Source organism: Pseudomonas anatoliensis (assembly GCF_017976235.1).
In the GTDB taxonomy this organism is placed as follows: Bacteria; Pseudomonadota; Gammaproteobacteria; order Pseudomonadales; family Pseudomonadaceae; genus Aquipseudomonas; species Aquipseudomonas anatoliensis.
In genome coordinates this window covers 618905-676575 of sequence record NZ_JACVHC010000004.1, presented here as the reverse complement: position 1 = coordinate 676575, position 57671 = coordinate 618905, and the positions used below count along the sequence as shown (strand labels likewise).

Sequence of the window (57671 nt, the reverse complement as noted above, 5' to 3'; positions counted from 1 at the left end):
AGCACCGCCGGTTTTGTGGATTGGGACGCGGACGTGCTGGGCCTCGATCTGTACATCTGATGGATCTGCCTTACTACCTCGGTTGCCCGTCCTGGAGTGAAAACGCCTGGCGCGAGTATCTTTATCCGGTAGACGCAAAAACCTCCGACTTCCTCAGCCTCTATTCCCAAGTGTTCAACGCGGTGGAAGGCAATACGACTTTCTACGCCAGCCCTTCGCCCGCCACCGTGCAGCGTTGGGCCGAAACCATGCCTGCGCACTTTCGCTTCACTGCCAAGTTCCCCGGCGACATCAGTCACGGCGGCGACTTGCGTGAGCAACTGACCGCCGCCGAAACCTTCCTGCAATTACTCAAACCCCTCGGCGAGCGTGTATCGCCGCTGTGGCTGCAACTGTCGAAAAGCTTCGCACCGCATCGGCTGCCGGAACTGGCGGCATTCATCGATGCGCTGGACTGCCCGCTGGCGGTGGAAGTGCGCCACGAGCAGTTCTTCGCCAAGGGCGAGAGTGAGCGATTGCTCAATCGTCTGCTGCTTGATCGGGGCGTGGAGCGTATCTGCCTCGATCCGCGTGCGCTGTTCAGTTGCCTGTCGACCGACTCTTCAGTCATCCACGCACAATCGAAAAAACCACGAGTACCGACGCGTCCGGCGGCGTTCACGCAGTTCCCGCAAGTGCGCTTCATTGGCCATCCGGAACTGGAAGCCAACGATCCGTTTCTTGTACCGTGGGTGGCGAAAATTGCCGAGTGGATTGAAGAGGGCCGCACGCCGTACATCTTCCTGCACACCGCCGATAACCTGTTGGCGGCAAAGCTCGCGCAACGTTTTCACGCACAACTGATGCAACGTTTGCCTGGCCTGCCATCTCTGCCTGAGCTATACAGAGAGCCCGCCGCGGAGCAACTTGGCCTGCTCTGAGGCAGATTCGTTTCCTGCCCTGGAGCCAGTCGATGGACGTGCAAGCCCTTACCGAACAAGCCCGTAAAGCCCAAGCCTTCAAAGCCCTGCATGAGCGTCCGGGGATTTTCGTCATTCCCAATCCGTGGGATGCCGGCTCGGCGAAGATGCTCGCAAGCCTTGGCTATCAGGCATTGGCCACCACCAGCGCAGGTTATGCGTTTTCCCAGGGCAAAGCCGATGGCGCCTTGAGCCTGGATGACACCTTGGCCAACGTCCGGGCGATAGTCGCGTCGACTGATCTGCCGGTGGCGGTGGATCTGGAAAACGGTTTTGCCGACGACCCGGTCGAGTCCGCGAAAAGCCTGTTGCGTGCAGCAGAGGCGGGCGCGGTGGGCGGATCGATCGAGGACGCCACGGGCCGCGCAGACGCGCCGATCTATTGCTTCGAACACGCTGTGGCGCGCATCGAAGCCGCTGTCGCCGCTGTGCGCACGCTGCCGTTTCCCTTTCTCCTGACAGCGCGGGCGGAAAACTATCTGCACGGCAATCCCGACATCAACGACACCATCCGCCGCTTGCAGGCCTTTGCCGAGGCGGGCGCCGACGTGCTTTATGCGCCGGGTTTGCGCACCGCCGAAGAAGTGATTGCAGTGGTGCGCGCAGTGGCGCCGAAACCGGTCAACGTGTTGATGTCCGGCGGCTTGAAACTCACTGTGCAGCAACTCGAAGAAATGGGCGTGCGCCGGATCAGCACCGGTTCGGCGCTGGCATTGGCGGCGTTCGGCGAGTTCTTCCGCGCGGCTGAAGAAATTCAGCAGTCCGGCACCTTCGGCTTCACTTCGCAGTCGATGCCGTACGCCAAAGCCAATCAGTTTTTCAAAGGCTGAGCATGGGGCGTTGGTTTGCGCTGTTTATTCTGCTGAGCATCGGCGGCGCTGCGATCAGTGTCTGGCGTGGTTGGCTAGAGGTGCCGGCGCAATTCAATCCGTGGGCGCCGCTGGACGTCAAAGCCACGCCTAACTGGCTGACCGGCTACAAGCTGATGCGTTTGCGCGGCGATCCCGAACTCTGCGCCCAGGCACTGCGCAGTTCTGCACTGCGCGTCACGCCGCAGTCCGACAGCCCCGGTGCCAAATGCCCGCTGATCGGCGCTTTGCGCGTGCAGGGCGGCGAGGTGGCGCTGAGCAGCAGTTTCCTCGCCAGTTGTCCGCTGGCAGTCGCGTACGCGATGTTTGAGCGGCACTCGCTGCAACCCGCGGCACAGGCCATTTACGGCCAGAACGTCGCGCGTCTCGATCACCTCGGCAGCTTTGCCTGTCGAAATATCTATAACCGCGAGAGTGGTGCGCTCAGCCGCCATGCCAGTGCCGATGCGCTGGATATCGCCGGTTTTCGGCTGGCCGATGGCCGGACCGTCAGCGTGCTCAGAGACTGGCCCAAGAAAAATCAGGACGCACAGTTTCTGCGTCAGGTGCGCGACGGCGCCTGCGAGGCGTTCAGTGTGGTGTTGAGCCCTGATTACAACGCCGCCCATCGCAATCACTTTCATGTCGATGTCGGGCGCTGGAGCGTGTGTCGCTGAGATTCAAGCGGCGATGCGCAGGTTCTGCAGAACAATCGGGCGTGCCCAGCCGTTATCGAAGTCCAGGGCTTTCTGCTGCTCGACGATTTCTTCCGGCGGGAATGGCGGGTAAGGCTTTTGCAGCAGGTCCAGGTCGAACTCGGCAATCGGCAAATACAGCGGACGCTTCTGCGGCGCGGCACCCGGTTCCGGAATCGGTTGACCGTTGTTGATCACGATCGGGCGAACCCAACTGCTGTCGAAGTCCTGTTGCCCTTGCTGAGCCTTGATTTCTTCTGGCGGGAACGGTGGGAACGGTTTGTCCAGCAGCTCCATTTCGAACTCGGCGATCGGCAAAAACAGCGGCTCTGGCGGACGCACCTGGGTTTCAACTACATCGCATTCGCGCTGGCTGATGATGTGTGCGTGCAGTTCGCTGCCGACGGTCGGTTCTTCCGGGCTGGTCAGGTCAACCGGGGGAAACGTGCCGCAGGCCGGCACCACATCACTCGTCTGTTCGGCCATCGCCTGGGCAAAGAAATCCTGCCACAGGTGGCTGACGCCGCTCAGTGCTTGAGTGTTATGACGGCTGAAATCGCCATGGGGCGAGATGTAGCCAATCGATGTGGGAAGAATGCCTGACATTTTTTTCGGTTGACGCTCAGCTCTGGCAAAATGCGCGTTGAATGAGTTATCGGCGGTTTTTGCCGATCCTTAAATTTTTGAGCGTGTTTTCCAATGATTGAGCAACCCGCGGCCTGCCGCATCCATGTCGAAGCCCTCGGCCCGACGTTCGCTGTGCAAGCCGAGCACTGGGCCGAGCGCCTGGGCCTGCCGCTTGAGGTGGTCGACGGCGAGTTTGCCTTGCAGGTCGGCGAACAGGGTTTGCAATTGCAGCAACTGGGGCCGGACGCGCCGGGGCCGGTGCGCGTGGACTTCGTCGAGGGTGGCGCGGCGCATCGTCGGTTATACGGCGGCGGCAGCGGGCAGATGATCGCCAAGGCTGTCGGCGTCGCTCAAGGCGTGCGCCCGCGGGTGCTGGATGCGACGGCGGGTCTGGGCAAGGATGCGTTCGTGCTGGCGAGTCTGGGTTGCGAGATGAGCCTGATCGAGCGTCAGCCGCTGATCGGCGCATTGCTGGAGGATGGTCTGGCGCGGGCGGCGGAAGATTTCGATGTGGCGCCGATCGTGGCGCGGATGAAGTTGCTCAAGGGCAACTCCATCGAGGTCATGCGCAACTGGGAAGGCGAGCCGCCGCAGGTGATCTACCTCGACCCGATGTTTCCGCATCGCGAGAAAACCGCGCTGGTGAAGAAGGAAATGCGCCTGTTCCGGCCACTGGTTGGTGATGATCCGGATGCCCCGGCGTTGCTCGAAGCGGCGCTGGCGCTGGCGACGCACCGGGTGGTGGTCAAACGCCCGCGCAAGGCACCTTGCATTGAGGGGCCCAAACCGAGTCATGCGCTGGATGGCAAGTCCAGCCGGTATGACATCTACCCCAAGAAAGCGCTCAAATCCTGAGACCGAGTCGCGCCCATCGCGAGCAGGCTCACTCCTACAATTAATCTGTGGTGTACACAAATCCAATGTAGGAGTGAGCCTGCTCGCGATGGGGCCAGCCAATGCATCACAAAAATCAGGGCCGATACGCCCGCATAAACAACCCCACCACTTCCCGCACATGGCTCTCTGAAGCCTCTTCGCCCAACGGCTCACCACAGCCATACAACAAGCGGAAATTCCCCGCGCCCTTGATCAGGCAGAAAAAATGCTCCGCCGCATTGCGTGGCAGATCAATGCTCAGCGCGCCGCTGTCATGGATCTGCGTCAACAACCGCTCCATGCCCTGCACCATGCGCTGCGGGCCTGCCTCGAAGAAGATCAGCGACAGCTTCGGATCCTGACTGCCCAGCGCCATGATCAGGCGATGCAGATTCACCGATTCATCGCTGTTGATCAGTTGATGAAAGCCTCGGGCAATGTTCAGCAACACCTTTTCCACAGCGATGCCGGCCGGTAATTCGAAGAACAGCGGCGGCAATTGCTCCTCGCATTTGGCCATCACGGCGGCAGAGAACAGCGTCTCCTTGTCGTTGAAATGGCTGTAAACCGTCAGTTTAGACACCCCCGCCTCGGCGGCGACCGCGTCCATGCTGGTGTTGGCGTAGCCATGACTCAGAAACAGAATTTTCGCCGCATCGAGGATGGCCTGGCGCTTGGCCAGATCCTTGGGGCGGCCCGGGCCGTTTGGAGCTGAAAGATTGTTCGACATTCTTCGCTTTTATTACTGGACTGGTGAGTTTGCTATTAATAACATACCCGCCAGTATAATTATTCCAAGCACCATTAGCGAAAGGTCCGTCATCATGTTCCGCCATGCACTGCACCTCACGTGGCCATTTGCATTGCCAGTCAGTCTGGTTTTTTTATTGTCCGCGTGCGGCCAGGAAGAGGTGACGCAAGTCACCGTACGACCGGCCATGGTGGTGCAGCCTGAGCCTTCGGCGCAGGCGATGGAAAGTTATCCGGGCGAGGTGCGTGCCCGCTACGAACCCGATCTGGCGTTTCGCATAGGGGGCAAAGTCAGCCGACGACTGGTCGACGAAGGTCAGCGCGTGAAGGCAGACCAACCCCTCGCCGAACTCGATCCGCAGGACGTGCGCCTGCAACTGGAAGCCACCCGCGCTCAGGTTTCCGCCGCTGAAGCCAATCTCAACCTCGTCCGTGCCGAGCGCGACCGCTACAAAACCCTGATGGATCGGCAGATGGTCAGCCGCTCCGCGTACGACAACGCCGAAAACCTCTATCGCTCCGGCGAAGCCCGCCTCAAGCAGATCAAAGCCGAATTCAACGTCTCGACCAACCAGGCCAGTTACGCCGTGCTGCGCGCGCCACAGGATGGCGTGGTGGCCAAGCGTTCGGTCGAAGTCGGGCAAGTGGTCGCGGCCGGGCAAACCGTGTTCACCCTCGCCACCGATGGCGAACGTGAAGTGCTGATCGGCCTGCCGGAGCAGAGTTTCGGCCGCTTCAAGGTCGGGCAACCGGTGACGGTCGAACTCTGGACCCAGCAGAACCAGCGCTTCGCCGGGCAGATTCGAGAGCTGTCGCCGTCTGCCGATCCGAAATCCCGTACCTTCGCCGCGCGAATTTCTTTTACCAGTGGCAAGGTCCCGGCCGAACTGGGCCAGAGCGCCCGGGTGTTCGTGCAATCGGCCGATGCCGTGTCGCTGTCGGTGCCGCTCTCGGCGCTGACCGCTGAAAATGGCGCGACCTACGTCTGGGTCGTTGGCGCCAACAACACATTGAAGAAAACTCCGGTGCGTGTCGGCCCGTTTGGCGAGAAAGTCGTGCCGGTGCTCGAAGGCTTGAACGCCAGTGATTGGGTGGTCGCCGCAGGCGTGCATGTCCTGCTCGAAGGGCAGCAGGTGCGCCCCGTGGATCGCTCCAACCGTGTGGTCAATCTGGCGGACAAGGAGTAAGCCCCGATGCGCTTCAACCTTTCCGAATGGGCGCTGCGTAATCGCCAGATCGTACTGTTCCTGATGCTTTTGCTGGCCATCGTTGGTGCGTTGTCCTACACCAAGCTCGGCCAGAGCGAAGACCCGCCTTTCACCTTCAAAGCCATGGTCATCCAGACCCGCTGGCCGGGCGCGACGGCAGAGGAAGTTTCGCGTCAGGTGACCGAGCGCATCGAAAAGAAACTGATGGAAACCGGCGAGTACGAACGCATCGTTTCCTTCTCGCGTCCCGGCGAATCTCAGGTCACGTTCATTGCTCGCGATTCGATGCATTCCAAAGACATTCCCGATCTCTGGTATCAGGTGCGCAAAAAGGTCAGCGACATTCGCCAGACCTTGCCGCCGGGGATTCAGGGGCCGTTCTTCAACGATGAATTTGGCACCACCTTCGGCAATATCTACGCACTGACCGGCGACGGTTTCGACTACGCCGTGCTCAAGGATTACGCCGACCGCATTCAGATTCAACTGCAACGGGTCAAGGATGTCGGCAAGGTCGACTTGCTTGGTTTGCAGGACGAGAAGATCTGGGTCGAGCTGTCCAACGTCAAACTCGCCACTCTTGGTTTACCGCTGGCGGCGGTGCAACAGGCGCTGGAAGAGCAGAACGCGGTGTCCACCGCTGGCTTCTTCGAGACGGGCAGCGAGCGCTTGCAGCTACGGGTCACGGGGAATTTTCAGACAGTCGACGAGATCAAGAACTTCCCGATCCGCGTCGGTGACCGGACGTTCCGTATCTCCGATGTCGCTGACGTGCGGCGCGGTTTCAACGATCCGCCGGCGCCGCGCATGCGCTTCATGGCTGAAGACGCGATTGGTCTGGCCGTGGCGATGAAGGACGGCGGCGACATTTTGGTGCTCGGCAAGGCACTGGAAGGCGAGTTCTCGCGGATCCAAAAAAACCTTCCGGCCGGCATGCAATTGCGCAAAGTCTCCGACCAGCCAGCAGCGGTAAAAACCGGGGTTGGCGAGTTTGTTCAAGTGTTGGTCGAGGCGCTGGCGATCGTGTTGCTGGTGAGTTTCTTCTCCCTTGGCGTGCGCACCGGCATGGTCGTGGCGCTGACTATTCCGCTGGTGCTGGCGATGACCTTCGCCTGCATGTATTACCTCGGCATCGGCCTGCACAAAATCTCCCTCGGTGCGCTGGTGCTGGCGCTGGGGCTACTGGTGGATGACGCGATCATTGCCGTGGAAATGATGGCGATCAAAATGGAGCAGGGCTTCGATCGGATTCGCGCGGCCAGCTACGCCTGGACCAGCACCGCGTTCCCGATGCTCACCGGTACGCTGATCACCGCTGCAGGCTTCCTGCCGATTGCCACTGCGCAGTCCGGTACGGGTGAATACACCCGCTCGATCTTTCAGGTCGTGACGATTGCGTTGCTCGCTTCATGGGTGGCGGCGGTGGTGTTCGTGCCGTATCTGGGGGAAAAACTCCTGCCGGATCTGGCGAAAATTCATGCGGCCAAACACGGCACTGCCGATGGTCAGGCGGACCCGTATGGCACACCGTTTTATCAGCGGGTTCGGCGTTTGGTGGAGTGGTGCGTGTCGCATCGCAAAACCGTGATCGTGCTGACGGTCGGGCTGTTTATCGCCTCGGTGGTGTTGTTCCGTTTCGTGCCGCAGCAGTTCTTCCCGGCCTCCAATCGGCTGGAATTGATGGTCGATCTGAAACTGGCCGAGGGTGCGTCGCTGGCCAATACCACTGGCGAAGTCAAACGCCTGGAAGCGATGCTCAAGGAGCACGCCGGTATCGACAACTATGTGGCATATGTCGGCACCGGATCACCGCGTTTCTACTTGCCGCTGGATCAGCAACTGCCGGCGGCGAGCTTCGCCCAGTTTGTCGTGTTGGCAAAAAACATCGAGGAGCGTGAAGCGCTGCGGGGCTGGCTGATCAGCACGCTCAACGAGCAATTCCCGGCACTGCGTTCGCGAGTCACGCGTCTGGAAAACGGCCCGCCGGTTGGCTATCCGGTGCAGTTCCGCATCACCGGTGAACACATCGAAGAAGTCCGCGCACTGGCGCGCAAAGTGGCGGCCAAGGTTCGCGAGAATCCGCATGTGGCCAATGTGCATCTGGATTGGGAAGAACCGAGCAAGGTTGTGTACCTGAACATCGATCAGGATCGCGCTCGGGCACTTGGGGTGAGCACCGCCAATCTGGCGAAATTCCTGCAGAGTTCGTTGACCGGATCGAGTGTCAGTCAGTATCGCGAAGACAATGAATTGATCGAGATTCTGCTGCGCGGCACGGTGCATGAGCGCACTGAATTGTCGTTGTTGCCGAGCCTGGCGGTACCGACTGATAACGGTCGCAGCGTGGCGTTGTCGCAGGTCGCCACGCTCGAATATGGTTTTGAAGAAGGCATCATCTGGCACCGTAATCGTCTGCCGAACGTGACCGTGCGTGCGGACATTTATGGCAAGGAGCAGCCGGCGACGCTGGTGAAGCAGATCATGCCGACGCTTGATCCGATTCGCGCTGAATTGCCGGACGGTTATCTGTTGGATGTCGGCGGTACGGTGGAGGATTCTGCGCGCGGGCAGGCGTCGGTGAATGCCGGGGTGCCGATGTTCATCGTTGTGGTGCTGACCTTGCTGATGGTGCAACTGCGTAGCTTCTCGCGCACGGCGATGGTGTTTTTGACGGCGCCGTTGGGGTTGATCGGGGTGGTGCTGTTTCTAATGGTGTTCCGTCAGCCGTTCGGGTTTGTGGCGATGCTGGGGACGATCGCGCTGTCGGGGATGATCATGCGCAATTCGGTGATTCTGGTGGATCAGATCGAGCAGGATATCGCCTCGGGGCTGAGGCCTTGGCAGGCGATTATCGAGGCGACGGTGCGGCGTTTTCGGCCGATTGTGCTGACGGCATTGGCGGCGGTGCTGGCGATGATTCCGTTGTCGCGCAGTGTGTTTTTTGGGCCGATGGCGGTGGCGATCATGGGCGGGTTGATTGTGGCTACGGCGTTGACGCTTTTGTTTTTGCCGGCGTTGTATGCGGCTTGGTTCAGGGTTCGTCGGGAGGGGTGATCTTCTTGGGGCTTGGCGGCCTTTGGGCCGACCATGCTCTGGGGGTTTTGGGTGAATATCCGTTTCTGCGGGTGTTGCCGCTGGCGGTTTCGCTCTTACAGCGAGTCCCTTTGGCAAACGCCCCAAAGGAACCAAAGGTCTGGGCCCCGGCGTTCGGCCCGCTCGCTGGGGCTCGGGGTTCCTTCGCTCCGGAATTGATCCGGGGGCATCGCTTCCGGTTTGCTTCGCTGCACCTCCTTTCGATGTATTCGACTTCGTCGAACGGCGCTACGCGCCCACCCCCCGGATCAATCCCTCCACTCAGCCTGCCGAAGGGGCCAGCAGATCAAAAGCCGCAGCCGAGCTAACGCTCATCCTGTTGAGTGGTGAGAAGCGAAGCGGGTGCTTTTTTGCTTTTGCTTTCCTGTGGGAGTGAGCCTGCTCGCGAAGGCGGCCAGACTGCGGACGTGTTTCTTTCAGACGTACGCGATCCAACTGTAGGAGTGAGCCTGCTCGCGAAGGCGGCCTGCCTGCCGACGTGTTTCTTTCAGACGTACGCGATCCAACTGTAGGAGTGAGCCTGCTCGCGAAGGCGGCCTGACTGCGGACGTGTTTCTTTCAGACGTACGCGATCCAACTGTAGGAGTGAGCCTGCTCGCGATGACACCCTCACAGCCACCCAATCTCTGCCTGAGTGCACGCGCCGAAATTGTGGGAGCTGGCTTGCCAGCGATGGCGTCCGCCAGCCGCTCAATCTCCACGTGATGTACTCAATCCACTGTGGGAGCGAGCCTGCTCGCGAAGGCGGTTTCGCAGCGTTCGCTACATTGCGATCAGTCTGTTATTGCGAAATACGCCGGTGAAGGATGGGCGTTGTTATCTGCATACCGAGGACTTCGAGCGTTGGCATCCTCGCAGTGGCGGTTTGCCAGGTAACCAAACTATCGCGGATGTATTGACTCCTCTGTAGGAGCTGCCGAAGGCTGCGATCTTTTGACTTTGAGTTTCTGAAAGTTAAAACCCAGATCAAAAGATCGCAGCCTTCGGCAGCTCCTACATGGGTGCGATATCAACCATAAAAAAGCCCGCTGGACCTGTGAAGGTCAGCGGGCTTTTTGTTGGGAGGGGAGTTTAGAGCGTCCCGAACACCTTCTTCGCCAGCCCCGTCGCCGCAGCAGCCGGGTTCTTGCGAATAGTTTCTTCCTGCTTGCCGATCATTTCGAACAAGCCGTTGAGCGCTTGCTCGGTGACGTAGTTTTCGACGTTGGCACTTTTCGCGTCGACAACGCCGAAAGTCGCGGCCTGGCCGGCGAAGGCGTTGTATTTCTGTGCCACGCCAACTTTGTCGGTGGCTTGTTTGACGATGGGCAGGAATTTGGCGCGGATCTGTTCGCGGCTGGATTTGTCCAGGTATTGGGTGGCCGAGTCGGTGCCGCCGCTGAGGATGCCTTTGGCGTCGGAGACGCTCATTTTCTTCACGGCGTCGACGAGGATCGGCTGGGCCTGGGTTACGGCAGTTTCCGCGGCTTTGTTCATGGCGGTTTCCAGCTCTTCGACCTGGGCGCCCATGCCGAAGGCTTTCATCTTGCTGGCGGCTTTGCCGAGTTTGCCCGGTAGTTCGATTTTCACGTCAGGGTTGTTGGAGAAACCGCCCGGGGTACCGAGTTGTTTGACGGCCAGTTGCGCGCCTTGGGTCAGGGCGTCCTTGAGGCCGCCGGTGGCGTCTTGCTGCGACAGGTCGGCGAGCGACAGCGCCAGTACGTTGGCGGAGATCATCAGGCCCGCGCACAGGCCGGCGAAGCGAAGGGTAGGGCGGAACATGGCAGCTTCCTTGGTAGGCAATTAGCGAATGGCGTCGACGCGGATTTTCAGCGGCTGCGGATCGTTGCCGTCGAGTTGCACGGCGTGGTTTTCGGTGGTGATGAACATCAGTTCACCGTTGACCTCGATGCGTGCGCTGACCGAATAGCGGTGGCCGGGTTTGACTTGCGCCGGATCGTAGGTCAAGTGAAAAGGCAGAGGCACCTGACCCTTGACCAGGCCTTTCTGTTCATCGAGCACCACGGCCGGGGCGTCGGCCAGCGACACGTCTTGCAGGCTCACGCTCAGGGTCGCGCTCGGTGGCAGGGCGATGCGTTGCAGGTAGAACACCTCACCGTCGAGGCTGGCCTTGCCGGCGGGCGTGGTCGATTGGCAGGCGCTGAGCAGCGTGGCGGCTGCGAGAATGGTCAGTTTTTTCATGGTGTTCTCCTTTCAATTGTAGGAGCGAGCCTGCTCGCGATAGCGGTGTGTCAGACGACAGTGACGGCGACTGACACGACGCCTTCGCGAGCAGGCTCACTCCTACAGGCTTTCATCAGGCTTCGGGCTGAGTGGTGGTCTGGTCGGCCGCATCTTCACTGCGATGCAGCGCCACCTGACGGATCGACAAGCGAATCTCCGCCGGCAACACGCGTTTGGCCGCGCCTTCGGCCAGTTCGCCGAGCAGTTCGTGGTAGCTCAGTTTGCCAGCGTCGTCGCGACGCAAAACGTCGAGGTCGAGCAGGGTCTGGATGAAATGGCGGAACAGGCTTTTGTCGAAGAATTCCGGGGCGTTGAGGCCGTGCAGGATCGACAGGCGCTGGGCCATGACGGTGCACAGGTCTTCCAGTTCTTCGGCGCTGATGGTGTTCTGCCCGGCGTTGAGCAGCAGCGACACGGTCATGTAGAAGCGCTGCAAGGTCTGCGCGATGCTTTTCGACAGCAGGGTCAGCAACACAAAGTGCCGCGAACTTGGCGCCGGGCGCATGTACACCTCTTTCTCGAAGCGCAGCAGACCTTGCTCGACAAACGCTTCCAGCCACTGATCGACCACGGCGTCGAGTTCGTCCAGCGTCCAGCGGATGAACAACTCCGATTGCAGGTACGGATACAGGGCACGGGTGTAGCGCAGGATCTGTTCGCGGCTCATGCGCGAGGTGCTCTGGAAGAAGCTCGCCAGCAGCGACGGCAGCGCGAAGATGTGCAGCACGTTGTTGCGGTAATAGGTCATCAGGACGGCATTTTGCTCGTCGAGATAGAGAATCTTGCCCAGCGCATCGTTCTGCTCGGACAGCAGGTCCATGTCCTTCACATGCTCGATCAGCGCGCGGCCATCGCCTTCGGGCAACGTGGTGTGCGGCGAGTAGGGAACCTTGCGCAGCAGCGCCAGATACAGATCCAGCACGCGCGCCATGGCCCGATCGTCCAGCGCCAGGCGTGTGGTCGACAGAAGGGCGAGCGCCACCAGGTTCACCGGGTTGATCGCCGCCGCTTCGTTCAGATGCTGCGCGACTTTCTCGCCTAGGCGATTGGTGGTTTCGTTGAGCCACGCCGGTTTGAATTGCGGGCCGAGTTCCTGCTGGCGCCAGTCCGGCTGCTCGCTGTCGAGGAATTCCGCCAGTTTGATCGGCTCGCCGAAGTTGACCGCGACCTGACCGAAGCGCTGCTTGAGTGCGCCGATGACTTTGAAGATGTCGAAGATCGACTCTTTCTTCTTGCTCGCGCCGCGCAGTTCACCGAGGTAGGTGCGACCTTCCAGCACCCGCTCGTAACCGATGTACACCGGCACGAACACAATTGGCATGCGCGATGAGCGCAGGAAACTGCGCATCGTGATCGCGAGCATCCCGGTTTTCGGTTGCAGCATGCGCCCCGTGCGCGAGCGGCCGCCCTCGACGAAGTACTCGACCGGGAAACCCTTGGTGAACAGCGTGTGCAGGTATTCGTTGAACACCGAGGTGTACAGCGGATTGCCCTTGAATGTGCGGCGCATGAAGAACGCGCCGCCACGACGCAGCAGGCTGCCGATCACCGGCATGTTCAGGTTGATCCCGGCGGCGATGTGCGGCGGGGTCAGGCCGTTGCGGAACAGCAAGTACGACAACAGCAAGTAGTCGATGTGGCTGCGGTGGCACGGCACGTAGATCACTTCGTGACCCTGCGCGACTTTCTGCACGCCTTCGATGTGGTTGACCTTGATGCCGTCGTAGATTTTGTTCCAGAACCAGCTCAGCACCACTTCGAGAAAGCGGATCGCGGTGTAGGTGTAGTCCGAGGCGATCTCGTTGCCATAGCGCAGGGCCTGGGCCTTGGCTTTTTCCGGCGAGATGTTTTCGCGTTCGGCTTCGTCGAGGATCGCTTGCTTGACCAATGGCTGGTTGAGCAGGCCTTTGACGAGGTTACGGCGGTGGGAAATGTCCGGGCCGATGACCGCCGCTTTTAGATTGCGGAAGTGCACGCGCAGGATTCGCTGGGCCATGCGCACAGTGCGCTCGTGGCCCTTGTTGTGATCGATCAGTTCGCGCAGGTGGATCGGCGCGGAGAATTGCACGCGGGTCTTGCGCCCGAGAATCATGATGCTCAGCAGGCGACGCAAGCGCCCTGTGACTGCCCAACTGTCGGCAAACAGCAGTTTCCACGGGCTCGATTCGCTGTCCGGCGACTGGCCCCAGAACACGCTGACCGGAATGATCTGCGCGTCTTCGGCGGCGTTCTGGCTCAGCGCGCTGACGAGTCGCGTCAGCGTCGGCGGCGCGCCGCGTTTGTCCTGGCGGCCGAGCCAGTCCGGGTCCGGCGTCAGGTAGAAGAACGCGGCCGGCTCCAGCAGATTACCCACCGACACCGGCAGCACCGGCCGTGGCAGGCCGGCCTTGGTGCACTCGGTGTCGAGCACGGCCAGATCGGTCAGCGAAGGATTTTGCAGGACGTAGAACACCGGACGACTGCGGTCGAGGTTGAGGGTGAACGACGACTGGTTGATGGTCTCCGAGCGAACCCAGAGATACAACAGTCGGCGCAAGGTGCCAAACACAAGACGGCGGAACGGGGAACGGGTCATACGGCTTCTGCGTGAGTGGATAAAACCGAGCGGCTGCTCGGGTGGACGCTAGTGTGCCGGATTCGCTGAAAATCGGCAAAAAAGCGGCGAAGTAATCTCCTGTTGAGAGTTTTCGCGCCTGTCATATACTCGGCGGTCTGTCGTCGGAGGCCTTTAATGGTCGTCGGACGCGGGCTGACGTTCCTCAAAGGCTTTCCTGCGAAAAGCCTGTCCAATAATAAAAAAGGAGTATGAACAGATGGCAACACGTGAAACCGGCAACGTGAAGTGGTTCAACGACGCCAAAGGCTACGGCTTCATTCAGCGCGACGACGGGGTGGACGTATTCGTGCACTACCGCGCAATTCGCGGCGAAGGACACCGCTCGCTGGCGGAAGGTCAGCAGGTCGAGTACGCGGTGGTGACGGGGGAGAAGGGTTTGCAGGCTGAGGATGTGGTAGGTCTGTAACCTTGAAGATCAAAAGATCGCAGCCTTCGGCAGCTCCTACAGGGGAATGCATTCCAAACTGTAGGAGCTGCCGAAGGCTGCGATCTTTTGCTGGTTAAGCGGTTTTCCAGGTGATCTCTTCTTCACCGTCTTCGCTGATGCGCATCCAGCGATCCGCCGTCTCCTCACCTTCTTCCTCGACCCACGTGCCCGGCGCGCAACGCACTTCGACGTTCAGCGCGGCAAAGGCTGCGCGGGCGCAGGCGATGTCGTCGTCCCATGGGGTCTGGTCGCTTTCCAGGTACAGGCTGTTCCATTTGCCCACGGCTTTCGGCAGCCAGGTGACCGGGACGTTGCCGGCCTTGCACTTGTAGGTCTGGCCTTTCTGTACCCAGTCGCTGCACGGGCCCAGCGCGGCGCCGAGCCAGGCGGCGATGGCCTTGTGGTCGACGTCGGCGTCTTTCAGGTAAATCTCGATATCCGGTTGGCGCATGGATGTCCTCACTGCGGGTCTGAAAAATCCATTCGCGGATTTAGCCGGCCCCGGGCATTTGCCCGAGACCAATAGTTATTGAAGAACGAAATAATCGTAGCGCATCGACACGGTGGTCTCGAACGGCTCGGCCTGCTCGATCACTGCCGCGCGACGCTCGGCACTGGCGCGCCAGCCGTGGGGTGTCATCGCCAGGAGGTTGGCGCGATCCTGCGGCTTGTCCAGCGTCAGCTTGAATTCCAGGGTTTCACTGTGCGCCAGCGCCATGCCTTGCGGCACCAGGGCCAGATGCTTGTCGTCGGTGTATTCGCGCACTTCGTCGTACAGGCTTTCGCGCAGTTCCATCAAATGGCCGCTGGTCGGGCCGACTTTCATCAATCCGCCGCCGACGCTCAGCAGGCGTTTGGCCTCTTCCCAATCCAATGGACTGAAGACGCTGGCGAGAAACTGGCAGCTGCCCGACGCCAATGGCACGCGGGCCATGCTGGCGATCAACCAGGTCAGTTGCGGATTGCGTTTGCAGGCGCGTTTGACGGCTTCCCGCGAGATATCCAGTGCGTAGCCATCGGCATCCGGCAGGGCATCGGCGATCTGCGCGGTGTAGTAACCCTCACCACAACCAATGTCGACCCAGCGTGCCGGCGCGTAACTCGCCGCCAGCTCGGCCAGACGCCTGGCCACCGGCGCGTAATGGCCGGCGTTCAAGAAATCACGGCGGGCCTCGACCATCGCCTGATTGTCGCCAGGATCGCGGCTGTTTTTGTGCTGCACCGGCAGCAGGTTCAGGTAACCCTGCCGCGCACGGTCAAAACGATGCCCGGCGGGGCAGGCCACGCCGTTGTCCACCGCATTCAGCGGCTCACTGCAGATCGGGCACGCGAGCATCAGGCGAGCAACTTGATCATGGTCTGGTAGTAAATCTCGGTCAGTACATCGAGATCGGCCGCCAGCACGCGCTCGTTGACCTGGTGAATGGTCGCGTTGACCGGGCCCAGTTCAACCACTTGCGTGCCCATGGTCGCGATGAAACGACCGTCGGAAGTGCCGCCGCTGGTCGACGCCTTGGTCTCGCGGCCGGTGATGTCCTTGATGCTCGCCGACACCGCGTCGAGCAGCGCGCCCGGCTCGGTGAGGAACGGCAGGCCGGACAGCGCCCAGTCGATGTGCCAGTCCAGGTCATGCTTGTCGAGGATGTCGGCAACGCGTTTCTGCAGGCCTTCGACGGTCGACTCGGTGGAGAAACGGAAGTTGAACACTGCCACCAGATCGCCCGGGATCACGTTGGTCGCGCCGGTGCCGGAATTGACGTTGGAAATCTGGAAACTGGTCGGCGGGAAGAAATCGTTGCCGTGATCCCAGTGCTCGGCGGCCAGCTCGGACAGCGCAGGCGCGGCGAGGTGGATCGGGTTCTTGGCCAGATGCGGATAGGCCACGTGGCCCTGAATGCCTTTGACGGTGAGCTTGGCGCCCAGCGAGCCGCGACGGCCGTTTTTCACCACGTCGCCGACCAGGGTGGTGCTCGACGGTTCGCCGACGATGCACCAGTCCAGACGCTCGTTACGCGCGGCCAAACGCTCAACCACAGCCTTGGTGCCGTGGTGCGCCGGGCCTTCTTCGTCGCTGGTGATCAGGAACGCGACCTTGCCTTTGTGGTTCGGGAAGTCGGTCACAAAGCGCTCGGCGGCGACGGTCATCGACGCCAGGCTGCCTTTCATGTCCGCCGCGCCACGGCCGCAGAGCATGCCGTGTTCATCGATCAGCGCGTTGAACGGGTCGATCTGCCAGGCAGTCACCGGGCCGGTCGGTACCACGTCGGTGTGACCGGCGAAACACAGCACCGGGCCATCGTTGTCGCCGTGGGTAGCCCAGAAGTTATCCACATCTTCGATGCGCATCGGCTCCAGTTTGAAACCGGCATCGCCCAGGCGCTGCATCATCTGCTTCTGGCAATCGGCGTCGACCGGCGTCACGGACGGACGGCGGATCAGGTCGATGGCGAGTTGAAGGGTCGGCGAAAGGTCGGCGTGGGCCGTCATGTAATAACTCCGGGGTGCGCACGGTAAACCTGTAGACGCTGCCGCAGGCTGCGATCTGTTGATCTTGCTGTTGATTTAAAAAACAAAATCAAAAGATCGCAGCCTGCGGCAGCTCCTACAGGGTTTGTTGGCATTGAAAAAGGCGACCATTCTAAAGCAAAACGGCGACCCGAAGGCCGCCGTTTGACGTTATCCAATAACCGATTACGCGGTTGCCGGCTCAGGCGCCGCCGCAGGTTTTGGCAGCGACGACAGGAACGCCATGATCAACGCCGCCAGATACGGCAGCGACTGCACCAGCAACATGACCACCCAGAAGCGCATGTCGTTGCTCGGCATGCCGTTGACCAGATAGATCCCCAGCGCTGCGCCCCACAACAGCAGCATGATGAACAGCTCTTCGCGCGCTTCGGAGATCGCCACCCAGAAACCGTGGTTGTCAGCGTTTTTCGGCGTGCGGAAGAACGGAATGCTGCTGGTGAAGAAACCGTACAGCACCGCTTTGGCGATGGTGTGCGACAACGCCAGCCCGGCCAGTGCCGCGCAGAACGCATCTTTCAGGTTCACGCCAACGGCGCGACGGTACAGGAAGATGATCTTGCCGACCTTGAACACGAACAGCGCCAACGGCGGGATCGCGAAAATCAGCAGCGGCGGATCGACCCGCTGCGGCACGATGATCATCGCCGCCGACCACAACAGCGCGCCGACGGTGAAGAAGATGTTCATGCCGTCCGCGACCCACGGCAACCAGCCCGCGAGGAAGTGGTAACGCTGGCCGCGAGTCAATTCGGTGTCCTTGCCGCGCAGCAGGCTGCCGGTGTGACGCTTGATGATCTGAATCGCACCGTAGGCCCAGCGGAAGCGCTGCTTCTTGAAGTCGATAAACGTATCCGGCATCAGGCCCTTGCCGTAGCTGTCGTGGTAATACGCCGCCGACAGGCCTTTTTCGAATACACGCAGACCGAGTTCGGCATCCTCGCAGATACACCAGTCAGCCCAGCCCAATTCTTCCAGAACCGAACGGCGAGTCATGGTCATGGTGCCGTGCTGGATGATCGCGTCGCGGTCGTTACGGGTGACCATGCCGATATGGAAGAATCCTTTGTATTCGGCGTAGCAGAGCTTTTTGAAGGTGCTTTCGTTCTGGTCGCGGTAATCCTGCGGCGACTGCACCACGGCGATTTTCGGGTCGGCGAAGTGCGGCACCATGTGCTTGAGCCAGTTCGGCGACACGCAGTAGTCCGAGTCGATGACCGCGATCACTTCGGCATCCTTGGCGGTGTGCGGAAGCAGGTAATTCAGCGCGCCGCCCTTGAAGCCGGCCAATGGCGAAACGTGGAAGAACTTGAAGCGCGGGCCGAGGGTTTCGCAGTAGTCGCGCACCGGCTCCCACACCGCCGGGTCCTTGGTGTTGTTGTCGATGATCAGGACTTCATAGTCCGGGTAATCGAGGGCGGCCAAGGCGTCGAGGGTCTGTTTGACCATCTCCGGCGGCTCGTTGTAGCACGGCACATGGATCGACACTTTCGGGCGGTAGTCCGAATCACCCACCACCGGCAGGAATTCGCGTCGACGTTTGTGAATCCACACCGCTTCGGCCAGTTCATGGGCCTCGGTGAGTAACACGATGAACACCCCGAACGCACCGAGCGCCAGCAGGAAACCCACCGTCAGACTGAACCACGTGCTGTATTGCAGGCTGTAGTCGTAACCGATCCACACCAGCACCGACCCGCAAAGGAAGGCGATAAAGGTCAGGAACACGCGTCCGCGCTGACGCAGCGCCGAGCCGTCGATCATCAGCAACGTCAGCGACAACAGCGCCAGCACCACCGAACCGACTGCCAGCACGCGCCATTGCGGGATCGCGACCACCGGGCCTTCGAAATTGAATTTCTGCTGACGCGCGGCGTTGAACACGCCCCAGTAGGCGCCGACAGAACCTTCGTCGCTGGCCTTCCACGGCTGGTCGAACGCTTCGATCACGAAGTAGTTGAAGCCCTGACGGTTGAGTTTGTTCACCAGCGTACGCAGGTAGATCGCCTGATCCGCCGGCGACGCATCAGCGCCGCCGCGCATGCGACCGTTGCTCGGCCAGCCGATTTCAGACAGCAGCAGCGGTTTTTTCGGAAACATCTTTTTCAGGTCGCGGGCGCGGTCGAAGACGAACTGGCCGGCCTTGTCGACCGGGATGAATTCCCAGTACGGCAGAACGTGAGCGGCGATCAGATCAACGTGCTTGGCCAGTTCCGGGTGTTCTTCCCAGACGTGCCACTGTTCGGACGTGGTGACGGGTACTTTCACCGCAGCACGAACCCGGTCGAGCAGTACGCTGAGTTGTTCAGCGGTGATTTCCTTACGGAAGATCGCCTCGTTACCGACCACCACGCGAACCACACTGCGCGACGTATTGGCCAGTTCGATGGCGCGAGTGATTTCGCGCTCGTTACGCTCCTGATCGGGGCTGATCCAGATCCCCAGGGTCACGCGCAGACCGAACTCTTCAGCCAGTTTCGGAATGTCTTGCAGGGAACCGTCGACCGAGTAGATACGGATGTTATCCGTCAACTTGCTCATGATCTCGAGGTCGCGGCGCATCTCGTCGTCAGACGGATACTGGTCCTTCTGTGGGTACTGTCCCTGCTGGAACGGCGAATAAGAGAAACCGGAGATCTGTTCCGGCCAATTGGGCGCGGAGACCGGGCGATTGATCAGCGCCCAGAAACCAGTGAACAGGGCGGCGATTGCCAGAACCACCACCAGGTTGAGACCAAATTTACGCGATGACATAGCTGTTTCGGGTTCCAAAGGCTGTGGAACGAAGGATCGGTAGGCTGTACCCCACAGGGGCGCGCATCCTACACCGACAGTTCGCCGGTCGTACATCAGACAGGGAAATGGCTCACATTGGGCAAGCCTCTTTGACTTAAGTTCTTACACTTGTAGATCGAAGGTTAAAACTTGTCGCTGCGTAGCCCTATAATGCGCGCCGGTTTTTGGGGTAATGGTCATGAGTACAGAAGATCCGCGGTTTGCAGGCATCGCCCGTTTGTATGGCATCGAAGGCATGGAGCGCTTGCGCGCGGCCCATGTGGCGATCGTCGGCGTCGGTGGCGTCGGTTCCTGGGCGGCGGAAGCCATTGCGCGCTGTGGCGTCGGCGAGATTTCGCTGTTCGACCTCGACGACGTCTGTGTCAGCAACGCCAACCGCCAGTTGCACGCGCTGGACAGCACCGTCGGCAAACCCAAGGTCGAGGTGATGGCCGAGCGTCTGCGCGGGATCAACCCGGACTGCACGGTGCACGCCGTGGCGGATTTCGTCACCCGCGAGACCATGGCCGAATACATCACGCCGAATATCGACTGCGTGATCGACTGCATCGACGCGGTCAACGCCAAAGCTGCGCTGATCGCCTGGTGCAAGCGCCGCAAGATTCAGATCATCACCACCGGTGGCGCGGGTGGGCAGATTGATCCGACGCTGATTCAGGTCTGCGATCTCAACCGCACGTTCAACGATCCGCTGGCCTCGAAAGTGCGCTCGACATTGCGCCGCGATTACGGCTTCTCGCGCACCGTGACCCGCCATTACAGCGTGCCGTGCGTGTTCTCCACCGAGCAACTGCGCTATCCGAAACCGGATGGCAGCATTTGTTTGCAGAAGAGTTTTGTCGGCGACGGCGTAAAGCTGGACTGCGCGGGCGGGTTTGGCGCGGTGATGATGGTCACGGCGACGTTCGGCATGGTTGCGGCGACCAAGGCTGTGGACAAGATTGTGGCGGGTGTTCGGCGCCCGGCGGAGCGGGTCAAACCTGAAGTGCAGTGAAAGCAGTTTTTGTGGCGAGGGGATTTATCCCCGATGGGGGCGAAGCCGCCCCAAAGCCTATGGATGCGGTGTGACTATGAAAAACTGGGGCCGCTTTGCGACCCATCGGGGATAAATCCCCTCGCCACAGGGGAATTCCATTTCAGGATTAACCTGCGAGCTCATTCATCCGCTGAAGCACAGCATTCAGGCCATTGCTGCGCGAAGGTGATAATTGCCGCGACAGCCCCAACTGACTGAACCAGTCCGGCAAATCCACTTGCTGCAACTCATTAGCGGTCAGGCCATTGACCCGCAACAGCAGCAACGCCACCAACCCACGAATCATCCGCGCATCGCTACTCGCGGCGAACTGCCAGTGGCCATCCTGTAACGCGCCGACCAGCCACATCTGGCTTTCACAGCCATGCACGCGGTTGGCGTCGCACTTGTCTGCGTCATTCAACGGTGGCAGACGATCCCCAAACTGCATCAACAACCGCGCCCGCTGTTCCCAACCTGCCGCATTCTGAAAGGTTTGCAGCGCCTCGGCAGCCTCGACCGGCAAGCTCATCGCAATAACTCCAGCGCCTGATCCAGCGCTTCAAAGAACCGTTCCAGATCCTCCGAATCGTTGTACAGCGCCAGCGACACCCGAATCGCCCCGGCCAGCTCAAAGCTTTTCAGTAACGGCATCGCGCAATGGTGCCCGGCGCGCACGGCAATGCCTTGCTCGGTCAGCAAATGCGCCAAATCGGCGTTGTGTACGCCTTCAACGACAAAACTCGCCAGCGCCAGTTGCGGTTTGCCCAGCAGGCGAATGCCGTTACGTGCCGCGAGGCCACGCAACAGGTAGTCATGCAATGCCGCTTCGTGCGCCGACACCGCGTCCTGATCAAGACCTGCCAGATAGTCGAGGGTCGCGCCGAGGCCGATCACGCTGGCAATCGGCGGCGTGCCCGCCTCGAAACCCAGTGGAGCAGGGCGGAAACGTGCGTCGTGATAGTTGGCTTCCAGGACCATTTCGCCACCGAACTGCCACGGTTTCAGCTGTTCAAGCGCAGTGTTGCGCCCAAATAGCACGCCGAGGCCATCGGGGCCGTACAGCTTGTGGCTGGAAAACACATAAAAGTCGCAACCCAGTGCCTGCACGTCATGCCGACCGTGAACCACACCTTGTGCGCCATCGACCACGGTCAGCGCGTTGTGCGCCTTGGCCATGCCCAGCAGCGCCGGCAATGGTTGCCAGGAGCCGAGCACGTTGGACAACTGACTGACCGCCAGCAGGCGCGTGCGCGGGCCGATCAGCTGCACAGCGGCGGCGAGGTCGATCAAACCGTCGACATCCAGTGGCAGGATCACCAGTTTCAGTTGACGACGTTGTGCCAGTTGCTGCCACGGCAGCAGGTTGGCGTGATGCTCCAGGGCGCTGATGACAATTTCATCGCCCGGCTGGAAAAGATGTTCCAGGCCATAAGCCAGGAGATTCAGCGCGCTGGTGGCGCCGTGGGTAAAGATGATCTGCCCGCTGTCACCGGCATTCAGCCATTGCGCAACTTTCAGTCGACTGTCTTCAAATGCCTGCGTGGCATGAGCGCCGGGCAAGTGTTGTGCACGGTGCACATTGGCCGCGCCGTTGGCGTAGTAATGCGTCAGCGCGTCGAGCAGGGCTTGAGGTTTTTGCGTGGTGGCGGCGTTGTCCAGATAGGTCTGGTCTTGCCGTTGCAGAGCGGCGATGGCCGGAAAATCGGCACGCCAGGGGGAGGCAATCATCACAGTTTTTAGCCCTGGTGAAGAGGGGCGGGATGTACGCCAGACCCTGTAGGAGTGAGCCTGCTCGCGATGGCGTCTGTGAGGGCGCTAAAAGCATCGCGAGCAGGCTCACTCCTACAATGGATCGTCTGACGCTTAGTTGTGAGCGTGCAGCGCTTCGTTCAGCTCGATCGCCGATTTGTGGGTTTTGCATTCCACGGCACCGGTTTCCGAATTGCGACGGAACAGCAGGTCGGTCTGGCCGGCCAGTTCGCGTGCTTTCACAACCTTGACCAGGTTGTTGTGCTCGTCCAGCAGCGCGACTTTGGTGCCGGCGGTCACGTACAGGCCCGACTCGACGGTGTTGCGGTCGCCCAACGGAATACCGATACCGGCGTTGGCGCCGATCAGGCAGCCTTCGCCAACCTTGATCACGATGTTGCCGCCGCCCGACAGGGTGCCCATGGTCGAGCAACCGCCGCCCAGGTCCGAACCCTTGCCGACGAAGACGCCAGCCGACACGCGGCCTTCGATCATGCCCGGGCCTTCGGTGCCGGCGTTGAAGTTGATGAAACCTTCGTGCATCACGGTGGTGCCTTCGCCCACGTAAGCGCCCAGACGCAGACGCGCGGCGTCAGCGATACGCACGCCGGCCGGTACGACGTAGTCGGTCATTTTCGGGAACTTGTCCACCGAGAACACTTCCAGCAACTCGCCACGCAGACGCGCCTCAAGTTGCATTTCGGCCAGTTCGCTCAGGTCGACAGCGCCTTGGCTGGTCCACGCTACGTTCGGCAGCAGCGGGAAGATCCCGGCCAGGCTCACGCCGTGCGGCTTGACCAGACGGTGGGACAACAGGTGCAGCTTCAGGTACGCCTCAGGCGTGGAAGTCAGTTGCGCGTCTTCGGCCAGCAAAGTGGCGACCAGCGGCTTGTGGCTCTCGGCCAGACGGGTCAGCAGTTTGCCCTGAACGGCGTCGATGCCTTTGACCGCTTCAGCCAGTTGCGCAGCCTGTGCGGTGGTGAAGGTGATGGCCTGATTGCCTTCGGTGTAACCGAGGATCGGTGCAACAGCAGCGACCAGTTCGGCCGAAGGATTAAGCAGTGGCTGCGCGTAAAACACTTCGAGCCAGGCGCCCTGGCGGTTTTGCGTGCCGACACCGAAGGCGATGCTGAACAGAGAGTTGGACATGTGAATACCTCTACAAAGAGTGACGGGCTGCTTACTTCAGAGCGGCCGCGTAGATATCTGGCTTGAAGCCAATCAGGGTTCGGTCACCGAGATCGAGCACCGGGCGCTTGATCATCGAGGGTTGGGCGAGCATCAGTTCGATGGCTTTTGCTTGGTCGAGATCGGCTTTACGTTCGTCGTCGAGTTTGCGAAAGGTCGTGCCTGCGCGGTTCAACACCGTTTGCCAGCCGTGCTCGTCACACCATTGGGTCAGGTGTTCGCGGTCGATACCGGCGGTCTTGTAATCGTGAAAGTCATAGGCGACAGCGTGTTCATCAAGCCAGGTGCGCGCCTTTTTCATGGTGTCGCAGGCTTTGATGCCGAAAAGGTGCAACGTTTTACTTGAAACGGTCAAGGAATTGCCCCCTTTACAGGTGCTGGAAAAAAACGGTGTCGGATTATGCCATGACCAAACGGTTTCGCGGCGCCGAGGTTTATCTGCCACCACAAAACCCTGTAGGAGCTGTCGAGTGAAACGAGGCTGCGATCTTTTGATTCTGTTTTTAAACATCAAAAGATCGCAGCGTGCCGCAGCTCCTACACGGGGATCAGTGTCGGCGTGCGACATAGGTGCAACGGTCAGGCGCAGCCTAAACGGCTAATATGGCAGTTCAACGCTGTCGATTGTCCGAGATTCTGATTTATGCAAACCGCTTACACCGTCCTGATCCTGCTGATGCTCGTCAGCGTCTCGCGTCTGGTCGGACGGGTCATCCCGCTGCCGCTGCCTCTTGTGCAAATTGCCGCTGGCGCCTTGCTGGCCTGGCCGACCCTCGGTTTGCACGTGGCGCTGGATCCCGAACTATTCCTGTTTCTGTTCCTGCCGCCGCTGCTGTTCTCCGACGGTTGGCGCATGCCCAAACGCGAACTCTGGCACCTGCGTGGCCCGATCCTGACATTGGCCGTCGGGCTGGTGCTGTTTACGGTGGTTGGAGCCGGGTACTTCATTCATTGGTTATTGCCGACAATTCCGCTGCCGGTGGCATTCGCGTTGGCTGCCGTGTTGTCGCCAACGGACGCGGTGGCTGTTTCGGCGATTTCGCAAAATCGCCTGCCGACGCCGCTGATGCACATGCTTCAGGGCGAAGCACTGATGAACGATGCGTCGGGTCTGGTGACGTTCAAGTTTGCTTTGGCCGCTGCGGTGACGGGCGTGTTCTCGCTGGCCACCGCCAGTTTGACATTCGTATTGGTGGCGGTCGGCGGCCTGGCCGTCGGTGTGGCGCTGAGTTGGCTGGTCGGGCGTTTGCGGTCGTGGATGATCACTCGCGGGTGGGATGATCCCGCGACCCACGTCGTCTTCATGTTGCTGCTGCCGTTTGCGGCTTATGTGTTGGCCGAACGCCTTGGCGCCTCGGGCATTCTCTCCGCGGTGGCGGCGGGGATGATGCAGAGCTGGCTCGACCTGCTGCCGCGCCAGACCAGCACTCGACTGCTCAATCGCAGCGTCTGGTCGCTGCTGGAGTTTGCCTTTAACGGTCTGATCTTCCTGCTTCTGGGCCTGCAACTGCCCGACATCATCAAGGCCGTGGTCAGCCATGAATCGACACTCTGGCCGACGCTGTTTTACCGCTGCCTCGACGTGGTGGCGATATTCCTCGCGCTGGTGGTGCTGCGGTTCATCTGGGTGCAGAGCATTTGGCGCCTGTCGGTGTTGTTGCGGCGTCTGCGCGGCAAAGGTGCTCTGACGCAAGTGCCAACTGCGCGATCCTGCTGGCTGCTGACGGTTGGCGGAGTGCGCGGGGCGGTGACGCTGGCGGGTGTGATGTCGGTGCCGATGCTGATGGGAGCGGATGCGTTCCCCGAGCGTGATCTGCTGATTTTTATCGCCGCGGGGGTGATTTTGCTTTCGCTGGTCTCGGCGTGCATCGCACTGCCACTGTTGCTGCGCGGCATCCAGAAGAGCCCGGACGACAAGCGCCGGCAGGAAGTTCGTGATGCCTGGCGCAAGACCGCCGAGGCGGCCATTCACTCGCTGGAAACCGAAGAGCTTGCCCCGCAGGACGCCGCGCAGGCAGCACTGGCGGCGGAACTCAAGGCGCGCATCATGTCCGAGTATCGTCATCAGCTGGATGTGTTCAACGACTCCGCCGAAGCCCAGGCGCTGGCATTCCAGATGGATCTGCTGGAGCGCCGTTTACGTCTCAAGGCGCTGCGCGCGCAACGCCTGGAGTTGTATAGCCTCAGCCGACAACATCAGATTGGTGATGATGTGCTCAGGGAAGTGCTGGGGGAGCTCGACCTGAGTGAGGCCAACCTAGGACAAGTCAAATAGACAGGTCACCGTAATCGATAGGTGGATAAATCGCTCTGGCGAAGGCCTTGTCGCCTTCGCTGAGCGTCTGGTTGATCCCTGTTTCCCAATTGTTTCGAGTCATGAAACTGGCGATCTGGTAATGCATGATCGAATCTTTATCGTAGGTGCCATAAATAATCATCCATTCGTTGATATAAAACAGATTGCGATCAACGTCCTTGTTACTCCATCCATGGCTCTCGGTGAAATACTTGTAGATCGCGGGTTTGTTCCATTGAATATTGGCTTCGGGATGCAAGTGGGCATGCTGGAAACCTAATGCATGGCCAAACTCATGAAGCATTGTTCGATCAAAGTCTGAATCGTCCGGCTTGACAGCGATTTTCAGAGTCGCTGTTTTTTTATCCGCGCGGAGTGCGTCGGTACCAACCATTGACTCGCTTTGTTTACTGCCGACTGCAATGCGAATGTCACCTTCGCCATCATCCACGAGTTCTATCGCAAGGCTGATAAAAGGCTCCCATTGCCGAATGACACGCTCTATACGATATCTGAGTTCATTGGGCACCTCTGGCATAAACGATATTTTCAGGGTGCTGGCGTTTTCCCATAACTTGCTGGATGCCACTGAGCGTTTGGGCCGTCCTTCGGATATCGCGGCGGTATTCTGTTCCTGAGTCGATGGCGTCGTTAATTGTTTTACATAGTGCATGATCAACATCCGTGTTGGGTCTGAGTGTTTGCGGCAGTGTGGCAGGGCAATGAAGTTAATGTATTTGAAAGGTATCAGGGGGCGGATGTTGTAACTTTATGCTGTGAACATTCGTTTTGACTGGATTTGTGGCGGTGGGGTGTTTGAAGGGAGTCGTGATGTATTGGCAGGCAAGTTATAGGCGTGTTCGTCGTAGGTGGCTGTAGCACGCTGGATCAATGTCCGCGCCAGGTTGCCTGGCGCGGACCTTCATGCTTACTGTTGACGAGTAATAAAGGCGCGAATCCGTTCGGCGGCTTCAACACACTCCGCCAAAGGCGCTACCAGCGCCATTCGAACGCGGCCGGCGCCCGGATTGACGCCATCGACATCGCGCGACAGATACGAGCCCGGCACTACGGTCACATGTTCTTCGGCAAACAGATCCCGGCAGAACGCCGCGTCGTCACCTTTCACGTTTGGCCACAAATAAAAGCTGCCATCTGGACGCTGCACATCCATCACCGGACTGAGGATTTCCAGTACCGCGTCGAACTTCTCGCGGTACAAGGTGCGGTTGGCGCGTACATGCTCTTCGTCATTCCACGCGGCAACGCTGGCCAGTTGGGTCTGAACCGGCATCGCGCAGCCGTGATAGGTGCGATACAGCAGGAAGCCCTTGAGGATCTCGGCATCGCCGGCGACGAAGCCGGAACGCAAGCCGGGCAGGTTCGAGCGCTTGGACAGGCTATGGAACACCACGCAACGTTTGAAATCCTTGCGACCCAGTTCCACGCACGCGCTGAGCAGGCCTGGCGGCGGGGTCTGCTCGTCGAAGTACAGTTCGCTGTAGCACTCGTCGGCGGCGATCACGAAGTCGTGTTCATCCGCCAGGGCGATGAGTTTTTTCAGGGTGTCGACCGGAATCAGCGCACCGGTCGGGTTGCCCGGCGAGCACAGGAACAGAATCTGGCAACGCTTCCAGATGTCCGCTGAAACAGCGTCGAAATCCGGATTGAAACCGTTATCGTCCAGGCACGGCAGGTAATGCGGTTTGGCGCCGGCCAGGAACGCCGCGCCTTCGTAGATCTGATAGAACGGGTTCGGGCTGACTACAAGCGCGTCGTCGCCACGGTTGACCACAGTCTGGGTGAAGGCGAACAACGCTTCACGGGTGCCATTGACCGGTAGCACGTTGCGCGCCGGGTCGATCCAGCCGCTCGGGACGCCGAAGCGGCGTTCGCACCAGCCGGCGATGGCTTCGCGCAGGGCCGGGATGCCGAGCGTGGTTGGATACACCGCCATCTGATCCAGGCTGTTGGCCAGCGTTTCGGCGACGAAGCCTGGCGAACGGTGTTTCGGCTCACCGATGGACAGCGCGATCGGGCGCTTGTCCGGGGTCGGGGTCACGGTGCCGAGCAGGGCGCGGAGCTTCTCGAACGGGTAGGGCTGGAGCTGGTTCAGAGCGTTGTTCATGCGGGCCTCGTTCAATGTGGGGAGAGGTCTGTAATTAGAGATATGTGGTGAGGGGATTTATCCCCGATCGGCTGCGCAGCAGTCGCAAATCATTGAATGCGGAGTACGTGGTACACCGTGATGGCTGATTTGGGGACGCTTCGCGACCCATCGGGGGTAAATCCCCTCGCCACAGAAAAACCGTCACATACGTCTGTGTCTACCGGGGAAATGGTTAATTCAAATCAAATACTGATACGCGAAAGATTGATATCGGGTTCGTGGCTGACGCTCAACTGCTCGACAATCGCATCCTGCAAACGGCTGCACAGCAGCGGATCGGACAAAGGCTGATTTTTCGCATCAGTAATAAAGAACACGTCCTCCACTCGTTCGCCCAATGTTGCAATCTTGGCGTTTTGCAGCGACAGGTCGAACTCCAGAAAGATTCCGCCGATCCGCGCCAGCAGACCCGGTCGGTCAGGTGCGGTCAATTCCAGCACGGTGACCGGACGTTGCGCGTCGTTGTGGATAGTGACCTGCGGCGCGAACGCGAAATGCTTGAGCTGGCGCGGCACCCGGCGCTGAATGATCGTCGGGTAGTCGTCCGGATTGCGCAGAGCGTCGGTCAAACCGTCGCGGATCTGCTTGATCCGCACAGGGTTGTCGCCGATGGATTCGCCATCGTTGTCGAGCACGATGTAGGTGTCGAGGGTGAACTGGCTGCTCGAGGTGATAACCCGGGCGTCGTGAATGTTCAGGTTGAGCTGATCCATTGCCGCCACGGTCACCGCGAAGAAGTCGTGCTGGTCCGGCGCATAAATGAAGATCTGTGTGCCGCCCTCGAACTCGCGCTGGGTGGTTTCCTTGATCAACACCAACGGCCCGCCATCGACGGGTTGCTGGAGGATCGCATCGCTGTGCCAGGCCACGTCGCCGGCGGTGTGGCGCAGAAAATAGTCGTCGCCCAGTTGCGCCCACAATTGTTCGACGTCGTCCGGATCAGTGCCGCCGCGCACGAGGATGTCGAGTGCCGCACTCTGGGTCTGGCGGATCTGCTCTTCGCGATCCACCGGGTTCTCCAGGCCGCGACGCAAGGCCCGCTTGGTTTCGGTGTAGAGCTGGCGCAACAGACTGGCGCGCCACGAGTTCCACAGCGTCGGGTTGGTAGCGTTGATGTCAGCCACGGTCAGCACGTACAGATAGTCGAGGCGGGTTTCATCACCGACCGCCTGCGCGAAATCGTGGATTACCTGCGGGTCCGACAAATCCTTGCGCTGAGCGGTGGTCGACATCACCAGGTGGTTCTGCACCAGCCAGACGATCAGGCGGCTATCCCACACCGGCAACTGATGGCGCTGGCAGAACGCCTCGGCATCTATCGCGCCGATCTCCGAGTGATCGCCATGCCGGCCCTTGCCGATGTCGTGATACAGGCCGGCGAGATAAATCAGCTCGGGTTTCGGCAGCTTGGCCATGAGCTTGCTGGCCAGCGGGAATTTTTCCGACACCTGGGTGTACTGCAACTTACGCAGGTGTTTGATCAGGTTCAGCGTGTGCGCATCGACCGTATAAATGTGGAACAGGTCGTGCTGCATCTGCCCGACGATAAAACCGAACTCCGGCAGATAGCGCCCGAGAATGCCGTAACGGTTCATCCGTCGCAGATTGCGATGGATGCCGATCTTGCATTTGAACAGCTCGATAAACAGGCTGGTGTTGCGGATGTCGTTGCGGAAATCGTCGTCGATCAGGTGACGATGCTCGCGCAGCAGGCGGATGGTGTCGGCGCGCACGCCTTTGATTTCCGGCTGCTGGGCCATCAGCACGAATATCTCGAGCATGGCGAACGGGGTGCGGCGGAACACATTGTCGTTGCGCGCTTCGATGTAGCCGTCATGTAGCTGGAAGCGCGAATTGATCGGCTGCGGCGGCGCTTCGTCTTCCGGCGCGAGGATGACTTCCTCGAAGTGCTGGATGATCAGGTCGCTGAGCTGGGCGATGCTCATGACCACCCGGTAATACTGCTGCATGAAGTTTTCGATGCTGTGCTTGGCGTCATCGCCTTCGAACCCCAGCAGCGTCGCAATCGAACGCTGATGATCGAACAGCAGACGGTCTTCGGAGCGTCCGGCGAGCATGTGCAGGGCGTAGCGCACCTTCCAGAGAAATTCCTGAGAGGACGCGAGCAACGCGTTTTCGCTCTCCACCAGAAAACCTTCGCCAGCGAGTGCACGTAAATTCAGCGTGCCGTACTGACGACGGGCGACCCACAGAATCGTCTGAATATCCCGTAGTCCACCGGGCGAGCCTTTGACGTTGGGTTCCAGGTTGTATTCGGTATCGTTGTACTTGTGGTGACGAGCCTTCTGCTCGGCGCGTTTGGCCAGGAAAAATTCCTTGGCCGGCCACATGTGCGCAGTGCTGGTGACGTCGAGCATGCGTTGGCGCAAACGTTCGGGGCCGCTGATGGTGCGGCTTTCCATGAGGTTGGTGACCACGGTCAGGTCGGCGCGCGCCTCTTGCGCGCACTCGTCCACCGAGCGAACGCTCTGACCGACTTCCAGGCCGATGTCCCACAGCAAGGTGAGAAACCGCTCGATGGAATCGCGGAAAACTTCGTGATCGGCGCTGTCCAGCAGGATCAGCAAATCGATGTCGGAATAGGGGTGCAATTCACCCCGGCCGTAGCCGCCGACTGCGACCAGCGCGATGTCCGCGTCTTCGCTCCAGTTGAACTGCTCCCAGGCCTTTTGCAGGATATTGTCGACGAACCAGGCACGGTCCTCGATCAGCCGCCGAATATCACGACCACTGCGAAAACGTGCGTCGAGCACGTCGCGGGCCTGGCGAATCGCCTTCTTGAAGGCGGCGATGGGGCTCGCTTTCAGGGCCAGCTCAGCCTGGAACTGGCCACGGTCGAAGAGTTCGGGATCCACCTGCGGCATCGATTGGCTTTCCTTCTATAAGGCTGGGAGCGTTTGTGGATCAGGCCGAGATGCGTGGAATGGTGTCATCGGCACGCAGGGTGAAGATCTCGTAGCCGGTGTCGGTGACCAGCAGGGTGTGTTCCCACTGGGCCGAGAGCTTGCGGTCCTTGGTGATCGCGGTCCAGCCGTCGCCCAATACCTTGGTGTCGGCCTTGCCCTGATTGATCATCGGCTCGATGGTGAAGGTCATGCCGGCCTTCAGTTCCATGCCAGTACCGGCGCGGCCGTAGTGCAGGATCTGCGGCTCTTCGTGGAACACCTTGCCGATGCCGTGGCCACAGAACTCGCGAACCACCGAGAAGCCGTTCTTTTCCGCGTGTTTCTGGATGACTTCACCGATGTCGCCGAGGCGGCAGCCAGGTTTGACGATTTCGATCGCCTTGTACATGCATTCCTGGGTGATTTGCGACAGGCGCTCAGCCCATACCGGGACTTCGCCGACATGGAACATGCGGCTGGTATCGCCGTGGTAACCGTCCTTGATCACGGTGACGTCGATGTTCAGGGTGTCGCCGTTTTTCAGCGGCTTGTCGTTCGGGATGCCGTGGCAGACGACGTGGTTGATCGAGGTGCAGATCGACTTCGGATAGCCCTTGTAGTTGAGCGGGGCAGGGATGGCCTGCTGCACGTCGACGATGTAGTCGTGGCAGATCTGGTTCAGTTGATCGGTGGTAACGCCCGGTTTGACGTGTTCGGCAATCATTTCCAGCACATCGGCGGCCAGTTTGCCGGCGACACGCATGCCAGCGATGTCCTCGGGAGTTTTGAGGTTGACGGTCATACAGGCTCTCTTTGCGCTCGGCGGCGCTTGCTGATACGGATAGGGCGGCAGGTGTACATTTTGCGACCCTGAAAAACGCGATTCTAACAGACGAGAGGAGCAAATCCGCGCCTGCGTGCATCGCTTCTGTCTATACAATGGTGCCCGCGGCGCCGATTCCAAGGGGGCTGAGCCCATGTCCTTGGTGTGATTGCAGATTTCGAGTTCCGTTTCTGCCTTCCTTGTGATATAAAATGCGCCGCTTTCCGGGGATACCCCGAAAGGCTTAAATCCACACACGTGTCGACACGATGACCTGGGTGCTTTTGGCTTTATGCCACTGGTTGGTCATTGGGATACGTGGAGGCCAAACCCGACTTATTAAGGAACTATCATGTCCCAAGTCAATATGCGCGATATGCTGAAGGCCGGTGTGCACTTCGGTCACCAAACCCGTTACTGGAACCCGAAAATGGGTAAGTACATTTTCGGCGCGCGTAACAAGATTCACATCATCAACCTTGAAAAAACCCTGCCAATGTTCAACGAAGCTCTGACTTTCGTAGAGCGTCTGGCCCAGGGCAAAAACAAGATTCTGTTCGTCGGCACCAAGCGTTCCGCTGGCAAGATCGTTGCTGAAGAAGCAGCACGTTGCGGTTCGCCGTACGTCGATCACCGCTGGTTGGGCGGCATGCTGACCAACTTCAAAACCATTCGTGCTTCCATCAAGCGTCTGCGTGACCTTGAAGTTCAAGCCGAAGACGGTACTTTCGCCAAGCTGACCAAGAAAGAAGCGCTGATGCGCACTCGTGATCTTGAGAAGCTGGATCGTTCGCTGGGCGGCATCAAGGACATGGGCGGTCTGCCAGACGCACTGTTCGTGATCGACGTTGACCACGAGCGCATCGCGATCACCGAAGCCAACAAGCTGGGCATCCCGGTAATCGGCGTTGTCGATACCAACAGCAGCCCGGAAGGCGTTGACTACATCATCCCAGGCAACGATGACGCAATCCGCGCTATCCAGCTGTACATGGGTTCGATGGCTGACGCTGTTATCCGTGGTCGCAGCAATGTTGGCGGCGGCACTGTAGAGTTCGCAGCTGAAGAAGCTCCGGCAGCTGCAGCTGAGTAATTGACGCCCTGGCGTTGACTCAGTAAGCAAAAAGGGGGCTTGGCCCCCTTTTTGCCACCTCGAAAACCATTTGTTAACAGCGCAGCTACAGCATCTGTAACGTGCAGCGGCTAACAAGGGTGATTCGGGAAGAATTGAACGCCCGTTCGATCGGGTGGAATGGTTGAAAACCTATCCAAGAGGAATTTGAAAATGGCAGAGATTACTGCAGCGTTGGTTAAAGAACTGCGTGAGCGTACCGGCGAAGGCATGATGGATTGCAAAAAGGCCTTGACCAAGGCCGGCGGCGACATCGAAAAAGCCATCGACGACATGCGTGCTTCGGGTGCCATCAAGGCCGCCAAGAAAGCCGGCAACGTAGCTGCTGAAGGCGCGATCGCTCTGGTAGAAGACGGCAAGTCCGCTGTTCTGCTGGAAGTGAACTCGCAGACCGACTTCCTCGCTCTGCAAGACGACTTCAAGGCATTCGTTGCTGCCAGCGTCAAAAAAGCATTCGACGAGAAGCTGACCACTGTTGAGCCTCTGATCGAATCGCAAGAAGCTGATCGCCTGGTACTGGTCGGCAAGGTTGGCGAAAACGTCAACATCCGTCGTCTGGTTCGCGTTGAAGGTGATGTTGTTGGTGGTTACCTGCACGGCAACAAGATCGGTGTTGCAGTTGTTCTGAAAGGCGGCGACGTTGAGCTGGCCAAGGACATCGCTATGCACGTAGCGGCGACCAACCCAGAATTCCTGCTGCCATCGGAAGTTTCCGCTGAAGCGGTTGAGCGTGAGAAGGGCGTTTTCCTGAGCCTGAACGCTGACAAGATCGCTGGCAAGCCAGAAAACATCGTTGAAAACATGATCAAAGGCCGTATCAGCAAGTTCCTGGCTGAAGCGAGCCTGGTTGAGCAGGCGTTCGTCAAGAACCCTGAAATCAAGGTCGGCGACCTGGCCAAGAAAGCCGGTGCTGAAATCGTTTCCTTCACCTACTTCAAAGTAGGCGAAGGCATCGAGAAGCCGGTCGACAACTTCGCTGAAGAAGTTGCTGCCCAGCTGGCTGCCGCCAAGCAGTAAGACGGTTTTCAACTGTCGCCCGAAAGAGGCTGCCCGCTCACGCGCGCAGCCTCTTTTCAGATGGGGTAACCAATTATTTATTGGTTTCCACTTGGAACTGACTTACAAAGCCATGTTCCGATGGCGCTGAAGCAGCGCCAAGCTAGAGTGAACGCCAGCTGAAAACAGCTCGCAAAGAATTTTAAATACGCCGCAGGAGAGATTCGCAATGGCTCAGCAGGGCAGTGGTTATCAGGCTCGCTATAAACGCATTCTACTCAAGCTTAGCGGCGAGGCCCTGATGGGCTCGGAAGAGTTCGGGATCGATCCAAAAGTGCTGGATCGGATGGCGCTGGAAGTCGGCCAGCTGGTCGGCATCGGCGTACAGGTCGGTCTGGTGATCGGCGGTGGCAACCTGTTCCGCGGCGAAGCCTTGAGCAAAGCCGGTATGGATCGGGTGACAGGCGACCACATGGGCATGCTGGCCACTGTGATGAACGCCCTGGCCATGCGCGACGCGCTGGAACGTGCGAATATCTCGGCAATCGTCATGTCGGCCATTTCGATGGTGGGCGTGACCGATCACTATGATCGCCGCAAAGCCATGCGTCACCTGAACTCCAAAGACGTCGTGATTTTCGCAGCCGGTACCGGCAATCCGTTCTTTACCACGGATTCGGCAGCCTGCCTGCGTGCAATCGAAATCGATGCCGATGTCGTGCTCAAGGCGACCAAGGTGGATGGCGTCTACACCGCAGATCCGTTCAAAGACCCGCATGCCGAGAAGTTCGATCATCTGACTTATGATGAAGTACTGGATCGCAAGCTGGGTGTAATGGACCTGACAGCTATTTGCCTGTGCCGCGACCACAAGATGCCGCTGCGCGTATTCAACATGAACAAGCCTGGCGCCCTGCTGAACATCGTGCATGGCGGCGCTGAAGGCACCCTGATCGAGGAAGGTCAACAATGATCAACGAAATCAAGAAAGACGCTCAAGAGCGTATGCAGAAATCCCTGGACTCTCTGGCCCATGCATTTGGTCAGATTCGTACCGGCAAGGCTCACCCAAGCATTCTGGGTAGCGTAATGGTCCCGTACTACGGCGCTGATACGTCCATTACCCAAGTGGCCAACATCACCGTTAAAGACTCGCGCACCCTGCAAGTCGTGGCTTTCGAGCGCAACATGCTTGCGGCTGTCGACAAGGCAATCCAGAGCGCTGGTCTGAACCTCAACCCGACCAACCTGGGCGAGTTGTTGCTGATCTCCATGCCTGCCCTGACCGAAGAAACCCGCAAGGGCTTCACCAAGCAGGCACGCAGTGCCGCAGAAGACGCTCGTGTTGCCGTGCGCAACATCCGTCGCGATGCGCTGGGTGATTTGAAGAAACTGGTTAAAGACAAAGAAATCAGCGAAGACGAAGAGCGTCGCGCTGCTGCCGATATCCAGAAGCTCACCGACAAGGCTGAGGCTGATATCGACGCGGCTACCAAGCAGAAAGAAGCGGATTTGATGGCCGTATAAGGGTCGAGTTTTTAATGGACAAGACCAAGCAGACTGCGCCGTCCGCGGTGCCGCGCCATGTCGCGATCATCATGGATGGCAACAATCGCTGGGCGAAAAAACGCTTTATGCCGGGTGTCGCCGGGCATAAGGCGGGCGTGGATGCGGTTCGTGCGGTAATCGAGGTGTGTGCCGAGGCCAAGGTCGAGGTGCTCACCCTGTTCGCTTTCTCCAGTGAAAACTGGCAGCGCCCGGCCGATGAGGTCAGCGCTTTGATGGACCTGTTCTTCAAGGCGCTGCGTCGTGAGGCCAAGCGCCTCAACGACAACAACATCAGCTTGCGCATTATTGGCGATCGCTCGCGCTTTCATCCGGAGCTTCAGGTCGCGATGCGCGAAGCCGAGGCCATGACCGCGGGTGCCAACCGTTTTATCCTGCAGATTGCCGCCAATTACGGCGGTCAGTGGGATATCGCACAAGCTGCACAGCGTCTTGCACGTGAAGTTCAGGCCGGGCATCTGCGTCCGGAGGACATCACTCCGGATCTGCTGCAAACCTGTCTGGCAACCGGTGATCTGCCGTTGCCGGATTTGTGCATCCGCACCGGTGGCGAGCACCGCATCAGCAACTTCCTGTTGTGGCAACTGGCTTACGCCGAGTTGTACTTCTCCGACCTGTTCTGGCCGGACTTCAAACACGATGCCATGCGCAACGCGCTGGCCGATTTCGCTTCGCGCCAACGTCGCTTCGGTAAAACGAGCGAACAAGTCGAAGCTGGAGCCCGGGTTTAATGCTTAAACAACGAATCATCACCGCGCTGATCCTGCTGCCGATCGCCTTGTGCGGGTTTTTCCTGCTTGAAGGTTCCGGTTTTGCGCTGTTCATCGGGCTGGTCGTGAGCCTGGGCGCCTGGGAATGGGCGCGGCTGGCGGGTTTCACTGCACAATCGTTCCGCATTGGTTTCGCTGCCGTCGTCGCATTGATGCTGTTCGTCATGTATGTGCTGCCCGGTCTCGCACCTTGGGTGCTCGGTGCTTCGGTGCTGTGGTGGGCGGTCGCGACGTATCTGGTGCTGACCTATCCAGGTTCCAGTGAGCATTGGTCCAGTGCCGCCACCAAACTGGTGATCGGCTTGCTGATTCTGCTGCCTGCCTGGCAAGGACTGGTACAGATCAAGCAATACCCGCTGGGTAACTGGCTGATCATGGCGGTCATGGTGTTGGTCTGGGGCGCAGATATCGGTGCCTATTTCTCTGGCCGTAAATTCGGCAAGCGCAAGTTGGCTCCTCAAGTCAGCCCCGGCAAGAGCTGGGAAGGCGTTTACGGCGGTCTGGCGCTGAGCCTGGTGATCACCGCGATTGTCGGTCTGGTGCGTGACTGGACGGTGGCCGAGTTGCTCAAGGGCCTGATTGGCGCTGCGCTGATCGTGTTTATTTCGGTTGTGGGAGACCTGACCGAAAGCATGTTCAAGCGTCAGTCCGGCATCAAGGACAGCAGTAATCTGCTGCCCGGTCACGGCGGCGTGCTTGATCGCATCGACAGCCTGACCGCGGCCATTCCGATCTTCGCCGTGTTGCTGTGGATGGCTGCGCCGTGAGTCGCCCGCAACTGATTACCGTTCTGGGCGCGACCGGCTCGATTGGTCTGAGCACCCTTGATGTGATTGCGCGTCATCCTGAGCGTTATCAGGTGTTCGCGTTGACCGGTTTTACGCGCCTCAGCGAATTGCTGGCCTTGTGCATACGTCACGTGCCGCAATTTGCCGTGGTGCCGGAAGTCACAGCAGCTCGCGGTTTGCAGGACGATTTGCGTGCAGCCGGTCTGGCGACCCGTGTGCTGGTGGGTGAGGCTGGTTTGTGTCAGGTCGCTTCTGCGCCGGAAGTCGATGCGGTCATGGCGGCGATTGTGGGTGCCGCTGGCCTACGTCCGACGCTGGCTGCTGTCGAAGCAGGCAAGAAGATTCTCCTGGCTAATAAAGAGGCGCTGGTAATGTCCGGCGCCTTGTTCATGCAGGCCGTACGCAAGAGCGGTTCGGTGCTACTGCCGATCGACAGCGAACACAATGCGATTTTCCAGTGCATGCCACAGGATTTCGCCACCGGATTAAGCAAGGTCGGTGTCCGTCGGATTTTACTCACAGCCTCTGGTGGACCGTTCCGGCAGACGCCCATGAGTGAATTGGCACATGTTTCGCCTGAGCAGGCGTGTGCGCATCCGAACTGGTCGATGGGCCGCAAGATCTCCGTGGATTCGGCCAGCATGATGAACAAAGGTCTTGAGTTGATCGAGGCCTGCTGGTTGTTTGATGCAAAACCGGCGCAGGTCGAGGTGGTCATTCATCCGCAAAGCGTGATTCACTCGCTGGTCGATTATGTCGACGGTTCGGTCCTGGCGCAGTTGGGCAATCCTGACATGCGCACGCCGATCGCCAGCGCGCTGGCCTGGCCGGAGCGTATCGACTCCGGCGTCGCGCCGCTGGATCTGTTTGCGATTGCGCGTCTGGACTTCGAGGCGCCGGATGAAGAGCGCTTCCCGTGCCTGCGTCTGGCGCGGCAAGCGGCCGAGGTGGGCGACAGTGCACCGGCGATGCTCAATGCGGCCAACGAAGTAGCGGTGGCCGCGTTTCTCGACGGACGGGTTCGTTACCTGGAAATCGCGAGTATCATCGAGGACGTCTTGAGTCTTGAGCCGGTCGTAGCGCTGGATGATCTCGATGCTGTGTTCACGGCGGACGCGAAGGCCCGAGTTCTGGCCGAGCAATGGTTGGCTCGTCACGATCGATAGGTTTTGCAACACAATGGTTTCAAGCAGCACTGAACGGGATTGCGGAGAAAGTAGATGAGCGCGCTCTATATGATTGCCGGCACCCTGATCGCCTTGGGTGTGCTGGTCACCTTTCACGAATTCGGCCACTTCTGGGTCGCGCGTCGCTGTGGCGTCAAGGTTCTGCGCTTTTCCGTAGGCTTTGGCATGCCGCTGCTGCGCTGGCACGACAAGCAAGGCACCGAGTTCGTCATCGCTGCGATTCCGCTGGGTGGCTACGTCAAGATGCTCGACGAGCGCGAAGGCGAAGTGCCGGTTGATCAGCTCGATCAGTCGTTCAATCGCAAGTCCGTTCGCCAGCGTATTGCTATTGTCGCGGCCGGCCCTATCGCCAACTTTCTACTGGCCCTGGTGTTTTTCTGGGTATTGGCGATGCTCGGTAGTGAGCAGGTGCGTCCGGTTATCGGTGCGGTCGAATCCGGCAGTATCGCCGCGAAGGCCGGTTTGGGTGCAGGTCAGGAGATCGTTGCGATCGATGGCGAGCCGACTTCCGGCTGGGCTGCCGTCAATTTGCAGCTGGTTCGCCGGCTCGGCGAAAGCGGCTCGTTGCAGGTGCTGGTGCGCGAGCAGGGCTCTACGGCGGATTTGCCCCGTGAACTGACGCTGGATGAGTGGCTCAAGGGTGCTGATGAGCCGGATCCGATCCGCTCTCTGGGGATTCGTCCATGGCGTCCAGCCTTGCCGCCTGTACTTGCCGAACTTGATCCAAAAGGCCCGGCCCAGGCCGCTGGCCTGAAAACCGGTGATCGCCTGGTGTCTCTTGACGGTCAGGCGCTCAATGACTGGCAACAAGTGGTCGATACCGTTCGTACGCGTCCTGATACCAAAATCTTGCTGCGAGTCGAGCGCGATGGTGCTCAAATCGACGTCCCTGTGACCTTGGCGGCGCGCGGTGAGAGCAAGGCGCCCAGCGGTTATCTGGGTGCAGGCGTAAAAGCTATCGACTGGCCGCCGGAGATGATCCGCGAAGTCAGTTATGGGCCGTTGGCCGCGATTGGCGAGGGTGCTCGTCGCACTTGGACCATGAGCATCCTCACGCTGGATTCGCTCAAGAAAATGCTGTTCGGCGAGCTCTCGGTAAAAAACTTGAGTGGACCGATAACCATTGCTAAAGTGGCGGGCGCTTCTGCCCAGTCGGGCGTCGCTGATTTCCTGAATTTCCTTGCTTATCTGAGTATTAGCCTGGGTGTTCTGAATTTGCTGCCCATTCCTGTACTGGATGGGGGGCATTTGTTGTTTTATCTGATCGAGTGGGCGCGTGGTCGTCCCTTGTCGGATCGGGTGCAAGGTTGGGGGATACAGATCGGTATCAGTTTGGTGGTCGGGGTGATGTTGCTTGCTCTGGTCAACGATCTGGGTCGACTGTAACGCTTCGCTGAATTGCGAATCTGCCGCATTTTGCGGCAGTTTGTTTATTGCCAGTTGGAATAAGAAAGGACTTCATGAAACGTCTGCTGCTAACTGCGGTTCTCACCGTATTGATGATCGCCGAAGTTCACGCCGAGTCCTTCACCATCTCTGATATTCGCGTCAATGGCCTCCAGCGGGTCTCCGCGGGTAGTGTCTTTGGTGCCTTGCCGTTGAACGTCGGCGAGCAGGCGGATGATCGTCGCCTGGTGGAATCCACTCGTGCGTTGTTCAAAACCGGTTTCTTTCAAGATATCCAGCTGGGCCGCGAAGGCAACGTTCTGGTGATCACGGTCGTCGAACGTCCGTCGGTTGCCAGTATCGAGATCGAGGGCAACAAGGCGATCTCCACTGAAGACTTGATGAAAGGCCTCAAGCAGTCCGGTCTGGCCGAAGGCGAGATCTTCCAGCGTGCCACCCTCGAAGGCGTGCGTAACGAACTGCAGCGCCAGTACGTCGCGCAAGGTCGCTATTCGGCCACGGTCGATACCGAAGTGGTATCCCAGCCGCGTAACCGCGTCGGCCTGAAAGTGAAGATCAACGAAGGCACCGTTGCGGCCATTCAGCACATCAACGTGGTGGGTAACACGGTTTTCCCTGAGGAAGACCTGACCGACCTGTTCGAGCTGAAGACCACCAACTGGCTGTCGTTCTTCAAGAACGATGACAAATATGCCCGTGAAAAACTGTCCGGTGACCTGGAGCGTCTGCGTTCCTACTATCTGGATCGCGGCTATATCAACATGGATATCGCTTCGACCCAGGTGTCCATCACCCCGGACAAGAAGCACGTCTACATCACTGTCAACGTGACCGAAGGCGAGAAGTACACCGTTCGCGACGTCAAACTCAGCGGTGACCTCAAAGTCCCTGAAGACCAGGTCAAGTCCCTGTTGCTGGTGCAGAAAGGCCAGGTGTTCTCGCGCAAGCTGATGACTACCACCTCTGAACTGATCACCCGTCGTCTGGGTAACGAGGGTTACACCTTCGCCAACGTCAACGGCGTGCCTCAGCCGCACGATGATGACCACACTGTGGACATCCTCTTTGCCGTCGATCCGGGCAAGCGTGCCTACGTCAACCGCATCAACTTCCGTGGTAACACCAAGTCGGAAGACGAAGTGTTGCGTCGTGAAATGCGTCAGATGGAAGGTGGCTGGGCTTCGACTTACCTGATTGACCAGTCCAAGACCCGTCTTGAGCGTCTGGGCTTCTTTAAAGAAGTCAACGTCGAAACCCCGGCCGTTCCGGGGGTCGATGACCAGGTTGATGTGAACTACAGCGTTGAAGAGCAGGCTTCGGGTTCGATTACCGCCAGTGTCGGTTTCGCCCAGAGTGCCGGTCTGATCCTCGGTGGTTCGATCACCCAGAACAACTTCCTCGGTAGCGGTAACCGCGTCAGCATCGGTCTGACCCGAAGCGAATACCAGAGCCGCTACAACTTCGGCTATGTTGACCCGTACTGGACCGCCGATGGTGTAAGCCTGGGTTACAACGCGTTCTACCGCACCACTGACTACGATGAACTCGATGCCGATATCTCGAGCTACTCCGTAGACAGCCTGGGCGCCGGTGTCAATGTTGGCTACCCGATCAGCGAGACTTCGCGACTGACCTTCGGTCTGTCTGCTCAGCAAGACACGATCAATACAGGTAAATACACCGTTGACGAGATTTTTGACTTCGTCAAACAGGAAGGCGACAGCTATCTGAACTTCAAGGCGTCGGCCGGCTGGTCCGAGTCGACCCTTAACAAAGGTGTACTGCCGACCCGTGGCCGTTCCCAGAGCCTGACCCTGGAGAGCACCATTCCGGGCAGCGACCTGTCGTTCTTCAAACTTGATTACCGTGGTCAGTTGTTCCAGCCACTGAGCGAAAACTACACCATGCGTCTGCACACCGAACTCGGTTATGGCGACGGTTACGGTTCGACTGACGGCTTGCCGTTCTATGAAAACTACTATGCTGGTGGTTTCAACTCGGTTCGTGGTTTCAAGGACAGTACGCTTGGCCCGCGAAGCACGCCAAGCCGTGGCGCAGGTGTGACCGGTAACACCGGTACGCTGGCCGACCCGGATCAGGATCCGCTGCCGTTCGGCGGTAACGTGTTGATCCAGGGTGGTGTCGAACTGCTGTTCCCGCTGCCGTTTGTCAAAGATCAGCGTTCCCTGCGTACTTCGGTATTCTGGGATGTGGGTAACGTATTTGACTCCAAGTGCGAGAAGACTACCAACGCTACCGTCGGTTCGACTTCCTCCACTCAGTGCAACGACATCAGCCTGAGCAACATGGCAAGTTCCGTCGGTGTAGGCGTGACTTGGGTTACCGCTCTGGGTCCTCTGAGCTTCGCGTTGGCCATGCCGATCAAGAAACCGGATGACGCTGAAACTCAAGTGTTCCAATTCTCCCTCGGCCAGACGTTCTAAGCGTCTGACCCAAGATAACGACAATGGATTTTGTAGGAGTGCATCGTGCGTAAGTTGACTCAATTGGTTCTCCTGGCCTCCGTACTGGTGGCAGGCCCGGCGTTCGCCGACATGAAAATCGCCGTCCTGAACTATCAGATGGCTCTGCTGGAATCCGATGCGGCGAAGAAGTACGCCGTGGATGCCGAGAAGAAGTTCGGTCCTCAACTGACCAAACTGAAGACTCTGGAAAGCAGCGCCAAAGGCATTCAGGATCGTCTGATGGCCGGTGGTGACAAGATGCAGCAAGGCGAGCGCGAGCGTCTGGAGCTTGAATTCAAGCAAAAGGCCCGTGATTTCCAGTTCCAGTCCAAGGAGCTGAACGAAGCCAAAGCCGTTGCCGACCGCGAAATGCTCAAGCAACTGAAGCCAAAACTGGATGGCGCCGTGGAAGAAGTCATCAAGAAAGGTGGTTTTGACCTGGTGTTCGAGCGTGGCGCAGTCATCGATGTCAAACCTCAGTACGACATCACGCGCCAGGTTATCGAGCGCATGAATCAGCTGAAGTAACCCATGACCGTGACTATCAAGCTCGGCCAGTTGGCCGAGTTCCTCGGCGCCACCCTGCGTGGCGACCCGGAGAAGCAAATTACTGGGCTAGCCACTTTGCAAGAGGCTGGCCCAGCTCAGTTGAGCTTTCTGGCAAATCCGCAATACCGCAAATTCCTGGCAGGCTCGCAGGCGGCAGCGCTGTTGCTCAAAGAAGCTGATGCCGAAGGTTTTGCCGGCAATGCGCTGGTGGTGCCGGATCCTTATCTGGCCTATGCACGCATCTCTCACTTGTTCGATCCCAAGCCAAAAGCCACTGCGGGTATTCATCCTTCGGCGGTGATAGCAGCTGATGCGGTGGTTGATCCAACCGCCAGCATCAGTGCGTTTGTGGTGATCGAGGCAGGTGCGCGGATTGGTGCGCAGGTCACTCTGGGTGCCCATTGTGTTATCGGTGCACGCAGTGAAATTGGTGAAGGCGGCTGGCTCGCGCCGCGCGTGACCCTGTATCACGACGTTCGTATCGGCAAGCGTGTGGTTATCCAGTCGGGTGCCGTAATCGGTGGTGAAGGCTTCGGCTTTGCCAACGAGAAGGGTATCTGGCAGAAAATCGCCCAGATTGGTGGTGTGACCATCGGTGACGATGTGGAGATCGGCGTGAATACCGCCATCGACCGCGGTGCGTTGGCCGATACAGTGATCGGCAATGGTGTAAAGCTCGACAACCAGATCCAGATTGCTCACAACGTCCAGGTCGGTGATCACACCGCGATGGCTGCGTGCGTGGGTATTTCCGGCAGCACCAAAATCGGCAAGCACTGCATGCTGGCCGGTGGTGTCGGTCTGGTCGGGCACATTGATATTTGCGACAACGTTTTCCTGACCGGGATGACCATGGTGACCCACTCGATTACCGAGCCGGGTGCCTATTCTTCCGGCACAGCCATGCAACCGGCTGCCGAATGGCGCAAAAGCGCGGCACGCATCCGTCAGCTCGATGACATCGCGCGACGTTTGAAACAGCTGGAAAAGCGCGTAGGGGAAGTGACCCCTGACGGCAATGCTTCATCTGATGGCTGATACCATTTCCATATCAAGTGTGCACAGCCGCTAGACTGCCTCCTTGATTTGCTAGAGGAGTGCGCGTCAGTCGCGCTCCCAATCTTTACATAGGCTTCCCCCCGAAATGATGGACATCAACGAGATTCGCGAATACCTGCCTCACCGTTACCCGTTCCTGCTGGTGGACCGGGTGGTGGAACTGGACACTGAAGGCAAGCGAATTCGCGCCTACAAGAATGTCAGCATCAATGAGCCGTTCTTCAATGGTCACTTCCCTGCGCACCCAATCATGCCGGGCGTGCTGATCATCGAAGCGATGGCTCAGGCTGCCGGGATCCTCGGTTTCAAAATGCTCGACGTCAAACCGGCCGACGGCACCCTGTATTACTTCGTTGGTTCGGACAAACTGCGCTTCCGCCAGCCAGTCAAGCCTGGCGACCAGTTGATTCTTGAAGCCACGTTCATCAGCTGCAAGCGCAAGATCTGGAAATTCGAATGCCAGGCTTCGGTTGATGGCAAGCCGGTCTGCTCGGCCGAGATCATCTGCGCGGAACAAAAAGTATGAGTTTGATTGACCCTCGCGCAATCATCGATCCGTCTGCCGTTCTGGCTGACGGCGTCGAGGTCGGCCCGTGGTCGATCATCGGCGCAGGTGTGGAAATCGGCGAGGGTACCGTGATCGGGCCGCATGTGATTCTCAAAGGCCCGACCCGCATTGGTAAACACAATCGCATCTACCAGTTTTCTTCGGTAGGCGAAGACACACCCGATTTGAAGTACAAGGGTGAAGAAACCCGCCTGGTGATCGGTGACCACAACGTCATCCGTGAAGGCGTGACGATTCACCGGGGTACCGTTCAGGACCGTTCGGAAACCACGCTGGGCGATCACAATCTGATCATGGCTTATGCGCACATCGGTCACGACAGTGTCATCGGCAATAACTGCATTCTGGTCAACAACACCGCGTTGGCTGGCCACGTGCACGTCGATGACTGGGCGATCCTCTCCGGGTTCACCCTGGTTCACCAGTATTGCCACATCGGCGCCCACAGCTTTTCCGGTATGGGCACGGCAATTGGCAAAGACGTTCCGGCGTTCGTCACCGTGTTCGGCAACCCGGCCGAAGCGCGCAGCATGAACTTCGAGGGCATGCGCCGTCGCGGGTTCAGCGAAGACGCTATCCACGCGCTGCGCCGTGCTTATAAAACCGTTTATCGCCGAGGGCTGACAGTTGATCAGGCCTTGGCCGACCTGGCAGAGCCTGCTGCTCAGTTCCCGGAAGTCGCTGTGTTCCGCGACTCCATCGAGTCATCGACTCGCGGCATCACCCGCTGATCATGGCCAGTCTGCGTATTGCGCTGGTGGCGGGGGAGGCTTCCGGTGACATTCTCGGTGCCGGTCTCATGCGTGCCCTCAAGGCACAACATCCGTCAGTCGAGTTCATCGGTGTCGGCGGTCCGTTGATGGAGGCCGAAGGCCTGACTTCCTACTTCCCCATGGAGCGCTTGTCGGTCATGGGGTTGGTTGAGGTGCTCGGCCGGCTGCGCGAGTTGCTCAAACGTCGCAAAAAGCTGATTGCCACGCTGATTGCCGAGAAGCCTGACGCGTTCATTGGCATCGATGCCCCGGACTTCAACCTCAATATCGAACTCAAGCTGCGTCAGGCCGGGATCAAAACCGTGCATTACGTCAGCCCGTCGGTGTGGGCATGGCGGCAGAAGCGCGTGCTGAAGATTCGCGAAGGTTGCGATCTGATGCTCACGCTGTTCCCGTTTGAAGCCAAATTCTACGAAGAGAAAGGCGTGCCGGTGCGGTTCGTCGGTCACTCGCTGGCCGATGCCATACCGCTGCAAGCCGATCGCGCCGCAGCGCGTGCCGAGTTGGGTTTGCCCGACGGACCGCTGGTCGCGTTGATGCCCGGCAGTCGTGGCGGTGAAGTCGGTCGTCTCGGCGCGTTGTTTCTCGATACGGCGCAACGCCTGCGAGCCCTGCGCCCCGGTGTGCGTTTTGTCATGCCGTGCGCCAGTCCGGAGCGCCGTGTGCAGCTTGAAGAGCTGCTCGCCGGCCGCGACTTGCCGGTGACCTTGCTTGATGGCAAGTCCCATCTGGCCCTGGCTGCGTGCAATGCTGTGCTGATCGCTTCCGGCACGGCGACCCTTGAAGCGCTGTTGTACAAGCGGCCGATGGTGGTTGCGTATCGCCTGGCACCGCTGACGTTCTGGATTCTCAAGCGGATGGTCAAGAGCCCGTACGTGTCTCTGCCGAACCTGCTGGCCCAGCGCCTGTTGGTGCCGGAATTATTGCAGGATGATGCGACAGTCGAGGCGCTGGCGCAGACCCTGTCGCCATTGATCGAGGGCGGCGAAGAGCAGACCCGTGGTTTCGACGAGATCCATCGCACACTGCGGCTGGATGCTTCCAACCAAGCGGCGGATGCCGTGCTGAACCTGATCGGTCAAACACGATGAGCAAGAAAGTTATGCAGATGGGCCTGGATTTCACTCTGGTTGCCGAAGTTGAAGAACTGGTCGCTGGCGTCGATGAAGTCGGTCGTGGCCCGTTGTGCGGTGCGGTGGTGACGGCGGCGGTGATCCTTGATCCGAACCGGCCGATTCTCGGTCTCAATGACTCGAAGAAACTCACCGAAGCCAAGCGTGAAAAGCTTTATGACGAGATCATCGAGAAGTCCCTGAGCTGGTGCATCGCCCGCGCCGAAGTCGAAGAAATCGACGAGCTGAACATTCTGCACGCGACCATGCTGGCCATGCAGCGCGCGGTGGCCGGGCTGCACATTCAGCCGAAACTGGCGATGATCGACGGCAATCGCTGCCCGCACTTGCCCATGCGCGCCGAAGCGGTGGTGCAGGGCGATGGCAAGGTTCCAGCCATTGCGGCGGCATCGATTCTGGCCAAGGTCAGTCGTGACCGCGAAATGGCCGCATTCGAGTTGATCTATCCGGGTTACGGTATCGGCGGCCATAAAGGCTACCCGACGCCCGTTCATCTGGAAGCGTTGGTTCGCTTGGGCCCGACGCCGATCCACCGGCGCTCGTTCGCCCCGGTGCGTCAGGCTTATGAGGCACTGGAAGGTCTGACGCAGGTTTAGTCGCAAGGCTGATGTTTTGTTCAAGGCCCGGTACAATCCGGGCCTTGTTGTCTCTCTGTAACTGGACAGGATCACTATGCCGGCTTCATTCGTTCATCTACGCCTGCACACTGAATACTCCCTGGTCGACGGGCTGGTACGGATCAAGCCGCTGGTCAAGGCGCTGACCGCCATGAACATGCCGGCGGTTGCGGTCACTGATCAGAACAACATGTGTTCCCTGGTCAAATTCTATAAAAACACCATGGGCGCAGGCATCAAGCCGATCTGCGGCGCCGACCTGTGGCTGTCGAACAAGGATCCGGACGCGCCCCTGAGCCGGCTCAGCCTGCTGGTGATGAACGCCAAGGGCTATCGCAACCTCACCGAGTTGATCTCGCGCGGCTTCATCGAAGGCCAGCGCAACGGCATGATCATCATCGAGCGTGAGTGGGTTGCCGAGGCGAATGAAGGCCTGATCATGCTCTCCGCCGCCAAAGAGGGCGAGATCGGTATGGCGCTGATCAGTGGCAACCCGGCCGAAGCCGAGGCCCTGACGCGTGAGTGGATGTCGGTGTTCCCGGACCGCTTCTACCTGGAAATCCAGCGCACCAGTCGCCCTAACGATGAAGAACAGTTGCACGGTGCCGTGGCCCTGGCCGACAAGCTCGGCGCGCCGCTGGTGGCGAGCAACGATGTGCGCTTCATCAAGCAGGAAGATTTCGCCGCCCACGAAACCCGGGTGTGCATCGGTGAAGGCCGTGCCCTCGACGATCCTCGGCGCTCAAAGAATTACAGCGATCAGCAATACCTCAAAAGCGCCGAGGAAATGGCCGAGCTGTTCAGCGACATTCCCGACGCAATCGAAAACACCGTCGAGATCGCCAAGCGCTGCAACATCGATGTAAAACTGGGCACGCACTTTTTGCCCAACTTCCCGATTCCCGATGGCATGACCATCGACGAGTATTTCCGCAAGGTGTCCTTCGATGGTCTGGAGGAACGGCTGGCGGTTTTGTTGCCAAAAGACACCACCGAAGATTACGAAGCCAAGCGTCAGGTCTACGTCGACCGGTTGAATTTCGAGCTGGATATCATCATCCAGATGGGCTTTCCCGGTTACTTCCTGATCGTTATGGACTTTATCCAGTGGGCCAAGAGCAACGGTGTACCGGTAGGCCCGGGCCGTGGATCGGGTGCCGGCTCGCTGGTGGCCTATGTGCAGAAGATCACCGACCTCGATCCGCTGGAATATGACCTGCTGTTCGAACGTTTCCTTAACCCGGAACGGGTATCGATGCCCGACTTCGACGTCGACTTCTGCATGGACGGGCGTGACCGGGTCATTGACTACGTGGCCGAGAAATACGGCCGCAACGCGGTAAGCCAGATCATCACGTTCGGTTCCATGGCCGCCAAGGCTGTGGTGCGTGACGTGGCGCGGGTGCAGGGCAAGTCGTATGGCCTGGCGGATCGTCTGTCGAAGATGATTCCGTTCGAAGTCGGCATGACCCTGGAAAAAGCCTACGAACAGGAAGAGATCCTGCGCGATTTCATCAAGGTCGATGAAGAAGCCGCGGAAATCTGGGAGATGGCGCGCAAGCTCGAAGGCGTTGTGCGTAACGTCGGTAAACACGCCGGTGGTGTGGTGATCGCGCCGACCAAGCTGACTGACTTCTCGCCTATCTATTGCGACGAGGCCGGCGACGGTCTGGTAACCCAGTTCGACAAGGACGACGTCGAGGCTGCCGGTCTGGTGAAGTTCGACTTCCTCGGCCTGCGAACCCTGACGGTCATCGACTGGGCGTTGAAGACCATCAACCGCGACCGCGCCAAGGTCGATCAGCCGCCGCTGGACATTGCGTTCATCCCGCTGGACGACAAGCCGACCTATCAGCTACTGCAAAAAGCCGAAACCACGGCGGTGTTCCAGCTCGAGTCACGCGGCATGAAAGAGCTGATCAAAAAGCTCAAGCCCGACTGCCTGGAAGACCTTATTGCACTGGTGGCCCTGTTCCGTCCGGGCCCGCTGCAGTCAGGCATGGTTGACGACTTCATCAACCGTAAGCACGGTCGCGCCGAACTCGCGTACCCGCACTCGGACTACCAGTACGAAGGCCTCAAGCCGGTATTGGCGCCGACCTACGGCATCATCCTGTATCAGGAACAGGTGATGCAGATTGCCCAGGTCATGGCCGGTTACACCCTCGGTGGTGCGGACATGCTGCGTCGAGCCATGGGTAAGAAAAAACCCGAAGAAATGGCCAAGCAGCGCGGCGGTTTCATTGAGGGTTGCAAGACCAACAATATCGATGCGGATCTGGCCGGTAACATTTTCGACCTGGTGGAAAAATTCGCCGGTTACGGCTTCAACAAGTCTCACTCCGCCGCTTACGGCCTGGTCTCGTACCAGACCGCTTGGCTGAAGACGCATTACCCGGCGCCGTTCATGGCGGCGGTGTTGTCGGCGGATATGCACAACACCGACAAGGTCGTGACCTTGATCGAAGAAATTCGCACCATGAAGCTGCGTCTCGACGCGCCGGATGTGAACACTTCGGAATTCAAGTTCACGGTGAACGACGACGGCCGCATCGTCTATGGTCTCGGCGCAATCAAAGGCGTCGGCGAAGGCCCGGTAGAAGCAATTACCGAGGCGCGTCAGGCGGGGCCGTTCAAGGATCTGTTCGACTTCTGCGCCCGCGTCGATCTCAAACGCATCAACAAGCGCACCCTTGATGGCTTGATCCGCAGCGGTGCGCTGGATCGTCTCGGTCCGTATTTCCACGACGAACAAAAGGCTTATCAAGCCAACATCGACCGTAACCGCGCCGTGCTGCTGGCGGCGATGGAAGAGGCAATCAAGTCAGCCGAACAGACCGCCCGTACCCGCGACAGTGGCCACGCCGATCTGTTTGGCGGGCTGTTCGTCGAGGAAGACGCCGATGTTTATGCGGTGCATCGCAAGGCCAAGGAGCTGACCCTCAAGGAGCGTCTCAAGGGTGAGAAAGACACTTTGGGCCTGTATCTGACCGGCCACCCGATTGACGAATACGAAGGCGAAATTCGCCGTTTCGCCCGTCAGCGCATCATCGACCTGAAACCGGCGCGCGATACGCAAACCGTGGCGGGGATGATCATTGCCCTGCGGGTGATGAAGAACAAGAAGGGCGACAAGATGGGTTTCATCACCCTCGACGACCGCTCCGGGCGGATCGAGGCATCGCTGTTTGCCGAGGCGTTCCACTCGGCGCAGTCGCTGCTGCAGACCGACGCGATGGTGGTGGTCGAAGGCGAAGTCAGTAACGACGACTTCTCCGGTGGCCTGCGCCTGCGGGTCAAGCGGGTGATGAGCATGGAAGATGCGCGCACCAACCTCGCCGAGAGCCTGCGTCTGAAGTTGCAGACACAGGATCTCAAAGGCGATCAGCTACGCTGGTTGGGTGATCTGCTCAAGCGTCATCGCGGGGCGTGCCCGATCACCATGGAGTACACCAGCCCTGATGCGAAGACCTTGCTGCAGTTCGGCGAGACCTGGCGAATCGATCCGGCGGATGCCTTGATTCAAGCCCTGCGTGACCAGTTCGGGCGAGACAACGTCTTCCTCCAATACCGTTGACCGGCAGGTGCCATCATTGCACTTGCCCGCAACCTGAATTTTTAATCTCGACCTCAGCGCGCCTCTCCCTTAAGGTAGGGCGCGAATAGACAACCGGCCGGCCCAAGCTCATTTGGGACACGACCCAAGACGGACGCCTATGAACCCGAATTTTCTAGATTTCGAACAGCCGATCGCCGACCTGCAAGCCAAGATCGAAGAGTTGCGCTTGGTCGGTAATGACAATTCGCTGAATATCGGCGATGAGATCTCCCGCCTGCAGGACAAGAGCAAAACGCTGACCGAAGACATCTTCGGCAAGCTGACCAGCTGGCAGATCGCGCGTCTGGCGCGTCACCCGAAGCGTCCGTACACCCTGGACTACATCGAACACATCTTCACCGAGTTCGACGAACTGCACGGCGACCGTCATTTCTCCGACGACGCTGCAATCGTTGGCGGTATTGCCCGTCTGGACGACCAGCCAGTGATGATCATCGGTCACCAGAAGGGTCGTGAAGTACGCGAGAAGGTTCGCCGCAACTTCGGCATGCCGCGTCCGGAAGGCTACCGCAAGGCTTGCCGTCTGATGGAGATGGCCGAGCGTTTCAAAATGCCGATCCTGACCTTCATCGACACCCCGGGTGCCTACCCTGGCATCGACGCTGAAGAGCGCAACCAGAGCGAAGCGATCGCCTGGAACCTGCGTGTCATGTCGCGTCTGAAAACTCCGATCATCGCCACCGTCATCGGTGAGGGTGGTTCCGGGGGCGCATTGGCGATCGGCGTTTGCGATCAGTTGAACATGTTGCAGTATTCGACCTACGCGGTAATTTCGCCGGAAGGTTGCGCCTCGATTCTGTGGAAAACCGCTGAAAAAGCGCCGGATGCCGCCGAAGCGATGGGCATCACCGCCGAGCGTCTGAAAGGCCTGGGCATTGTCGACAAGGTGATTGGCGAGCCATTGGGCGGCGCGCATCGTGACCCGGCAGCCGCTGCGGCGTCGATCCGTGCGGAGCTGAGCTCGCAACTGGCGATGCTGAAGAAGTTCGACAACGAAGCGCTGCTCAAGCGCCGTTATGATCGACTGATGAGCTACGGTCTCTAACCGAACTCGTTGCCTGTGTAGGAGCTGCCGCAGGCTGCGATCTTTTGATCTGGTTTTTTCAAGATCAAAAGATCGCAGCCTGCGGCAGCTCCTACAGGGATCTTTGAGAAGCGATCAATCTTTATGAATCCTTCGAAAAGTGATTTGCCATCCCGGCTACTGCTCAATCTTGCAGCCTGGCGCAATGCCAGGAACTGGCGCGTCGCTTTCTCCGGCGGCCTCGACTCAACTGTCCTCCTGCATCTACTAACCAATCTCGCCAAAACCGACTCTCTCCCTACGCTAAGCGCCATCCACATCCATCACGGCCTCCAGGCTGCGGCCGATGCCTGGCCGGAACATTGCCAGTCGGTCTGCGATGCGTTGGGTATTGCGTTGCAAGTGGAGCGGGTAAAGGTGCAACCGGGCGCGAGTCTGGAGCGGGCGGCGCGGGATGCGCGTTATTCGGTGTTCGGTGCGGTAACCCATGCCAATGACGTTTTGCTGACCGGGCAACACCGCGACGATCAGGCGGAAACCCTGTTGTTTCGTCTGTTGCGCGGTGCCGGCGTGCGCGGGCTTTCGGCAATGCCGGCGCAACGTCCGTTGGGTCAGGGCACGTTGGTTCGGCCTTTGCTCGACGTCACTCGCGCAGAGCTTGAAGCCTACGCCGCGGCGCACCAGCTGCAATGGATCGAAGACCCCTCAAACGAAGATCGGCAGTTTTCGCGCAATTACCTGCGTCATCAGATCGTGCCGCTGCTGACCGGGCGCTGGCCGCAAGCGCAAGCCAGCATGGCCCGTAGCGCCGCGCATCTGCGTGAAGCGCAAGGCTTGCTGGATGAGCTGGCAAAGATCGATCTGGCGCACGCCAAAGTCTCAACTGATTTCGACTGGCTGGGCGTGCCGTCGCTGGAATTGGCACCCTTGGCGGAGCTGTCTCCCGCCCGTCAGCGAAATGCATTGAGCCATTGGCTCGAACCATTGACTCGGCTGCCTGACACTGACCATTGGTCGGGTTGGACGAATCTGTGCGAAGCCGCCCACGATGCATCGCCGGTCTGGCGTCTGGCCGATGGCGAGTTGCACCGCAGCGCCGGTCGTCTCTGGTGGCTGAGCGGCGACTGGCTGCGTGCGCCAGTGATCGGCGGCGAGTGGCACACCCCGACATCACCGCTACGCTTGTCCGATAACGGCTGCGTCGTGCTCAGTGGCCAGACGCCTTGTGGGCCGCTTCGCATTGCTTACCGTCGGGGCGGCGAAGTGATGCATCTGGCCGATCGTGGCCATCGTGATCTCAAACGCTTACTCAACGAGCGTGCGGTGCCGGGCTTCGTGCGTGGCAGATTGCCGCTGCTGTTTCGCGGTGAACAATTGCTCGCAGTGGCGAACCTGCCGGGCCTTGATGGCAATGTGCAGGACGGCTGGAAATTGCATTGGCAGCCAACGGACGAAGATCTAGGTTTGAGATGAAAGGGGCATTCCGGTAGACTACGCTCCCTTCTTGATACAACTTCTGTGGATTCGCCTGAATTGCAGGAGTTGCCGATTACCAAGCAGTCTTTGCTGGGCGATTCCAAAAAATGTGTAGCGAGCAACGTACCGGTGTTTCATCTGCCGGTCTGTCCCAACGCGGCGGTTTTTTTGAAAGGTGCACTGTGATTAATGCAGGTGATCGGGGGCTTCGGCCTTCCTTCGCTTTCCCCGGCGGCTCGTACCGCTTTAACGCAGACTTCTAGGGTTTTTCATGACGCGCTACATATTCGTCACGGGCGGTGTTGTTTCTTCATTGGGGAAAGGCATTGCCTCGGCTTCATTGGCGGCTATCCTGGAGGCGCGGGGGCTTAAGGTCACCATGCTTAAGCTGGATCCGTACATCAACGTCGACCCGGGCACCATGAGCCCGTTCCAGCATGGTGAAGTGTTCGTCACCCACGACGGCGCCGAAACCGACCTGGACCTGGGCCACTACGAGCGGTTCATCCGCACGACCATGACCCAGAACAACAACTTCACCACCGGCCGTGTTTACGAGCACGTGTTGCGCAAAGAGCGCCGTGGTGACTACCTGGGTGCAACCATCCAGGTGATTCCGCACATCACCGACGAAATCAAGCGCCGCATCATCAAGGGTGCAGGCGATGCCGACGTGGCGATGGTCGAAATCGGTGGCACCGTGGGTGACATCGAGTCGCAACCGTTCCTCGAAGCCATCCGTCAGCTGCGATTCGAAGTCGGCGCCAAGCGCGCGATGCTGATGCACCTGACGCTGGTGCCGTACATCGCCACCGCTGGCGAAACCAAAACCAAACCAACCCAGCACTCGGTCAAGGAACTGCGTTCCATCGGCCTGCAGCCTGACGTGCTGGTTTGCCGCTCCGATCACCCGATCGACATCTCGTCGCGTCGCAAGATCGCGCAGTTCACCAACGTTGAAGAGCGTGCGGTCATCGCTCTGGAAGACGCCGACACCATCTACAAGATCCCGGGCATTCTGCATTCGCAGGGTCTGGACGATTTCGTCGTCGAGCGTTTCGGTCTGCAATGCGGCGGTGCCGATCTGTCCGAGTGGGAAGCTGTGGTTGACGCCAAGCTGAACCCGGAACACGAAGTCACCATCGCCATGGTCGGCAAGTACATGGAGCTGCTGGACGCCTACAAGTCGCTGATCGAAGCGATGAGCCATGCGGGCATCAGTAACCGTACCAAGGTCAACCTGCGCTACATCGATTCCGAAGACATCGAAAACCAGGGCACTGCGCTGCTTGAAGGCGTTGACGCCATCCTCGTACCGGGCGGCTTCGGTCTGCGCGGCGTGGAAGGCAAGATCACTGCCGTTCAGTACGCTCGCGAAAACAAGGTTCCGTACCTGGGTATCTGCCTGGGCATGCAAGTGGCGGTCATCGAGTTCGCTCGTAACGTCATGGGCTGGAAAGACGCCAACTCCACCGAGTTCGATCGCGCCAGCGGCCACCCGGTTGTCGGCCTGATCACCGAGTGGGAAGACGCCACCGGTGCCGTGGAAGTGCGTACTGAAACCTCCGATCTGGGCGGCACCATGCGCCTCGGCGCTCAGGAATGCCTGCTCGAAACCGGCTCCAAAGTGCACGATTGCTACGGCAAGGACGTGATCGTCGAGCGTCACCGTCACCGTTACGAAGTGAACAACAACCTGCTGCCGCAAATCATCGAGGCCGGCCTGAAGATTTCCGGTCGCTCCGCCGATGCTGCACTGGTTGAAGTGGTTGAAGCACCGGATCATCCATGGTTCGTCGCTTGCCAGTTCCACCCTGAGTTCACCTCGACACCACGTGATGGCCATCCGCTGTTCAGCGGCTTCGTCAAAGCAGCGTTGGCTCAACACCAGAAGAAGGCGTAACCCCGATGGCACAGAAGATCATCCGCGTCGGCGACATCGAGATTGCCAACGACAAACCCATGGTGCTGTTCGGCGGCATGAACGTGCTGGAAAGCCGTGACATGGCCATGCAGGTTTGCGAAGAGTATGTGAAGGTCACCGAAAAACTCGGTATCCCTTACGTGTTCAAGGCCAGTTTCGACAAGGCCAACCGTTCTTCTGTGACCTCGTATCGCGGTCCTGGCCTGGAAGAGGGCATGCGCATCTTCCAGGACATCAAGCAGGCTTTTGGCGTGCCGATCATCACCGACGTCCACGAGCCTGAACAGGCCGCGGTCGTCGCCGAGATCTGCGACATCATCCAGTTGCCGGCCTTCCTGTCGCGCCAGACCGATCTGGTTGTGGCGATGGCCAAGACCAACGCGATCATCAACATCAAGAAAGCCCAGTTCCTCGCCCCTCAGGAAATGAAACACATCCTGAACAAGTGCGTTGAAGCGGGTAATGATCAACTGATCCTCTGCGAGCGTGGTTCGAGCTTCGGCTATAACAACCTCGTGGTCGACATGCTCGGCTTCGGCATCATGAAGCAGTTCGAGTACCCGGTATTCTTCGACGTGACCCATTCGCTGCAAATGCCTGGCGGTCGTTCCGACTCCGCCGGCGGTCGCCGTGCGCAGGTTCTGGACTTGGCCAAGGCTGGCATGAGTCAAGGTCTGGCAGGTCTGTTCCTCGAAGCTCACCCGGATCCGGACAACGCCAAATGCGATGGCCCTTGCGCCTTGCGTCTGGACAAATTGGAGCCATTCCTGGCCCAGCTCAAAGCCCTGGACGAACTGGTTAAGAGTTTTCCGACGGTAGAAACCGCGTAAACCTCAATTCTCCGGTAAAGTACCGCACGATTTGTCGCTCATGCCCTCGGGCATGAGCGTTATCGTCTGCAAATCTGCCCGCTGCACCCCCTTGCCGACGGTAAAAAGATTTCCTCTAGCTGCGTCGTTTTCGTCAACTTTGGAGTGTTTACAACAATGGCAAAAATCGTCGACATCAAAGGTCGTGAAGTTCTCGACTCCCGTGGCAATCCCACCGTGGAAGCGGACGTGCTTCTCGACAACGGCATCATCGGCAGCGCATGCGCGCCGTCCGGTGCATCCACTGGCTCGCGTGAAGCACTCGAGCTGCGTGATGGCGACAAGAGCCGTTACCTGGGCAAGGGCGTGCTTAAAGCGGTAGCCAACATCAACGGTCCGATCCGCGATCTGCTGCTGGGCACCGACCCAAGCGACCAGAAAGCCCTCGATCACGCGATGATCAAGCTCGACGGTACCGAAAACAAAGCGACCCTGGGCGCCAACGCCATTCTCGCCGTGTCCCTGGCTGCGGCCAAGGCTGCTGCTCAGGATCAGGACCTGCCGCTGTACGCTCACATCGCCAACCTGAACGGCACCCCGGGTGTGTACTCGATGCCGGTTCCGATGATGAACATCATCAACGGTGGCGAGCACGCCGATAACAACGTCGACATCCAGGAATTCATGGTTCAGCCGGTTGGCGCCAAGTCTTTCTCGGAAGGTCTGCGCATGGGCACCGAGATTTTCCATCACCTCAAAGCTGTGCTGAAGGCTCGTGGTCTGAGCACTGCTGTCGGCGACGAAGGTGGTTTCGCGCCTAACCTGGCTTCCAACGAAGACGCGCTGAAAGTGATTTCCGAGGCCGTTGCCAACGCCGGTTACAAGCTGGGCACCGACGTGACTCTGGCTCTGGACTGCGCGGCCAGCGAATTCTACGAAGACGGCAAGTACAACCTGTCCGGCGAAGGCCAGGTGTTCACTGCTGAAGGTTTCGCCGACTACCTCAAAGGTCTGACCGAGCGTTACCCGATCATCTCCATCGAAGACGGTCTGGACGAGTCCGACTGGGCTGGCTGGAAAATTCTCACCGACAAAATCGGCGAGAAAGTGCAGCTGGTGGGCGACGATCTGTTCGTGACCAACACCAAGATCCTGAAAGAAGGCATCGATAAAAAGATCGCCAACTCGATCCTGATCAAGTTCAACCAGATCGGCACCCTGACCGAAACCCTGGAAGCCATCCAGATGGCCAAGGCTGCCGGTTACACCGCAGTGATCTCGCACCGTTCCGGCGAAACCGAAGATTCGACCATTGCCGACCTGGCTGTGGGCACCTCGGCTGGCCAGATCAAGACCGGTTCGCTGTGCCGTTCCGACCGCGTTTCCAAGTACAACCAACTGCTGCGTATCGAAGAGCAGTTGAATGGCAAAGCCAAGTACAACGGTCGTAGCGAGTTTCGCGGTTAAGCTGAAACTGATAAAAGGACACCGGATTGTGTCGAAAAAGTCGTGACAGCGATGGATTTGCCACTAATCTGATGCCTTAACAGCACAAGCCTGGATTTTCCAGGCTTCGTGCTATCAGATGCTGCAAAGTTTTGGCGTGGCTGTCTTTTTTCACTGGATACCTGATATTCGATGCGCAGTCCTTACTGGTTGTTTCTCGTTTTGCTCCTGCTGCTGGCCGGTCTGCAGTACCGCCTGTGGGTGGGCAATGGCAGTCTGGCGCAAGTCGCCGAGCTGAATCAGCAGATTGCTGATCAACATGCCGAGAACGAAGGTTTGCTGGAGCGCAACCGGGTGATGGACGCTGAGGTCAGCGAGTTGAAGAAAGGCATGGAGACCGTTGAAGAGCGGGCTCGTCACGAGTTGGGCATGGTCAAGGACGGCGAAACCCTTTACCAGTTGGCCCAATGATCAATTCCTTGCCGGCCTTCTGGGCCGTGATTCCTGCCGCGGGCGTCGGTGCCCGAATGGCCGCGGACCGTCCCAAGCAATATTTGCAACTGGGCGG

The 57671-nt window shown here is 59.2% G+C and carries 50 protein-coding genes (2 of these 50 running past the window's edge); 33 read left to right on the top strand and 17 right to left on the bottom strand.

Annotated features, from left to right (window positions below; genetic code table 11):
- The 4 genes in view from ICA16_RS16865 to ICA16_RS16850 are tightly spaced (at most 32 nt apart) and all read left to right on the top strand, a layout consistent with a single transcriptional unit that may run on beyond the window.
- Positions 1 to 60: the 3' end of a hypothetical protein gene (locus tag ICA16_RS16865; RefSeq protein ID WP_042560798.1), read on the top strand. It extends 249 nt beyond the left edge of the window; the window shows 60 of its 309 coding nt (coding positions 250–309); its start codon lies off the left edge, out of view; the stop codon is at positions 58 to 60.
- Positions 60 to 920, top strand: coding sequence for a DUF72 domain-containing protein (locus ICA16_RS16860; protein WP_150688998.1), 861 nt, complete (start codon positions 60 to 62; stop codon positions 918 to 920). Before ICA16_RS16865 ends, ICA16_RS16860 begins: the two co-directional genes overlap by 1 nt.
- Before the next feature lie 32 nt (positions 921 to 952).
- On the top strand, positions 953 to 1789 hold the full coding sequence (locus ICA16_RS16855; protein ID WP_210701079.1) for an isocitrate lyase/PEP mutase family protein: 837 nt from the start codon (positions 953 to 955) through the stop codon (positions 1787 to 1789).
- A gap of 2 nt (positions 1790 to 1791) precedes the next feature.
- Positions 1792 to 2484, top strand: a complete 693-nt coding sequence (locus tag ICA16_RS16850) for an extensin-like domain-containing protein (RefSeq protein WP_210701078.1) — start codon at positions 1792 to 1794, stop codon at positions 2482 to 2484.
- A 3-nt stretch (positions 2485 to 2487) separates the two neighbouring features.
- Here ICA16_RS16850 and ICA16_RS16845 read toward each other — a convergent pair whose 3' ends face one another.
- A complete protein-coding gene (locus tag ICA16_RS16845; protein WP_042560794.1) occupies positions 2488 to 3108 on the bottom strand; it encodes a hypothetical protein in 621 nt (206 codons plus the stop codon).
- A gap of 93 nt (positions 3109 to 3201) precedes the next feature.
- Here ICA16_RS16845 and ICA16_RS16840 point away from each other — a divergent pair, with 93 nt between their 5' ends.
- The gene (locus ICA16_RS16840) at positions 3202 to 3984 is read left to right on the top strand and encodes a class I SAM-dependent methyltransferase (protein ID WP_215731853.1); all 783 of its coding nucleotides are present in this window, start codon (positions 3202 to 3204) and stop codon (positions 3982 to 3984) included.
- Positions 3985 to 4099: 115 nt separating this feature from the next.
- Here the strand turns inward: ICA16_RS16840 and ICA16_RS16835 are convergent, their stop codons facing one another.
- On the bottom strand, positions 4100 to 4735 hold the full coding sequence (locus ICA16_RS16835) for a TetR/AcrR family transcriptional regulator (protein WP_150594546.1): 636 nt from the start codon (positions 4733 to 4735) through the stop codon (positions 4100 to 4102).
- A 94-nt stretch (positions 4736 to 4829) separates the two neighbouring features.
- On the opposite strand from ICA16_RS16835, the gene ICA16_RS16830 reads away from it, so the two are divergent.
- Together ICA16_RS16830 and ICA16_RS16825 are read left to right on the top strand one after the other, a co-directional pair.
- Positions 4830 to 5942: an efflux RND transporter periplasmic adaptor subunit gene (locus tag ICA16_RS16830; protein ID WP_210701077.1), complete on the top strand. Its 1113-nt coding sequence runs from the start codon at positions 4830 to 4832 to the stop codon at positions 5940 to 5942.
- A 6-nt stretch (positions 5943 to 5948) separates the two neighbouring features.
- Entirely contained in the window at positions 5949 to 9017 is a 3069-nt protein-coding gene (locus ICA16_RS16825; protein WP_150604728.1) for an efflux RND transporter permease subunit, read from the top strand.
- A 1110-nt stretch (positions 9018 to 10127) separates the two neighbouring features.
- Here the strand turns inward: ICA16_RS16825 and ICA16_RS16820 are convergent.
- The 3 genes from ICA16_RS16820 to plsB all read right to left on the bottom strand — a co-directional run bounded on the left by ICA16_RS16820 (position 10128) and on the right by plsB (position 13854).
- Positions 10128 to 10817 carry a DUF4197 domain-containing protein gene (locus ICA16_RS16820; protein WP_150618117.1) on the bottom strand — a complete coding sequence of 230 codons (690 nt, stop codon included), beginning with the start codon at positions 10815 to 10817 and terminating at the stop codon, positions 10128 to 10130.
- Between the two features lie 21 nt (positions 10818 to 10838).
- The gene (locus ICA16_RS16815) at positions 10839 to 11237 is read right to left on the bottom strand and encodes a YbaY family lipoprotein (RefSeq protein WP_150618116.1); all 399 of its coding nucleotides are present in this window, start codon (positions 11235 to 11237) and stop codon (positions 10839 to 10841) included.
- A gap of 115 nt (positions 11238 to 11352) precedes the next feature.
- Entirely contained in the window at positions 11353 to 13854 is a 2502-nt protein-coding gene (gene plsB, locus ICA16_RS16810) for a glycerol-3-phosphate 1-O-acyltransferase PlsB (protein WP_210701076.1), read from the bottom strand.
- Between the two features lie 238 nt (positions 13855 to 14092).
- Here plsB and ICA16_RS16805 point away from each other — a divergent pair, with 238 nt between their 5' ends.
- The gene (locus tag ICA16_RS16805; RefSeq protein WP_042557861.1) at positions 14093 to 14302 is read left to right on the top strand and encodes a cold-shock protein; all 210 of its coding nucleotides are present in this window, start codon (positions 14093 to 14095) and stop codon (positions 14300 to 14302) included.
- Between the two features lie 94 nt (positions 14303 to 14396).
- Here ICA16_RS16805 and ICA16_RS16800 read toward each other — a convergent pair whose 3' ends face one another.
- The 4 genes from ICA16_RS16800 to ICA16_RS16785 form a co-directional block, all read right to left on the bottom strand.
- On the bottom strand, positions 14397 to 14774 hold the full coding sequence (locus ICA16_RS16800) for a hypothetical protein (RefSeq protein ID WP_150604722.1): 378 nt from the start codon (positions 14772 to 14774) through the stop codon (positions 14397 to 14399).
- A gap of 75 nt (positions 14775 to 14849) precedes the next feature.
- Positions 14850 to 15659, bottom strand: a complete 810-nt coding sequence (locus ICA16_RS16795) for a putative RNA methyltransferase (RefSeq protein WP_210701075.1) — start codon at positions 15657 to 15659, stop codon at positions 14850 to 14852.
- On the bottom strand, positions 15659 to 16810 hold the full coding sequence (dapE, locus tag ICA16_RS16790) for a succinyl-diaminopimelate desuccinylase (protein WP_150618113.1): 1152 nt from the start codon (positions 16808 to 16810) through the stop codon (positions 15659 to 15661). The genes ICA16_RS16795 and dapE overlap by 1 nt, the downstream gene beginning before the upstream one ends.
- Before the next feature lie 204 nt (positions 16811 to 17014).
- Positions 17015 to 19603: a glycosyltransferase gene (locus ICA16_RS16785; RefSeq protein ID WP_210553896.1), complete on the bottom strand. Its 2589-nt coding sequence runs from the start codon at positions 19601 to 19603 to the stop codon at positions 17015 to 17017.
- A 214-nt stretch (positions 19604 to 19817) separates the two neighbouring features.
- On the opposite strand from ICA16_RS16785, the gene tcdA reads away from it, so the two are divergent.
- A complete protein-coding gene (gene tcdA / locus ICA16_RS16780; RefSeq protein ID WP_150604718.1) occupies positions 19818 to 20639 on the top strand; it encodes a tRNA cyclic N6-threonylcarbamoyladenosine(37) synthase TcdA in 822 nt (273 codons plus the stop codon).
- A 148-nt stretch (positions 20640 to 20787) separates the two neighbouring features.
- Here tcdA and ICA16_RS16775 read toward each other — a convergent pair whose 3' ends face one another.
- The 4 genes from ICA16_RS16775 to ICA16_RS16760 all read right to left on the bottom strand — a co-directional run bounded on the left by ICA16_RS16775 (position 20788) and on the right by ICA16_RS16760 (position 23955).
- Complete coding sequence (locus ICA16_RS16775) at positions 20788 to 21192, bottom strand: SufE family protein (RefSeq protein WP_210701074.1); 405 nt, start codon at positions 21190 to 21192, stop codon at positions 20788 to 20790.
- Positions 21189 to 22394, bottom strand: coding sequence for an aminotransferase class V-fold PLP-dependent enzyme (locus ICA16_RS16770; protein WP_210701073.1), 1206 nt, complete (start codon positions 22392 to 22394; stop codon positions 21189 to 21191). Before ICA16_RS16770 ends, ICA16_RS16775 begins: the two co-directional genes overlap by 4 nt.
- 132 nt (positions 22395 to 22526) lie before the next feature.
- Positions 22527 to 23561, bottom strand: a complete 1035-nt coding sequence (gene dapD / locus ICA16_RS16765) for a 2,3,4,5-tetrahydropyridine-2,6-dicarboxylate N-succinyltransferase (protein ID WP_116028740.1) — start codon at positions 23559 to 23561, stop codon at positions 22527 to 22529.
- Between the two features lie 31 nt (positions 23562 to 23592).
- On the bottom strand, positions 23593 to 23955 hold the full coding sequence (locus ICA16_RS16760) for an ArsC family reductase (protein WP_042557868.1): 363 nt from the start codon (positions 23953 to 23955) through the stop codon (positions 23593 to 23595).
- A 288-nt stretch (positions 23956 to 24243) separates the two neighbouring features.
- Between ICA16_RS16760 and ICA16_RS16755 the strand changes: the two genes are divergently transcribed.
- Positions 24244 to 25875 (top strand): Na+/H+ antiporter, encoded by a 1632-nt coding sequence (locus ICA16_RS16755; RefSeq protein ID WP_210701072.1) that lies wholly within the window; start codon positions 24244 to 24246, stop codon positions 25873 to 25875.
- Here the strand turns inward: ICA16_RS16755 and ICA16_RS16750 are convergent.
- The 4 genes from ICA16_RS16750 to map form a co-directional block, all read right to left on the bottom strand.
- Positions 25868 to 26569, bottom strand: coding sequence for a M12 family metallopeptidase (locus ICA16_RS16750; RefSeq protein ID WP_150618108.1), 702 nt, complete (start codon positions 26567 to 26569; stop codon positions 25868 to 25870). The two genes, ICA16_RS16755 and ICA16_RS16750, sit on opposite strands and share 8 nt — an antisense overlap.
- A 255-nt stretch (positions 26570 to 26824) precedes the next feature.
- Positions 26825 to 28024 (bottom strand): succinyldiaminopimelate transaminase, encoded by a 1200-nt coding sequence (gene dapC / locus ICA16_RS16745; RefSeq protein WP_150618107.1) that lies wholly within the window; start codon positions 28022 to 28024, stop codon positions 26825 to 26827.
- A gap of 224 nt (positions 28025 to 28248) precedes the next feature.
- Entirely contained in the window at positions 28249 to 30951 is a 2703-nt protein-coding gene (locus ICA16_RS16740; RefSeq protein WP_150618106.1) for a [protein-PII] uridylyltransferase, read from the bottom strand.
- 40 nt (positions 30952 to 30991) lie between these two features.
- Complete coding sequence (gene map, locus ICA16_RS16735) at positions 30992 to 31774, bottom strand: type I methionyl aminopeptidase (RefSeq protein ID WP_042557873.1); 783 nt, start codon at positions 31772 to 31774, stop codon at positions 30992 to 30994.
- A 373-nt stretch (positions 31775 to 32147) separates the two neighbouring features.
- Between map and rpsB the strand changes: the two genes are divergently transcribed.
- The 23 genes from rpsB to ispD all read left to right on the top strand — a co-directional run.
- Positions 32148 to 32888 carry a 30S ribosomal protein S2 gene (gene rpsB / locus ICA16_RS16730; RefSeq protein ID WP_042557874.1) on the top strand — a complete coding sequence of 247 codons (741 nt, stop codon included), beginning with the start codon at positions 32148 to 32150 and terminating at the stop codon, positions 32886 to 32888.
- 192 nt (positions 32889 to 33080) lie between these two features.
- Positions 33081 to 33944 carry a translation elongation factor Ts gene (tsf, locus tag ICA16_RS16725; RefSeq protein WP_042557875.1) on the top strand — a complete coding sequence of 288 codons (864 nt, stop codon included), beginning with the start codon at positions 33081 to 33083 and terminating at the stop codon, positions 33942 to 33944.
- Between the two features lie 208 nt (positions 33945 to 34152).
- The gene (gene pyrH, locus ICA16_RS16720) at positions 34153 to 34896 is read left to right on the top strand and encodes a UMP kinase (protein ID WP_003222124.1); all 744 of its coding nucleotides are present in this window, start codon (positions 34153 to 34155) and stop codon (positions 34894 to 34896) included.
- Positions 34893 to 35450: a ribosome recycling factor gene (gene frr / locus ICA16_RS16715; RefSeq protein ID WP_042557876.1), complete on the top strand. Its 558-nt coding sequence runs from the start codon at positions 34893 to 34895 to the stop codon at positions 35448 to 35450. The genes pyrH and frr overlap by 4 nt, the downstream gene beginning before the upstream one ends.
- Positions 35451 to 35464: 14 nt before the next feature.
- Positions 35465 to 36220, top strand: coding sequence for a polyprenyl diphosphate synthase (gene uppS / locus ICA16_RS16710; RefSeq protein WP_042557877.1), 756 nt, complete (start codon positions 35465 to 35467; stop codon positions 36218 to 36220).
- Positions 36220 to 37026 carry a phosphatidate cytidylyltransferase gene (locus ICA16_RS16705; protein WP_210701071.1) on the top strand — a complete coding sequence of 269 codons (807 nt, stop codon included), beginning with the start codon at positions 36220 to 36222 and terminating at the stop codon, positions 37024 to 37026. Before uppS ends, ICA16_RS16705 begins: the two co-directional genes overlap by 1 nt.
- The gene (gene ispC / locus ICA16_RS16700) at positions 37023 to 38213 is read left to right on the top strand and encodes a 1-deoxy-D-xylulose-5-phosphate reductoisomerase (protein WP_150604710.1); all 1191 of its coding nucleotides are present in this window, start codon (positions 37023 to 37025) and stop codon (positions 38211 to 38213) included. Before ICA16_RS16705 ends, ispC begins: the two co-directional genes overlap by 4 nt.
- 54 nt (positions 38214 to 38267) lie before the next feature.
- Entirely contained in the window at positions 38268 to 39620 is a 1353-nt protein-coding gene (gene rseP / locus ICA16_RS16695) for a sigma E protease regulator RseP (RefSeq protein ID WP_150604709.1), read from the top strand.
- A 74-nt stretch (positions 39621 to 39694) separates the two neighbouring features.
- On the top strand, positions 39695 to 42085 hold the full coding sequence (gene bamA, locus ICA16_RS16690; RefSeq protein ID WP_150604708.1) for an outer membrane protein assembly factor BamA: 2391 nt from the start codon (positions 39695 to 39697) through the stop codon (positions 42083 to 42085).
- Positions 42086 to 42130: 45 nt separating this feature from the next.
- Positions 42131 to 42634 (top strand): OmpH/Skp family outer membrane protein, encoded by a 504-nt coding sequence (locus tag ICA16_RS16685; protein ID WP_042557882.1) that lies wholly within the window; start codon positions 42131 to 42133, stop codon positions 42632 to 42634.
- Positions 42635 to 42637: 3 nt separating this feature from the next.
- Complete coding sequence (lpxD, locus tag ICA16_RS16680; protein WP_210701070.1) at positions 42638 to 43693, top strand: UDP-3-O-(3-hydroxymyristoyl)glucosamine N-acyltransferase; 1056 nt, start codon at positions 42638 to 42640, stop codon at positions 43691 to 43693.
- A gap of 106 nt (positions 43694 to 43799) precedes the next feature.
- The gene (fabZ, locus tag ICA16_RS16675; protein WP_016771469.1) at positions 43800 to 44240 is read left to right on the top strand and encodes a 3-hydroxyacyl-ACP dehydratase FabZ; all 441 of its coding nucleotides are present in this window, start codon (positions 43800 to 43802) and stop codon (positions 44238 to 44240) included.
- Positions 44237 to 45013, top strand: a complete 777-nt coding sequence (gene lpxA / locus ICA16_RS16670; protein ID WP_150604706.1) for an acyl-ACP--UDP-N-acetylglucosamine O-acyltransferase — start codon at positions 44237 to 44239, stop codon at positions 45011 to 45013. Before fabZ ends, lpxA begins: the two co-directional genes overlap by 4 nt.
- A gap of 2 nt (positions 45014 to 45015) precedes the next feature.
- Positions 45016 to 46146, top strand: a complete 1131-nt coding sequence (gene lpxB / locus ICA16_RS16665) for a lipid-A-disaccharide synthase (protein ID WP_215731359.1) — start codon at positions 45016 to 45018, stop codon at positions 46144 to 46146.
- 11 nt (positions 46147 to 46157) lie between these two features.
- A complete protein-coding gene (gene rnhB, locus ICA16_RS16660) occupies positions 46158 to 46784 on the top strand; it encodes a ribonuclease HII (RefSeq protein WP_042557887.1) in 627 nt (208 codons plus the stop codon).
- A 76-nt stretch (positions 46785 to 46860) separates the two neighbouring features.
- Positions 46861 to 50382: a DNA polymerase III subunit alpha gene (gene dnaE / locus ICA16_RS16655; RefSeq protein ID WP_210701069.1), complete on the top strand. Its 3522-nt coding sequence runs from the start codon at positions 46861 to 46863 to the stop codon at positions 50380 to 50382.
- 139 nt (positions 50383 to 50521) lie between these two features.
- Positions 50522 to 51469: an acetyl-CoA carboxylase carboxyltransferase subunit alpha gene (locus ICA16_RS16650; protein ID WP_042557889.1), complete on the top strand. Its 948-nt coding sequence runs from the start codon at positions 50522 to 50524 to the stop codon at positions 51467 to 51469.
- A 123-nt stretch (positions 51470 to 51592) separates the two neighbouring features.
- Positions 51593 to 52921, top strand: coding sequence for a tRNA lysidine(34) synthetase TilS (gene tilS / locus ICA16_RS16645; RefSeq protein WP_210701068.1), 1329 nt, complete (start codon positions 51593 to 51595; stop codon positions 52919 to 52921).
- A 274-nt stretch (positions 52922 to 53195) separates the two neighbouring features.
- Positions 53196 to 54827: a CTP synthase gene (locus ICA16_RS16640; RefSeq protein WP_150594519.1), complete on the top strand. Its 1632-nt coding sequence runs from the start codon at positions 53196 to 53198 to the stop codon at positions 54825 to 54827.
- Positions 54828 to 54832: 5 nt separating this feature from the next.
- Positions 54833 to 55678, top strand: a complete 846-nt coding sequence (gene kdsA, locus ICA16_RS16635) for a 3-deoxy-8-phosphooctulonate synthase (protein WP_150594518.1) — start codon at positions 54833 to 54835, stop codon at positions 55676 to 55678.
- 156 nt (positions 55679 to 55834) lie between these two features.
- Entirely contained in the window at positions 55835 to 57124 is a 1290-nt protein-coding gene (gene eno / locus ICA16_RS16630) for a phosphopyruvate hydratase (protein ID WP_042557893.1), read from the top strand.
- Between the two features lie 171 nt (positions 57125 to 57295).
- The gene (ftsB, locus tag ICA16_RS16625) at positions 57296 to 57574 is read left to right on the top strand and encodes a cell division protein FtsB (protein ID WP_007908838.1); all 279 of its coding nucleotides are present in this window, start codon (positions 57296 to 57298) and stop codon (positions 57572 to 57574) included.
- Positions 57571 to 57671: the 5' portion of a 2-C-methyl-D-erythritol 4-phosphate cytidylyltransferase gene (gene ispD / locus ICA16_RS16620; RefSeq protein ID WP_210701067.1), read on the top strand. Its footprint extends 607 nt past the window's final position; the window shows 101 of its 708 coding nt (coding positions 1–101); its start codon is at positions 57571 to 57573; its stop codon lies beyond the right edge, outside the window. The genes ftsB and ispD overlap by 4 nt, the downstream gene beginning before the upstream one ends.

Coding starts and splice junctions, on each gene's coding strand:
- ICA16_RS16860 (WP_150688998.1), top strand. CDS start 60: ATGGATCTGCCTTACTACCTCGGTTGCCCGTCCTGGAGTGAAAACGCC.
- ICA16_RS16855 (WP_210701079.1), top strand. CDS start 953: ATGGACGTGCAAGCCCTTACCGAACAAGCCCGTAAAGCCCAAGCCTTC.
- ICA16_RS16850 (WP_210701078.1), top strand. CDS start 1,792: ATGGGGCGTTGGTTTGCGCTGTTTATTCTGCTGAGCATCGGCGGCGCT.
- ICA16_RS16845 (WP_042560794.1), bottom strand. CDS start 3,108: ATGTCAGGCATTCTTCCCACATCGATTGGCTACATCTCGCCCCATGGC.
- ICA16_RS16840 (WP_215731853.1), top strand. CDS start 3,202: ATGATTGAGCAACCCGCGGCCTGCCGCATCCATGTCGAAGCCCTCGGC.
- ICA16_RS16835 (WP_150594546.1), bottom strand. CDS start 4,735: ATGTCGAACAATCTTTCAGCTCCAAACGGCCCGGGCCGCCCCAAGGAT.
- ICA16_RS16830 (WP_210701077.1), top strand. CDS start 4,830: ATGTTCCGCCATGCACTGCACCTCACGTGGCCATTTGCATTGCCAGTC.
- ICA16_RS16825 (WP_150604728.1), top strand. CDS start 5,949: ATGCGCTTCAACCTTTCCGAATGGGCGCTGCGTAATCGCCAGATCGTA.
- ICA16_RS16820 (WP_150618117.1), bottom strand. CDS start 10,817: ATGTTCCGCCCTACCCTTCGCTTCGCCGGCCTGTGCGCGGGCCTGATG.
- ICA16_RS16815 (WP_150618116.1), bottom strand. CDS start 11,237: ATGAAAAAACTGACCATTCTCGCAGCCGCCACGCTGCTCAGCGCCTGC.
- plsB (WP_210701076.1), bottom strand. CDS start 13,854: ATGACCCGTTCCCCGTTCCGCCGTCTTGTGTTTGGCACCTTGCGCCGA.
- ICA16_RS16805 (WP_042557861.1), top strand. CDS start 14,093: ATGGCAACACGTGAAACCGGCAACGTGAAGTGGTTCAACGACGCCAAA.
- ICA16_RS16800 (WP_150604722.1), bottom strand. CDS start 14,774: ATGCGCCAACCGGATATCGAGATTTACCTGAAAGACGCCGACGTCGAC.
- ICA16_RS16795 (WP_210701075.1), bottom strand. CDS start 15,659: ATGCTCGCGTGCCCGATCTGCAGTGAGCCGCTGAATGCGGTGGACAAC.
- dapE (WP_150618113.1), bottom strand. CDS start 16,810: ATGACGGCCCACGCCGACCTTTCGCCGACCCTTCAACTCGCCATCGAC.
- ICA16_RS16785 (WP_210553896.1), bottom strand. CDS start 19,603: ATGTCATCGCGTAAATTTGGTCTCAACCTGGTGGTGGTTCTGGCAATC.
- tcdA (WP_150604718.1), top strand. CDS start 19,818: ATGGTCATGAGTACAGAAGATCCGCGGTTTGCAGGCATCGCCCGTTTG.
- ICA16_RS16775 (WP_210701074.1), bottom strand. CDS start 21,192: ATGAGCTTGCCGGTCGAGGCTGCCGAGGCGCTGCAAACCTTTCAGAAT.
- dapD (WP_116028740.1), bottom strand. CDS start 23,561: ATGTCCAACTCTCTGTTCAGCATCGCCTTCGGTGTCGGCACGCAAAAC.
- ICA16_RS16755 (WP_210701072.1), top strand. CDS start 24,244: ATGCAAACCGCTTACACCGTCCTGATCCTGCTGATGCTCGTCAGCGTC.
- ICA16_RS16750 (WP_150618108.1), bottom strand. CDS start 26,569: ATGCACTATGTAAAACAATTAACGACGCCATCGACTCAGGAACAGAAT.
- dapC (WP_150618107.1), bottom strand. CDS start 28,024: ATGAACAACGCTCTGAACCAGCTCCAGCCCTACCCGTTCGAGAAGCTC.
- ICA16_RS16740 (WP_150618106.1), bottom strand. CDS start 30,951: ATGCCGCAGGTGGATCCCGAACTCTTCGACCGTGGCCAGTTCCAGGCT.
- map (WP_042557873.1), bottom strand. CDS start 31,774: ATGACCGTCAACCTCAAAACTCCCGAGGACATCGCTGGCATGCGTGTC.
- rpsB (WP_042557874.1), top strand. CDS start 32,148: ATGTCCCAAGTCAATATGCGCGATATGCTGAAGGCCGGTGTGCACTTC.
- tsf (WP_042557875.1), top strand. CDS start 33,081: ATGGCAGAGATTACTGCAGCGTTGGTTAAAGAACTGCGTGAGCGTACC.
- pyrH (WP_003222124.1), top strand. CDS start 34,153: ATGGCTCAGCAGGGCAGTGGTTATCAGGCTCGCTATAAACGCATTCTA.
- frr (WP_042557876.1), top strand. CDS start 34,893: ATGATCAACGAAATCAAGAAAGACGCTCAAGAGCGTATGCAGAAATCC.
- uppS (WP_042557877.1), top strand. CDS start 35,465: ATGGACAAGACCAAGCAGACTGCGCCGTCCGCGGTGCCGCGCCATGTC.
- ICA16_RS16705 (WP_210701071.1), top strand. CDS start 36,220: ATGCTTAAACAACGAATCATCACCGCGCTGATCCTGCTGCCGATCGCC.
- rseP (WP_150604709.1), top strand. CDS start 38,268: ATGAGCGCGCTCTATATGATTGCCGGCACCCTGATCGCCTTGGGTGTG.
- bamA (WP_150604708.1), top strand. CDS start 39,695: ATGAAACGTCTGCTGCTAACTGCGGTTCTCACCGTATTGATGATCGCC.
- lpxD (WP_210701070.1), top strand. CDS start 42,638: ATGACCGTGACTATCAAGCTCGGCCAGTTGGCCGAGTTCCTCGGCGCC.
- fabZ (WP_016771469.1), top strand. CDS start 43,800: ATGATGGACATCAACGAGATTCGCGAATACCTGCCTCACCGTTACCCG.
- lpxA (WP_150604706.1), top strand. CDS start 44,237: ATGAGTTTGATTGACCCTCGCGCAATCATCGATCCGTCTGCCGTTCTG.
- lpxB (WP_215731359.1), top strand. CDS start 45,016: ATGGCCAGTCTGCGTATTGCGCTGGTGGCGGGGGAGGCTTCCGGTGAC.
- rnhB (WP_042557887.1), top strand. CDS start 46,158: ATGCAGATGGGCCTGGATTTCACTCTGGTTGCCGAAGTTGAAGAACTG.
- dnaE (WP_210701069.1), top strand. CDS start 46,861: ATGCCGGCTTCATTCGTTCATCTACGCCTGCACACTGAATACTCCCTG.
- ICA16_RS16650 (WP_042557889.1), top strand. CDS start 50,522: ATGAACCCGAATTTTCTAGATTTCGAACAGCCGATCGCCGACCTGCAA.
- tilS (WP_210701068.1), top strand. CDS start 51,593: ATGAATCCTTCGAAAAGTGATTTGCCATCCCGGCTACTGCTCAATCTT.
- ICA16_RS16640 (WP_150594519.1), top strand. CDS start 53,196: ATGACGCGCTACATATTCGTCACGGGCGGTGTTGTTTCTTCATTGGGG.
- kdsA (WP_150594518.1), top strand. CDS start 54,833: ATGGCACAGAAGATCATCCGCGTCGGCGACATCGAGATTGCCAACGAC.
- eno (WP_042557893.1), top strand. CDS start 55,835: ATGGCAAAAATCGTCGACATCAAAGGTCGTGAAGTTCTCGACTCCCGT.
- ftsB (WP_007908838.1), top strand. CDS start 57,296: ATGCGCAGTCCTTACTGGTTGTTTCTCGTTTTGCTCCTGCTGCTGGCC.